Annotated in this window: 46 protein-coding genes and 3 pseudogenes (1 of these 49 cut by a window edge); 23 read left to right on the top strand and 26 right to left on the bottom strand. The window is 73.5% G+C overall.

Annotation, left to right across the window (positions count from 1 at the left end; translation table 11 throughout):
• Both ACFV2S_RS23510 and ACFV2S_RS23505 read left to right on the top strand, forming a co-directional pair.
• Positions 1 to 224, top strand: the end of a protein-coding gene (locus ACFV2S_RS23510) for a magnesium and cobalt transport protein CorA (protein ID WP_385562399.1). 883 nt of this gene lie to the left of the window's left edge; the window shows 224 of its 1,107 coding nt (coding positions 884-1,107); its start codon lies off the left edge, out of view; the stop codon is at positions 222 to 224.
• Between the two features lie 447 nt (positions 225 to 671).
• Positions 672 to 1,079, top strand: a complete 408-nt coding sequence (locus ACFV2S_RS23505) for a transposase family protein (protein WP_385562396.1) — start codon at positions 672 to 674, stop codon at positions 1,077 to 1,079.
• Positions 1,080 to 1,235: 156 nt separating this feature from the next.
• Here the strand turns inward: ACFV2S_RS23505 and ACFV2S_RS23500 are convergent, their stop codons facing one another.
• Positions 1,236 to 1,625, bottom strand: a complete 390-nt coding sequence (locus tag ACFV2S_RS23500; protein ID WP_385562393.1) for a hypothetical protein — start codon at positions 1,623 to 1,625, stop codon at positions 1,236 to 1,238.
• On the bottom strand, positions 1,625 to 5,179 hold the full coding sequence (locus ACFV2S_RS23495) for an ALF repeat-containing protein (RefSeq protein WP_385562391.1): 3,555 nt from the start codon (positions 5,177 to 5,179) through the stop codon (positions 1,625 to 1,627). Before ACFV2S_RS23495 ends, ACFV2S_RS23500 begins: the two co-directional genes overlap by 1 nt.
• 718 nt (positions 5,180 to 5,897) lie before the next feature.
• Here ACFV2S_RS23495 and ACFV2S_RS23490 point away from each other — a divergent pair.
• The 4 genes and pseudogenes from ACFV2S_RS23490 to ACFV2S_RS23475 form a co-directional block, all read left to right on the top strand.
• The gene (locus ACFV2S_RS23490; protein WP_366306496.1) at positions 5,898 to 6,395 is read left to right on the top strand and encodes a hypothetical protein; all 498 of its coding nucleotides are present in this window, start codon (positions 5,898 to 5,900) and stop codon (positions 6,393 to 6,395) included.
• Between the two features lie 52 nt (positions 6,396 to 6,447).
• A complete protein-coding gene (locus tag ACFV2S_RS23485; protein WP_385562388.1) occupies positions 6,448 to 8,652 on the top strand; it encodes a trypsin-like serine protease in 2,205 nt (734 codons plus the stop codon).
• Positions 8,653 to 8,975: 323 nt separating this feature from the next.
• Positions 8,976 to 9,503: pseudogene (locus ACFV2S_RS23480) on the top strand (transposase family protein); the annotation flags it as partial.
• Between the two features lie 288 nt (positions 9,504 to 9,791).
• Positions 9,792 to 9,977: pseudogene (locus ACFV2S_RS23475) on the top strand (CorA family divalent cation transporter); the annotation flags it as partial.
• A 115-nt stretch (positions 9,978 to 10,092) separates the two neighbouring features.
• Here the strand turns inward: ACFV2S_RS23475 and ACFV2S_RS23470 are convergent.
• Together ACFV2S_RS23470 and ACFV2S_RS23465 are read right to left on the bottom strand one after the other, a co-directional pair.
• Entirely contained in the window at positions 10,093 to 11,244 is a 1,152-nt protein-coding gene (locus ACFV2S_RS23470; protein ID WP_385562385.1) for a glycosyltransferase family 4 protein, read from the bottom strand.
• Positions 11,241 to 12,368: a glycosyltransferase 87 family protein gene (locus tag ACFV2S_RS23465; RefSeq protein WP_385562381.1), complete on the bottom strand. Its 1,128-nt coding sequence runs from the start codon at positions 12,366 to 12,368 to the stop codon at positions 11,241 to 11,243. Before ACFV2S_RS23465 ends, ACFV2S_RS23470 begins: the two co-directional genes overlap by 4 nt.
• Positions 12,369 to 12,510: 142 nt before the next feature.
• Here ACFV2S_RS23465 and ACFV2S_RS23460 point away from each other — a divergent pair, with 142 nt between their 5' ends.
• Entirely contained in the window at positions 12,511 to 13,710 is a 1,200-nt protein-coding gene (locus ACFV2S_RS23460; protein WP_385562377.1) for a sensor histidine kinase, read from the top strand.
• Positions 13,707 to 14,399 (top strand): response regulator, encoded by a 693-nt coding sequence (locus tag ACFV2S_RS23455; protein ID WP_385562374.1) that lies wholly within the window; start codon positions 13,707 to 13,709, stop codon positions 14,397 to 14,399. Before ACFV2S_RS23460 ends, ACFV2S_RS23455 begins: the two co-directional genes overlap by 4 nt.
• 78 nt (positions 14,400 to 14,477) lie before the next feature.
• On the opposite strand, the pseudogene ACFV2S_RS23450 reads toward ACFV2S_RS23455, so the two are convergent.
• From ACFV2S_RS23450 to ACFV2S_RS23440, 3 genes and pseudogenes are all read right to left on the bottom strand, one after another.
• Positions 14,478 to 15,410: pseudogene (locus tag ACFV2S_RS23450) on the bottom strand (flavoprotein); the annotation flags it as partial.
• Positions 15,411 to 15,634: 224 nt separating this feature from the next.
• Entirely contained in the window at positions 15,635 to 17,545 is a 1,911-nt protein-coding gene (locus ACFV2S_RS23445) for a choice-of-anchor A family protein (protein WP_385562371.1), read from the bottom strand.
• Between the two features lie 196 nt (positions 17,546 to 17,741).
• Positions 17,742 to 18,890, bottom strand: coding sequence for a PP2C family protein-serine/threonine phosphatase (locus tag ACFV2S_RS23440; protein ID WP_385562368.1), 1,149 nt, complete (start codon positions 18,888 to 18,890; stop codon positions 17,742 to 17,744).
• A 241-nt stretch (positions 18,891 to 19,131) separates the two neighbouring features.
• Here ACFV2S_RS23440 and ACFV2S_RS23435 point away from each other — a divergent pair, with 241 nt between their 5' ends.
• From ACFV2S_RS23435 to ACFV2S_RS23425, 3 genes are all read left to right on the top strand, one after another.
• Positions 19,132 to 19,962, top strand: coding sequence for a glycoside hydrolase domain-containing protein (locus tag ACFV2S_RS23435; RefSeq protein WP_385562363.1), 831 nt, complete (start codon positions 19,132 to 19,134; stop codon positions 19,960 to 19,962).
• Positions 19,963 to 20,107: 145 nt separating this feature from the next.
• Positions 20,108 to 20,713 (top strand): histidine phosphatase family protein, encoded by a 606-nt coding sequence (locus ACFV2S_RS23430; protein WP_385562360.1) that lies wholly within the window; start codon positions 20,108 to 20,110, stop codon positions 20,711 to 20,713.
• Positions 20,710 to 21,666 (top strand): tellurite resistance/C4-dicarboxylate transporter family protein, encoded by a 957-nt coding sequence (locus ACFV2S_RS23425; RefSeq protein ID WP_385562357.1) that lies wholly within the window; start codon positions 20,710 to 20,712, stop codon positions 21,664 to 21,666. Before ACFV2S_RS23430 ends, ACFV2S_RS23425 begins: the two co-directional genes overlap by 4 nt.
• Here ACFV2S_RS23425 and ACFV2S_RS23420 read toward each other — a convergent pair.
• The 4 genes from ACFV2S_RS23420 to ACFV2S_RS23405 form a co-directional block, all read right to left on the bottom strand.
• A complete protein-coding gene (locus tag ACFV2S_RS23420; protein WP_385562354.1) occupies positions 21,632 to 22,345 on the bottom strand; it encodes a DUF1345 domain-containing protein in 714 nt (237 codons plus the stop codon). The two genes, ACFV2S_RS23425 and ACFV2S_RS23420, sit on opposite strands and share 35 nt — an antisense overlap.
• A 28-nt stretch (positions 22,346 to 22,373) precedes the next feature.
• Entirely contained in the window at positions 22,374 to 23,726 is a 1,353-nt protein-coding gene (locus tag ACFV2S_RS23415) for a diacylglycerol/lipid kinase family protein (RefSeq protein ID WP_385562352.1), read from the bottom strand.
• A 165-nt stretch (positions 23,727 to 23,891) separates the two neighbouring features.
• Positions 23,892 to 25,238, bottom strand: coding sequence for an NADP-specific glutamate dehydrogenase (gdhA, locus tag ACFV2S_RS23410; protein WP_385562349.1), 1,347 nt, complete (start codon positions 25,236 to 25,238; stop codon positions 23,892 to 23,894).
• A 233-nt stretch (positions 25,239 to 25,471) separates the two neighbouring features.
• Positions 25,472 to 26,212 (bottom strand): class I SAM-dependent methyltransferase, encoded by a 741-nt coding sequence (locus tag ACFV2S_RS23405; RefSeq protein ID WP_385562345.1) that lies wholly within the window; start codon positions 26,210 to 26,212, stop codon positions 25,472 to 25,474.
• Positions 26,213 to 26,457: 245 nt separating this feature from the next.
• Between ACFV2S_RS23405 and ACFV2S_RS23400 the strand changes: the two genes are divergently transcribed.
• Together ACFV2S_RS23400 and ACFV2S_RS23395 are read left to right on the top strand one after the other, a co-directional pair.
• Complete coding sequence (locus ACFV2S_RS23400) at positions 26,458 to 28,353, top strand: sigma-70 family RNA polymerase sigma factor (protein WP_385562341.1); 1,896 nt, start codon at positions 26,458 to 26,460, stop codon at positions 28,351 to 28,353.
• A gap of 176 nt (positions 28,354 to 28,529) precedes the next feature.
• Positions 28,530 to 30,485 (top strand): amino acid transporter, encoded by a 1,956-nt coding sequence (locus tag ACFV2S_RS23395; RefSeq protein ID WP_385562338.1) that lies wholly within the window; start codon positions 28,530 to 28,532, stop codon positions 30,483 to 30,485.
• A 65-nt stretch (positions 30,486 to 30,550) separates the two neighbouring features.
• Here the strand turns inward: ACFV2S_RS23395 and ACFV2S_RS23390 are convergent, their stop codons facing one another.
• On the bottom strand, positions 30,551 to 31,138 hold the full coding sequence (locus tag ACFV2S_RS23390) for a TetR/AcrR family transcriptional regulator (RefSeq protein WP_385562335.1): 588 nt from the start codon (positions 31,136 to 31,138) through the stop codon (positions 30,551 to 30,553).
• A gap of 55 nt (positions 31,139 to 31,193) precedes the next feature.
• A complete protein-coding gene (locus ACFV2S_RS23385; protein WP_385562333.1) occupies positions 31,194 to 32,723 on the bottom strand; it encodes a serine/threonine-protein kinase in 1,530 nt (509 codons plus the stop codon).
• A 325-nt stretch (positions 32,724 to 33,048) separates the two neighbouring features.
• On the opposite strand from ACFV2S_RS23385, the gene ACFV2S_RS23380 reads away from it, so the two are divergent.
• A complete protein-coding gene (locus ACFV2S_RS23380; protein WP_385562330.1) occupies positions 33,049 to 34,215 on the top strand; it encodes an agmatine/peptidylarginine deiminase in 1,167 nt (388 codons plus the stop codon).
• A 35-nt stretch (positions 34,216 to 34,250) separates the two neighbouring features.
• Here ACFV2S_RS23380 and ACFV2S_RS23375 read toward each other — a convergent pair whose 3' ends face one another.
• On the bottom strand, positions 34,251 to 34,637 hold the full coding sequence (locus ACFV2S_RS23375) for a VOC family protein (protein WP_385562328.1): 387 nt from the start codon (positions 34,635 to 34,637) through the stop codon (positions 34,251 to 34,253).
• Positions 34,638 to 34,848: 211 nt separating this feature from the next.
• Here ACFV2S_RS23375 and ACFV2S_RS23370 point away from each other — a divergent pair, with 211 nt between their 5' ends.
• The 3 genes from ACFV2S_RS23370 to ACFV2S_RS23360 are packed head-to-tail and all read left to right on the top strand — an operon-like array spanning position 34,849 to position 37,126.
• Positions 34,849 to 35,484, top strand: coding sequence for an ATP-binding cassette domain-containing protein (locus tag ACFV2S_RS23370; protein WP_385562326.1), 636 nt, complete (start codon positions 34,849 to 34,851; stop codon positions 35,482 to 35,484).
• Complete coding sequence (locus tag ACFV2S_RS23365; protein ID WP_385562323.1) at positions 35,481 to 36,374, top strand: metal ABC transporter permease; 894 nt, start codon at positions 35,481 to 35,483, stop codon at positions 36,372 to 36,374. The genes ACFV2S_RS23370 and ACFV2S_RS23365 overlap by 4 nt, the downstream gene beginning before the upstream one ends.
• Positions 36,323 to 37,126, top strand: coding sequence for an ABC transporter substrate-binding protein (locus tag ACFV2S_RS23360; protein ID WP_385562321.1), 804 nt, complete (start codon positions 36,323 to 36,325; stop codon positions 37,124 to 37,126). The genes ACFV2S_RS23365 and ACFV2S_RS23360 overlap by 52 nt, the downstream gene beginning before the upstream one ends.
• A 56-nt stretch (positions 37,127 to 37,182) precedes the next feature.
• Here ACFV2S_RS23360 and ACFV2S_RS23355 read toward each other — a convergent pair whose 3' ends face one another.
• Together ACFV2S_RS23355 and ACFV2S_RS23350 are read right to left on the bottom strand one after the other, a co-directional pair.
• Positions 37,183 to 38,991, bottom strand: a complete 1,809-nt coding sequence (locus ACFV2S_RS23355; RefSeq protein WP_385562318.1) for a class I adenylate-forming enzyme family protein — start codon at positions 38,989 to 38,991, stop codon at positions 37,183 to 37,185.
• Positions 38,988 to 40,802 (bottom strand): CoA transferase, encoded by a 1,815-nt coding sequence (locus ACFV2S_RS23350; RefSeq protein WP_385562314.1) that lies wholly within the window; start codon positions 40,800 to 40,802, stop codon positions 38,988 to 38,990. Before ACFV2S_RS23350 ends, ACFV2S_RS23355 begins: the two co-directional genes overlap by 4 nt.
• 162 nt (positions 40,803 to 40,964) lie before the next feature.
• Between ACFV2S_RS23350 and ACFV2S_RS23345 the strand changes: the two genes are divergently transcribed.
• Positions 40,965 to 42,113: an acyl-CoA dehydrogenase family protein gene (locus ACFV2S_RS23345; RefSeq protein ID WP_385562664.1), complete on the top strand. Its 1,149-nt coding sequence runs from the start codon at positions 40,965 to 40,967 to the stop codon at positions 42,111 to 42,113.
• A 113-nt stretch (positions 42,114 to 42,226) separates the two neighbouring features.
• Here ACFV2S_RS23345 and ACFV2S_RS23340 read toward each other — a convergent pair whose 3' ends face one another.
• Entirely contained in the window at positions 42,227 to 43,306 is a 1,080-nt protein-coding gene (locus ACFV2S_RS23340) for a sugar ABC transporter permease (protein ID WP_385562311.1), read from the bottom strand.
• A complete protein-coding gene (locus tag ACFV2S_RS23335; protein WP_385562661.1) occupies positions 43,303 to 44,628 on the bottom strand; it encodes an MFS transporter in 1,326 nt (441 codons plus the stop codon). Before ACFV2S_RS23335 ends, ACFV2S_RS23340 begins: the two co-directional genes overlap by 4 nt.
• Before the next feature lie 288 nt (positions 44,629 to 44,916).
• On the opposite strand from ACFV2S_RS23335, the gene ACFV2S_RS23330 reads away from it, so the two are divergent.
• Positions 44,917 to 45,684, top strand: coding sequence for a hypothetical protein (locus ACFV2S_RS23330; protein ID WP_385562308.1), 768 nt, complete (start codon positions 44,917 to 44,919; stop codon positions 45,682 to 45,684).
• A gap of 135 nt (positions 45,685 to 45,819) precedes the next feature.
• Positions 45,820 to 46,524 carry a sigma-70 family RNA polymerase sigma factor gene (locus tag ACFV2S_RS23325; protein ID WP_385562305.1) on the top strand — a complete coding sequence of 235 codons (705 nt, stop codon included), beginning with the start codon at positions 45,820 to 45,822 and terminating at the stop codon, positions 46,522 to 46,524.
• Positions 46,525 to 46,592: 68 nt separating this feature from the next.
• Here the strand turns inward: ACFV2S_RS23325 and ACFV2S_RS23320 are convergent, their stop codons facing one another.
• Entirely contained in the window at positions 46,593 to 47,840 is a 1,248-nt protein-coding gene (locus tag ACFV2S_RS23320; RefSeq protein ID WP_385562301.1) for a serine hydrolase domain-containing protein, read from the bottom strand.
• 133 nt (positions 47,841 to 47,973) lie between these two features.
• A complete protein-coding gene (locus ACFV2S_RS23315) occupies positions 47,974 to 49,473 on the bottom strand; it encodes an MFS transporter (protein ID WP_385562297.1) in 1,500 nt (499 codons plus the stop codon).
• A gap of 216 nt (positions 49,474 to 49,689) precedes the next feature.
• On the opposite strand from ACFV2S_RS23315, the gene ACFV2S_RS23310 reads away from it, so the two are divergent.
• A complete protein-coding gene (locus tag ACFV2S_RS23310; RefSeq protein ID WP_383796367.1) occupies positions 49,690 to 50,418 on the top strand; it encodes a TetR/AcrR family transcriptional regulator C-terminal domain-containing protein in 729 nt (242 codons plus the stop codon).
• Here ACFV2S_RS23310 and ACFV2S_RS23305 read toward each other — a convergent pair.
• From ACFV2S_RS23305 to ACFV2S_RS23280, 6 genes are all read right to left on the bottom strand, one after another.
• Entirely contained in the window at positions 50,367 to 51,755 is a 1,389-nt protein-coding gene (locus ACFV2S_RS23305) for an MFS transporter (protein ID WP_385562294.1), read from the bottom strand. The genes ACFV2S_RS23310 and ACFV2S_RS23305 overlap by 52 nt on opposite strands.
• Positions 51,756 to 51,836: 81 nt before the next feature.
• Positions 51,837 to 52,202: an ArsR/SmtB family transcription factor gene (locus tag ACFV2S_RS23300; RefSeq protein ID WP_385562291.1), complete on the bottom strand. Its 366-nt coding sequence runs from the start codon at positions 52,200 to 52,202 to the stop codon at positions 51,837 to 51,839.
• A gap of 43 nt (positions 52,203 to 52,245) precedes the next feature.
• Positions 52,246 to 52,452, bottom strand: a complete 207-nt coding sequence (locus ACFV2S_RS23295) for a cold-shock protein (RefSeq protein WP_385562289.1) — start codon at positions 52,450 to 52,452, stop codon at positions 52,246 to 52,248.
• A 200-nt stretch (positions 52,453 to 52,652) separates the two neighbouring features.
• Positions 52,653 to 53,384, bottom strand: a complete 732-nt coding sequence (locus tag ACFV2S_RS23290) for a DJ-1/PfpI family protein (protein WP_385562286.1) — start codon at positions 53,382 to 53,384, stop codon at positions 52,653 to 52,655.
• Positions 53,385 to 53,651: 267 nt separating this feature from the next.
• Positions 53,652 to 54,245: a TetR family transcriptional regulator gene (locus ACFV2S_RS23285; RefSeq protein ID WP_385562283.1), complete on the bottom strand. Its 594-nt coding sequence runs from the start codon at positions 54,243 to 54,245 to the stop codon at positions 53,652 to 53,654.
• Positions 54,246 to 54,257: 12 nt separating this feature from the next.
• Positions 54,258 to 54,584 carry an AfsA-related hotdog domain-containing protein gene (locus ACFV2S_RS23280; RefSeq protein ID WP_385562658.1) on the bottom strand — a complete coding sequence of 109 codons (327 nt, stop codon included), beginning with the start codon at positions 54,582 to 54,584 and terminating at the stop codon, positions 54,258 to 54,260.
• Positions 54,585 to 54,716: 132 nt separating this feature from the next.
• Here ACFV2S_RS23280 and ACFV2S_RS23275 point away from each other — a divergent pair, with 132 nt between their 5' ends.
• Positions 54,717 to 55,373, top strand: coding sequence for a ScbR family autoregulator-binding transcription factor (locus ACFV2S_RS23275; RefSeq protein WP_383796355.1), 657 nt, complete (start codon positions 54,717 to 54,719; stop codon positions 55,371 to 55,373).
• Between the two features lie 150 nt (positions 55,374 to 55,523).
• Positions 55,524 to 56,203 (top strand): acyl-CoA dehydrogenase family protein (locus ACFV2S_RS23270; RefSeq protein WP_385562279.1); only part of this gene is annotated, 680 nt, incomplete at its 3' end.

The following is a 56,203-nucleotide window of genomic DNA, read 5'->3' as shown; positions in this document are numbered from 1 at the left end:
GAGCCCTGGCGGAGGCCGGCTTCGAACAGAACGAGGAGATCAAGAAGATCTCGGCCTGGGCCGCCATCCTCTTCGCACCCACACTCGTGGGAACTATTTACGGCATGAACTTCGAGCAGATGCCTGAGCTCAGTTGGGGCCTCGGATATCCCTTCGCGATCGGCTTGATGGGGGTGGTCTGCGTGAGCTTGTACGCTGTTTTCAAGCGTCGAGACTGGCTATAGCAGGCGCCCGGCCCTACACGCACAGCACACGCGGTTTGTTTCTGCACCTCTGCGTGAACCGCCCAATTCGGGCTCTGGGGAGCCGCTGGGGAGAAGTGATGCGGGTGATCTCGTCTACCTGCCTCCGGAAAGGCCCTGACCAGGACTTTTGCCCTCCTGTAAGCGCTGGGGAGAATCCGGGGAGAATCAGCCGGCGACGCAGCTCCTTCGTCTGCGGCTTCGGTCCGTTTCCTCTTCCCTGCTCGGCATCTCGCCAGTTGCTCCGGCCGCCTCCTGGCCGATCACGGACAGTGACACTGGCTTCAGGGCGGAGCAACACGTCAGTTCCTCAAGGGATCCCTCGGGCGCGGTTGCCGAGGACCTGGTGCGTACCGGGAGAAGTTCCGGCGCCGTCTGCCGCTGCCCGCCGGGTAGAAGTGCCTCCGGCGTCCTCATGGTGAAGCACGGATGAGCGACGTGACCCGCAGTCAGTGCCGCGCCGGTGCCGTAGGGCCGAGGTCGGGGTGGTCCCGCAGTTCGACGGTGAGGCCTGCGGCGGTGCCCGGCTCCACCCACGACCTCGCCGCCGCCCGGACGCACGGCATCGTCGAGGCCCTTGGCGATGCCGACATCAAGTGCCGGGCGGACAAGTCCTATCAGGGTGCCGGCCGGTGTGTTCGCGTCCCGTTCCGGGGCCGTCGGCTCAAGCGATGGCAGCGTCGGCACAACACCACCCACGCCAAGATCTGCTGTGCCGGCGACCAGGCCATGGCCACGCTCAAGTGCTGGCGTCCACTGCGGAAACTCTGCTGCTGTCCCGACCGCACCACCAGCATCGTGAAGGCCGTCGTCGTTCTTCACCACGCATCAGCGTGAGGTTGGAAAAGGCTCAGGGCCTCCTGGAACAGCTCTTGGCTTCAACAACCACTGAGCTACCGAGAGGCCCTGCCTTCACGCGCGCACCACCGGAAGATCACCCGGCCAGGATCCCTGTTCGACCCATACGTTCCATGACCGTTTGAGACACGACCCCTAAGTCTCAGTGCTCTTGGTGAGCACCAGGGACCACGCCCCATCCGGAGTGCTGAACGCTACCTTTCCTCCGCCGCGCGTGTAGAGCTGGACACCGGAGACCTCACCGATGCCACGCTCATCGATGTCCAGGTAGACGAAGTCGCTGCCGCTGCTGTCGACGAACTCCCATTGGCCGTGGAAATCGGCGGGGTCGGTGTGCGCGTCTGTCGACAGATGAGTGGCCGTGAATGTGCCGTCGGAATCAAGCCGGATCTCGCCGCCGGTCTCCTCGTTGCGGTACAGACCGGGCAGGTCTTCGGCGTCGGCCTGAGCCGTGCAGCCTGCGATGAGTACCGCGGAAGCGGCCAGGGCAGCGGCGAACCAACGTCCACTCGTCAGCTTGCCCACTACGGCCCCAGCGTCACGTTGAACTCGATGACCATGGTCATGGTCGACCCCGGCCCTGAGTCGCCGCTGACCCAGTCGATCAACCCATTGATGGCCTTACCCGCGGTGTCCTTGTACCAGTCCTGGTACCCGATGACAGGCGGGCGGGTCGCGGACTCAATGCTCTGCGCGCTGAACGCCGTGTACCGCCACACCACGCTGCCGTCCGCGTTCTTCCGGATGGGGGTCATCCGGATCTGCTGTGAGCCCAGGAACGCGTATGCGAAGTTTCCGGTGTACCCGGTCAGGAGCCCGTCTCCTGGTTGCGTGGCATGGATGTCTCTGAGCCACTTCAGGCCCTGGAAGCCGGCGAGGCTGTAGTCGTACATGTACGTGTGACCCAGCTCGTAGTTCCCGGCCCGCACCCGATCAGCAAAGTAGCCGAGGGCCTCACTGGTCCAGGGATGCTCGCGGTAGAGCTTGGTGAACCCGTCGTCCGGGCCGAAACACTGGGAACGGTCGCCGCCCCCCGTGAGCCAGCTCCACCCCAGCTCAAACGGGTTATTGCCGTTTCCGGACGGGATGGGCTTGCCGAACGGCGTCAGACAGCTCTCGGCTCCGGCCGGAAGGCCGTTCCCGCCGCCGATGGGAACGGAAGCATTGTCGATCGCCTTCTGGATCGCCTCACGCACCGCGGCCTGGGCAACAAGAATGTAGGCCTGGGTTGCGGCCTGCGCGGCGGCGGCGGCGTCCTTGCCGGCTTCGAGTGCCTGCTTGCGGGCTACCGTTGCCGAGATCGCGGCGTCCGTGGCGTAGCGCGCGGCGATCTCAGCGGACCGCACGGCTCGCGTCGCGGCCGTGCGTGCCACGCTGCTCGCCTTGACTGCCGCGGCGGCCGCGTTGCTCGCGGTCTGGGCGGACTTCGCCGCTTCGGCCGCAGACGTCTCGGCGGCGTCGGCGTTGTCACGTGCTTCCTGCGCAGAGTTCTCCGCATCCGCGGCATAACCCTTGGCGAGGTCGGCCCACTCGAGCGCTTTGTCAGCGGCCTGGCGTGCGAGGGCGGCAGCCTCGGAGGCGCGGGCCGCGTCCTCCTGCGCATTCGCCGCGATCTTGGCCGCGCGTGCGATCGACGCACGGACCGCGCTGATGTGCGTGGCGCGATCGTGGTCGATCCGCGCGAGGTCGTACTGAGTCGTTGAGATGAACTGGCGGAGCATGAAGGTGTCGCCCTCGAGCGCGATCTGCGCCGCCGCCTTGGTGTAAGGGCCTCCGCTTGCGAGCAGTGCGGAAGCGGCCACCCGGTCATCCTCGCGTACGGCCGCCTCGCGGCCGACCCACAGGAAGGTGTGCAGGGCCTCGGCGGTCCCCGCGTCCAGTGCGGCCGATGCCTCGCTTCGCACCCTCGTGCCGCTGCTGGGGTCGGCCAGGATCCTGGCCACCTCGACCCGGTTGTCCTCAGCGCCCGCCTCGACCGCTCCGGTCTCCAGGAACGCCTTGATCTTGGCGTGGTCCTCGGTCTTCAGAGCCGCCGCGGCCGCCGTCGCCACGGCCTCCGTCGACGTCGCGGCGACCGCCCCGACGTTCTCGACGTTGTCCTGCTGCAGCGCGAGGACGCGGTCGGTCGAGATCCAGTTGACGACGTCCTGGTCCGAACCGGCCAGCGCGTACTCCGCTGCCTGACGGGTCCAGGTCCCCGAGCCCTCCAAGAGGCGGACCGCCGCCTTGCGCCCGGCCGCCGCGGCCTGCTCGATGGTTCCGTTCTGCAGCGCTGATTCCGCAGCGCTGATGAGTGCCAGGAGCTCTTCGGAGAGGCGTGCTTCCTGGGTCCGCTCCCGGTTGAACCGTTCGAGCTCGTTCAACTCCGCACTCGCCGCGAGCCGTGCCTGCTCGATCGCCTCGCTGGTCTCCTCGGCCAGACTGTCGGCCTCGGCCTGGCGGGCCAGCGCTTCGACATCCCCCGCCTTGGCGACCGCGGCGGCGGCGGCGTTCGCCGCCTCGACAGCGGCGTCGGCAGCCAGCGTGGACCGGTTGGCGTAGTCGACCGCCTCACCGGCGTGCGCGGCCGCTTCCTTGGCCGCGGCCGCCGCCTTCTCGGCGTGATCGGCGGCGCTGTTGGCCGCGTCACGCGCCGTGCGGGCAGCGGCGGCCGCCTGCCCGGCCAGGTTCCGCGCCCTGCCCGCCGCCGTGGTCGCCACGGCCGCGGCGGCATCCGCTTCGGCGGCGGCCTGCTTCGCGGCAGCGGCCTCGGACTTGGCTGCTCCGGAGGCCACGGCCGCGTCGGCCGCCGCGCCGGCGGCGGCGGCCGCGTTGACCGCCGAGTTGCGGGCGGCGTCGCCCGCCCGCACCGCCGCGTCGGAAGCCAAGGCCGCGAGGTCCGCCTTGGCGGCCACCGTGCGCACGAAGCTCACCAGCTTCAGGCACACGTCCGCCGCCGCGGTGGCCGCGCCCGCCATCGCCCTGTCCTTGGAAGCGGCGATCGCCGCACGGTACGCATTCGCCGCAGCGCGTCCCGCCGATGCCGCTGCCGCGGCAGCGGCATTGGCGGCAGCCACCGAACGCTGTGCGGCGGACTGTGCCGTCCGTGAGGCCGCCACAGCGGTCGACGCGGCCGCGGCCGCGCCCTTGGCCGCCTGCGCGGCCTTCCCCGCCGCCTTGGCCGAGCGTGCGACATCCTGCTCGGCGGCCAAGGCCTCGGCCTTGGCTTCCAGTGCCGAGGCTTTCGCCTTCTCGGAAGCCTTGACTGCCTGCTCGGACAGCTCGACAGCCTCATCGGTCTTCAGACCGGCGCGGCGTGCTTCCTTCTCCACGGTGTCGACCAACTGCTTGATCGTGGCCGATTCCTCGTCGCGTGCCCGGGCGATGTACTGACCCGTCTCCAGGAACCACCGGATGGCCCTGGCCGACCCGTCGTTCATGGCCCGACTCGCGTAGTCAGCCACCTGTGGTGACGCTGAGGCGAGGATGGTCATCACCTGCACACGGTCGTCCTCCTCCTGCGCGGTGAACCGCCCGTCACTGAGGAAGGCGCGCAACGCGAAGGGGGAATCGGCCGCCAGCGCGGCGGATGCATCACGCTTCACAGCCTTGGCACCGTGGGCCTGGACCGTACTCACGGCCACCCTGAGATCCTCGTCCACGGCAGTCTGGAAACCGCCCTGGAGGAGGGTCTCGACCGCTGCGTCCCCGCTGGACAACGCCGCACCGATGGCGTTGCGCGTCGCCAAGCCCGCTGTGGCCAGGGACTCCGCGAGCGCGAACCTGTTGTCCTCGGCCCAGGCCACGGGTGCCTTCTGAGCGAGGAACTCCGTTATGTCCGCGGCGGATCCCGCCAGCGCCGCAGACGCCGCGGTGCGGACGGCCCGGCGGCCCGATCGGTACGCCCAGACCACCCTGCCGCGATCGGTATCCGGAAGTCCAGATCCCTCGGGCACCGCCGGCGTGCCACCCGAACCGCTCGCCGCGTACGCCGGGCGCGTCCCGAACATACCGGTGGACAGCACGCTGCCGGCCGCTACCCCGGTGAAAATGGCCAGCGTCTGACGCCTGCTCAACACCCGCCGTGATTGCTGTGACATCACGACTCCTTTCCACTCTCACTGTGTCTATCCGACCCGCACTCGCCCCGATGGCGCGGCACGGTGCCGCCCGCCGCGTCGCCGAGACAGATGCGCAAATAGCGCGCAGATGCTGTCCGGGCGTCGAGGCAGCATGATCCCAACATCCATTCAGTTAAACGTCAATTGGCTAGCAATGCGAGGTGCAGCTCTACGGTTTAATCTGTGGCAATTGTTCCGTTTTCTCGGGGAATCCACTCCACCATTCATGATGGATCGCAAAGCGCGATCCATCCAGCAAATTGGAAATTTCGACTCCAAACATCTCCCGATAGAATTTCCATTCGCGAGTCAAAGCCCACACGTACGTGAAGGTCACGCCTCACACTTTTCACAAGCCCTTCACGATCATCCCTACAACCTTCGTGCAACTGGCTGTTTCAGCGGGCGAATTCGCCGACCCTGCATAGCTGCTTCCGGTTTGCCCTGCTGGACATGTGGAGGGATTGAGCTCTTGAATGAGGCGCCGCAGAAAGCCGCTTCAGCTCGCCTGGATGAATTCGCACGCCTCGCCAGGTGGGCCGAAACGGCCTGCGCGGAAATATCGGCAGTCGTCATCCCGACTGCTTCCAGGACTTGCTCGCATTTCCCTGAAACGGCGTAGAGGCACCCGGTCGGGGCGCGTCGCTATGCAGAGAAGAAGGGGATGAGGCACCTGATCTGTAAGAGGGAAATGCACATGAAACTCGTCACTCGCGTCATTGCGACGGCATGTACCGCCGGCCTGGCGGCCGTGCTGTGGACGACTTCGTCGGCGGGCCGGCCGGCGGGGAACACGGACCCCGTGGCCGACGCGGCACCCGGATATGCCGTGGAGGAATACAACTACCCGAACGCGGACAAGATCCTCGCCGAGAAGAACATCGTCCTGAAGCGGGGCGACGGGCACATCGTGCTGGCCGACTGCGCCAGTGAGACCGGACTGCTCGAGGTCTGGGCCCGCAGCAAGGACAAGATCTGCTTCAAGGTCACCGGGAACAGCGGCTGGCTGACGCTTGAGATCCCCGCCGTGTACGCCGTCAAGGGCAGCGTCGACCAGAGCGCCCAGGTCGACATGACGGTCGGCACGGAGGAGAAGTCCTTCGACGTCGCCAAGAACACCTGGACCGCGGTCGGCGAGAGTGCCGACCCCGAGGGTCGCGACCACATGCTCGTCGAGATCCGCACCTCCAAGTAGAAACGTCGGACCGCCTGTTCACCCCTTGGATCCCGCAGCAAGGAAACAACTCATGCAGCACTCCCGAGGTCTCCGCCTGGCCACGCTCGGCGCAGCCCTGATAGCGGCTCCGCTGGCGCTGTGCGCCCCATCCGCCTCCGCAGTCACCGGCACGCCTGTCGCCGACTCCGACACCACCTACGCCTACACGGCCCAGATCACCGTCGGCCCGCACGACCGCGGCTGCTCCGCCGTCCTCGTGGACGCCGAGTGGCTGCTGACCGCCGCGAGTTGCTTCGCCGCCGACCCGGCCGCTTCGCTCGCCGTCCCGGCCGGAGCCCCGCAGAAGAGCACCACCGCGATCATCGGCCGCTCCGATCTGTCCGGCACCCAGGGCGCCGAGCGGCGCGTGGTCGAACTCGTCCCGCGTACCGACCGTGATGTCGTCCTGGCCCGCCTCAACAGGCCGGTCACAGGCGTCAATCCGGTGGCGCTCGCCGCGTCCGCACCGGCAGTGGGTGAAGAGCTGAAGTTCGCCGGTTACGGCCGTAACAAGACCGAGTGGGCACCGCTCAAGCTGCACACCGCCGCCTACACCGTCGACTCGGCGGCCGCCGCCTCCGCGACCGTCACCGGCAAGGACGGCGCGGCCGCCTGCATGGGCGACGCAGGTGGCCCCGTCGTACGCGCCGGCCAACTCGTCGGCCTCAGCAGCCAGTCCTCGCAGGGGGGTTGCTACGGCATCGACCCCGCGCAGACCTCCACGGCCGGCGTCATCTCCCGTGTCGACGACCTCAAGTCCTGGATCGACGGCAAGGTCGGTGCCACCCGGATCGTGGACTTCAACGGTGACGGTCTCGAGGACATCGCGATCGCCGACCCGGCCGGCACGGTCGGCACCGACACCACCGCGGGTCTGGTGCGGATCGTGTACGGCGGAGGCAAGGGCATCGCCGAGATCAACCAGGACCTCGACTGGGTGGCGGGGGGTGCCGAACCGGGTGACTGGTTCGGTGACTCCATGGACACCGTCGACTGGAACGAGGACGGCTACACGGACCTCGTCGTCGGCACCACCCTCGAGGACGTGGGCACCGCCGCCGACGCGGGCTTCTTCGACATCCTGTACGGCGCCCCGGGCGGTATGGGCACCGGCGCGCTGAAGAGCACCCACTTCGAGCAGGGTGCGGGTGACGGAGCGATCAAGGCCGCCACGCCCGAGGCGGGCGACCGGATGGGCGACAACGTCGTGGCCGGCACCACCGCCGCGGGCGAGCCCTACATCGTGGTCGCGGCGCCCGGCGAGAAGGTGGGCACGGTCGCCAAGGCCGGTGCGGCCTTCTACCTGCGCGGCTCCGTCAACGTCGCGATCCACCAGGACAAGGCCGACGTCCCCGGTGCGGCCGAGGCGAACGACGGCTTCGGCACGTCGCTGGCCGCCGACTCCAACCACATCGCGATCGGCGCACCCAATGAGGTCATCGGTGGCGACGCCGCCGCAGGCAACCTCGCGGTGTTCAGCCACACCCTGCACGCCGACGGTCACCCCAAGCCGCTGTTCGGCCTCGACCAGGACCTCGACACCGTCTCCGGCGGCGCCGAGGCGAACGACGACTTCGCCTGGTCGCTCTCCCTGACCGACTACCGCCCCTCGGGCTCGGCCACCGCCAACGAGTCGATCCTGGCGATCGGTTCGCCCGGTGAGGCCATGTCCACGGACGGCGGCGCCACACAGAAGGCCGACGCGGGCCGCGTCGTGGTCGGCCGCGTGACCGCCGCGGGCGCGTGGAGCGAGACGCGTCAGCTGTGGCAGGGCACCGCCGACGACGACGTCTCCGGCACCGCCGAAGCCGGCGACCGCATGGGCGAGAGCCTGACCGCCGTCAACACCGCACCCCGTGCCGTGAGCACCAGCGCCACCATGCGCCTCGCCGTCGGCACCCCCGGTGAGGCCCTCGGCACCACCGCGAACGCCGGCGCCATCCACACCTTCTCCCTGGTCGCGGCGGCCGGCACCAACGACCGCTGGATCGAGGCCGGAGACGGCGACGGCATCCCCGGGACCCCGGGCGCCAACCAGTACCTGGGCCGCAACATCCACTACACCGGCACCAAGCTCTACGTCGGCATGCCCTACGGACCCGGCCTCGGCGCCCTGTACGCGCTGCCCATGTCCAACACCATCACCGGCGGAACAGTCGCACCGGTGACCGTGTACAAGCCGGGCACCGGCGGCCTGCCCAACGTCGGCACTCGCTTCGGCGCGCAAGCCCGCTGATGTAGGCGTCCGCCGCTGGACAGCCAACCTGTAGGCGTCACACTGGCTGTCCAGCGGCCCCGCGAGGACGTGGGCCGGCAACGGCGCAACTGCCGACGGACGCAAGGTCGATTCCCCTTCTGCGGCCATCAGCGCGGGCATCGCGATCAATAAGGATCTTCAGCGTGGTCACCGATCGGGTGACGGCCGAAGGTGGATAGCAGGCGAGGCCTTCGGGCAGTGGTTCGAGTTGTCTGACATCTCAACCGCTGTGCCCGGAGGCCTCGTTGGCCGTCTAACCTGCCGCACTCGACCTGCCGCATGCGCTTGTGGAGTGGGTCACGATGCTGATCGTCACCCGCGAGGGTGACCGCCGCTGCAAACTGCGGCCCTCACAACGCGCCGTCATCACCTTGGTCTACCCGCGCGAGCACACGACCTACGCGAAGCTCGCCGCAGGGTTCCGCATCAGCGAAGGCACCGCCCACGCCTACGCACAGAGCGTGATCAAACTCCTTGCTTCGAGAGCACCGTCCCTGACACAGGCACTGCGCCGCGCACGCCCCGAGTACGTCCCGGTCGACGGCACCATCGCCGAGTGCGACCGGGTCGGCGACCACGAACGGGACTACTCGGGCAAAGCCCGAAGGCACGGAGAGATTACGGATCCCCGTGCTCGCCGACAAGGGCTACGCCGGGGCCGGCGGCACGTTCCAGGTGCCGTTCAAACGCCACCTCGGAAGACTCTCACCGTCAGACAAGCAGCCGTCAACCAAGATCATGCCCGACTCCGCTTCCCCGTCGAGCGAGCCTTCGCCCGGCTCAAGGCCTGGCGGATTGCCGACCGGAAACCGCCAGGACAGTCTCGCTGCCCGGGCTGTGATCCGCCCCGACCCATGGGACGCCGCCGTGACCTCGCATCCTGCGCAGGGACTCCATTCGCCAGATCCAGTCGCAGGGAGCGCTTTGGTCCGCGTCGTCGGTTGCCTTCCCTGTCAACGAGCAGCCGCACCCGATCGCGATCTACCGCCGACCGAACAGCGGCCACCTGCCCCACTGCCACCACGTCGCGTAGCCTGACACGGCACGCGGATCACAGTCCCGACCAGCGGTGATTCTCCGCAAGGATCTGCGCAGGTCAGCGCAACGAGGGCGACGACTTCAAGAAGATCTCGGCCTGGGCGGCCATCCTCTTCGCACCCACCTTGGTGGGAACGATCTACGGCATGAACTTCGACCACATGCCGGAGTTGCACCGGGCGGGCGGGTATCCGTTCGCGGTGGTGCTGATGGCGGTGGTGTGCGTGAGCCTGTACATGGTCTTCAAGCGCAAGGACTGGCTGTAGTCCCCCATTTCGCCCCTTCGCCGCCACCACAGCCCTCTTCCCCGGCGGCATCTCCGGCACAAGCCGTGGACGGCACGGAAGAGCTGCCCGTGATCTCCGTCGCGGGCCCGGAGGCTCACGTCGGACGGAGCAGGTGCGCCAGGGTCTCGTAGGACCGGTCCCAGGCCCATTCCTTCCGGACCCAGCTGCGGCCCCTCTCGCCCATCTCGCGAGCGAGTCCAGGGTTGCGGAGGAGCCTGACCAGGCGGTCCGCCGACGCCGCCACCGAGCGGCCGTCGACGACGTAGCCGGTCTCGCCTTCGCGTACCGCGTCGGGGGCTCCGCCCGAGTCGCCCGCCAGGACGGGGAGTCCGGACGCCGCGGCCTCCAGGTAGACGATGCCCAGCCCCTCCACCTCCAGGCCCCTTCTGCGGGTGCGGCACGGCATGGCGAAGGCGTCGGCGGCGGCATAGAAGGAGGGGAGGGCGTGGTGGGGGTGGCCGCCGGCGAAGACGACCGCGTCCACGACGCCTTCCGCCAGGGCGAGTCGGCGCAGTTCGGGGGCGTGAGGGCCGTCGCCGACCAGGAGCAGCATGGCGTCCGGGAGCACCCTGCGGATCCAGGGCATCGCCCTGATCAGGGTGTCCTGGCCCTTGCGCGGGACCAGCCGGGCCGCGCACAGGATCACCGGGCGGCGGCCCAGACCGTAGCGGGCCCGCACCGGGCCGCCGTCCAGGAAGGGGCGGAAGGCCGTGGTGTCCACCCCGGGGACCAGGCGTGCGGTGCGGGTCCCGGGGGCGAGGGCCGCCTCGATCGGCCGGCGGGTGCTCTCGCCCAGCCAGGTGAGGGCGTCGACCTCCGCACCGATGCGGCGCAGCAGCGCCCTGGCCCCGGGGGTGCGGGCCCACCACACCTCGTGTCCGTGCGTGGTGGCGACGGCGGTGCGGATGTCCGTCGTCCGGCGCAGTCGGCCTGCCATCAGGCCCAGCGGCGCCGCGGCGCCGAACCACACCCGGTCGCAGCCGTACCGGCGGGCCACGGACGCGGCGTGCGCGGTGGCCCGGGGGCCGGGCAGGAGGGTGCGTGCCCGGTGGCGGATCACCGGGTAGGGAAGGGACTCGTCGGATGTCTCGGTCGCCGTGGCCCGGGTCGGCGACGAGGTGAACACGACCACCTCGTCGGGTGGAAAACGGTCGGCCAGTTCGCGGACGAACGTCTCGATGCCGCCCTGCCGGGGCGGGAAGTCGTTGGTGACGATCAGCGTGCGGGGGCGGGCGTCGTGGTTCATACGGCAGCGACCTCCGGGGAAAGGACGGCGGGGGTGCTACGGGGCTGCCGCATCCGGTACGCGAGCGCCCCGAGCACCAGCGGATAGACCACGTAGCCGAATCGGGTGGAGGGCATCAGGGTCATCGCCACACCCAGGCCGAGCGCGAGCCGGGCGGCGGCCGCCCGCGCCGTCCCCGGCGGCCGCACCACCAGCGACACCGCGAGCAGCAGGGCGCCCGCCGCGAGGAGCGCGAGCGCGATCACCCTGCCGCCGGGGGCGTACACCGCGAGCAGATGACCGGGCAGCGGGCTCGCGGCCGGCGAGGCGATGTCCGTGAGACCCAGCGGGAAGGCGATGGCGCTCCGGCAGAAGCCGGAAGGGTCGGAGAGCGCGAAGGGCAGCACCGCCGCCGTCGCCGTGGACAGGGCCACCGCGACGTACCGTGCGGAGGCCGGGCCGCCCCGCCGTACCGCGACCAGTGCCAGGGCCACGGGCAGCGCGGGCCACGCCGTCCACTTGAGCGCGGCGGCGACGCCGAGCACCAGTCCCGCGCGGCCCGACCGCCCCTGCCCGGCGAGGACGATGCCGAGGCACATCAGGCCGACGACCGGAAGGTCCGTCCCGCCGACCGCGACGGGCAGCGCGACCGGAGGAAGGGCGAGCAGCCGGGTCCGGTACAGCCCGGCCGCGGCGAGAGCCGTCACGAAGACGCCGCCCAGCCACCAGCGCGGGTCCCCGGGCAGCACGCCGAAGAACGCCATCCCGGGCAGATAGGGGTTGACGTCGGCGACGACCGCGGGATCGGCGGTGTACGGGCTGCCGGTCTCGAGCAGCAGCCGTCCCGACCGCTCGACGACCGCGACCTCCAGCTGGCCGAGACCGGCCGCCACCGACGAGACGAGCGGCACCACGACGGCCCCCGCCAGCGCGACGGCCCGGGCGGCGGGGCGGGAGCGCTCGCCGCGGGCCAGGACCGCCGCGGCCGCGTAGCCCGTCGCCGCCGTCACCCCCCACACCCGGTGCGGCCCCAGGTCCGAGACCAGGGCGAGCCCCAGCGCGACGAGCGCGCAGCCGGCCCACACGTGGCGCTCGTCGCGCAGGCGCCGGGCGCGCCGTACGTACCGTTCAAGGTTCTTCGTCATGCCCACAGACGCTAGGAACGCGCGGGCCCGAGGGCGTCAACCCGGGCTCCGGACCCGCGACTCGACCCGTGGCATGACATGCGGTCGCAGACTCAACCCGTGCGGTGACGCGCGGACCCGCGCCGGCACGGACCATGGACGCATGAGTACGCCTTTCCCGCAGCGGTTCCGCGCCTGGATCGCCGCGCCCGCCTACCCCTGGGTCACCGGCGGTGCCCTGACCGCCGGTGCCGTGGCGGAGCTGATCGCCTATCCCGCCTCCGTGACCACCACGATCGGGGTCCTCGTCTCCTCCGCCTCGCTGATGTGGAGGCGGTCCCTCCCGCCCGTCTCCGTCCTCACGGTCGCCGCGGGGCTGCTCGGGTTCGCCGGCGACGTCAGCCTGTACGTCTCGATCATGGCGAGCGGGCTGATCGCTTGTTACACCCTGGGCCGCAGCCGGGTGCTGCACCCCGCGGTGACCGTGGTGGGCGGCGCGCTCGGAGCCCTGTGCGTGAACCTGGTGCACATCAACACCTGGTCGCGCATGGACCTGCCGGTGCCCGCTCTCTGGGAACGGGGCTCGCTGAGTCTGTTCGCCGAGTCGTTGCTGCTGACCGTGGTCGTCTTCGGAGCCGTCATGATGGGGGACGCGGTACGTTCCCGGGCGGAGACCCTCACCGAACGGAACCTGGCCCAGGCCCGGTTGATCGCCATCGAGCGCCGGCAGGCCGCCGAGGCCGAACGGGCGGCCATCGCCCGCGAGCTGCACGACATCGTCTCCCACTCGGTGTCGATGATCGCCGTGCAGGCCGAGAGCGCCACGTACACCACCCCCGGCCTCACCCCCGAGGCCCGCGACGGCTTCCAGCAGATCGCCGGCACCGCCCGCTCCTCGATGGCCGAACTGCGCCGCCTCCTCGGTGTCCTGCGCACCCCCCAGGACAAGGAGACGGTCCTCACCGCCCCGCAGCCGACCCTCGACCATCTCGCCGAACTGGTCCAGCAGCACCGGACGGTGGGCGGCGAGGCCGAGCTGAGAGTCACCGGGGAACGGGTGCCGCTGCCCGCCGTGTGGGAACTGTCCGCCTACCGCATCGCCCAGGAGGCGCTGACCAACGCGCGCAAGCACGCGCCCGGCGCCCGTACCGTCGTGGAGATCCACTACGGCACCGATCTGCTGCTCACGCTGCGCGTCCGCGACGACGGTCCGGGTCCGGTCTGCGGCCAGGGCCCCGGTGCGGGCCACGGCCTGACCGGGATGCGGGAGCGGGCGGCCCTGGTCGGCGGCCGGCTCAGCGCCGGCGCGGGCCCGGACGGAGGATTCCTGGTGGAGGCGGAGCTTCCCTGGGGGAGCGCGTGATCGGCACGGTGAAGGAGACGGGTGTGATCAGGGCGCTGGTCGCCGACGATCAGGCGGTGGTGCGTACGGGCTTCGTCAACCTCCTCAACACGCAGGAGGACATCGAGGTCGTCGGCGAGGCCGAAGACGGTGCGCAGGCGGTGCGCCTCGCCGCCGAGACCCGGCCCGACCTCGTGCTCCTCGACATACGGATGCCGCACAAGAACGGCATCGAGGCGGCCCGGGAGATTCTGGCCGGGTCCGGGAACCCGCCGAAGGTCCTCATCCTGACGACCTTCGGCCTCGACGAGTACGTGTACGACGCGCTCGCGGCCGGGGCGAGCGGCTTCCTGCTCAAGGACGCCACCTTCCCGGAACTGCTGCACGCGGTGCGCGTGGTGGCGGCCGGGAACGCGCTCCTCTCGCCCGAGATCACCAAGCGGGTGATCGGCGAGTTCGTGGACGCGCGGACGTCGCGACTTCCCGCCCACTCCGTGGGGGAACTCACCGCGCGTGAGGCGGAGGTCCTCACGCTGATCGCCCGGGGGCTGTCCAACGCGGAGATCGCGCATCGCCTCACGATCACGGACCACACGGTGAAGACCCACATCAACCGGCTGTTCGCGAAGCTGGAGCTCCGGGACCGGGCGCAGGCCGTGATCGCGGCCTACGAGCTGGGGCTGGCGCGCGTGGGAGGCGGTACGGGCTGACCGGACTCGTGCCACGACGCTCGCCGTCCCGGCCTGGCCGGGCCATGTGCCGTGCGTGTGCCCGTTCCTGAAGGCAGGTCAGCCTTCGGTGACCCAGTGGCGTTCGCCGAGCCGGACGAGCGCGGGGTCGGGGGAGCAACAGCCGTCCGCAAGTGCCTCGTCGGACTGCGGCTGGTCGAAGAGCCCGGCGCCGCCGCCCACTCCGGTCTCCGGGAGGACGAGTTCGACGCGCTCGGCCGCCCACCGGTCGCCCGCGAGGGCTGCGGCGACGGAGCGGACCTGCTCGTATCCGGTGAGGGCGAGGAAGGTCGGGGCGCGGCCGTAGGACTTCATGCCGACGAGGTAGACGCCCTCTTCGGGGTGGGCGAGCTCCTTCGCGCCGTGCGGGTAGACCGTGCCGCAGGAGTGCCGGTTGGGGTCGATCAGCGGGGCGAGCTCCACCGGGGCCTGGAGTCGGTCGCCGAGTCCGAGGCGGAGCTCCGAGAGGAAGGAGAGATCGGGGCGGAAGCCCGTGAGGACGATGATCTCGTCGACCGGGTCGAGCCGGCGGCCGTCCTCGGCCACGAGGACCAGGCGGTCGCCGTCGCGCTCGATCGCCTCCGTGCGGAAGCCGGTCACGGCGGCGGCGTGGCCCAGGGCACCGCGGGCGGGGAGCTGATCGGCCGCACCGCCACCGAAGGTGGAGCCGGAGATGCCCCGGCGAAGGATCCACACGGCCTTCGTACCGGCGCCGTCCGCTGCGCCGGCCAGCTCGGCGAGGGAGGCCAGGGCGGTGAAGGGGCGGCGTCCGCCCAGTCTCCGCCGGGACGGGTAGGTCCTCGCGTCGGGCTTCGCCCAGCCCGTGGGGGCCAGGAGCTTCTCGGCGGCCCGGCCCGCGGGCCCGGCCCCGATGACCACGACGGGCAGCTGGTCGGTGGCGACGGCGAGGAGGCGTGACCGGCGCGCGCGACAACGGACCTCCCCTCGCCCCCGCCGACGACGCCCCTCGGGCTCCGCGCCGGCGCGCGCTTGGCCGGGCGGGGCGCGACAGCGCCGCGGAAGTGCTCCAGGCGTGCCCTGTCGTGCTCGACGTACTCGACGTACTCGACGTGCTCGACGTACTCGACGTACTCGACGATCAGCGCATCGGGGTCGCGTCACGCGACGATCACCGACGGGCCGCCGCGTGGAGATCACGATCCGGCCGGACCGCCGGGCCTGAACGGCCCCGGCGGTCCGGCCGTTGCCTCGACCGCTCAGGCGGCGTGGCCGGTCCGGGTCCTCTTCGCGGCGCAGTCGCCGTAACCCGAATCGCCGTAGCCCTGCTCCCCGTAGCCGTGGTCCTCGTCGCCGTAGCCCGTGGGCTCGCAGGGGTCCTCACCCCGGCTGTTGTCCAGGCGCACGACCGCGGTCTCCTGGTCACCGCTGATGACGTACGGACCCGCGACCGGGTCGGCCGGCAGGACGTATCCGTCCGGCACCGCGGTCTCCCGCAGGTAGTACGTGCCGTGGTCCAGGTCCCCGAACCGGCAGAGACCGGCGGCGTTCGTCGTGCAGGACGCCCCGGTGCGGGTGTCGGGGTCGGCGCCGTCGGTCTGCAGACCGGCCCGGCCGTTGGTCTCCTCCCACAGCTCGAACGTGGCCCCGCGCAGCGGCAGGTGCGTGTCGGCGTCGGACTTGAGGAGCATGAGGGACCCGGTGCCCGGAGGGACCGGGGTACGGGTGTTGGAGGCGGTGACGGACACGCCCGCGGCCGCGTTCTCCTCGGTCAGGACGAGCGGGCCGAACACCGCCGGCGTCGGCAGGTCGTACCCGTCGGGAGCGTCGGTCTCCTGCCAGTAGTACGTCCCCGTCTCCACCGTCCGCGCGCAGACCCCGTCCGCGCCCGTCACGCAGGCCGCGCCGACCTGCGTGTCGGGGTCGTCCCCCGACGTCTGCAGACCGGTCGTGCCGTTCGTCTCCTCCCACAGGCGGAACGTCGCGCCCGGCAGCACCGCACCCGTCTCCGCGTCCGTCTTCACCACCTTCACCGCGCCGGTGGTCGGAGCGGGTCCGTCGCCGCAGTCGGGCAGGTCCCCGACGAAGGGGTACGCGTGGAACTCCTGGCCGCCGCCTCCCGACGCGGCGCTGGTGTGCGTGACCGAACCGGTGGTGAAGAAGCGGCCGTTGATGCCGGGCAGGGTCACGGTCGTCATCGACGACTGCTCGCCCATCAGGAAGCTGCCCTGGAACTGTCCGGTGCCCGCCAGGTCGATGGTGGTGGCGTCGGGGAAGTTCCACAGCAGCCGCTCGCGGTAGGCGTTGAGCGGGTCGGTGCTGTCGTCGATGCCGCCGCTGTAGGTGCTGATGGTGCGGTCCGTGCCGGTGACGTTGACCAGGATGGTGGCTCCGGCGGGAATGCCGGCGAAGACGACGCCCTGCTGTCCGCCGGTGGCGGTGGTCATGTCGAAGTCCACGTTGAAGACCTGGAGCGCGGACGTCCCGTCCCCCGTGAAGAGGGTCTGGGTGCCCTGGTTGACGGCCGTGCCGGTGGGGGTACGGGGCCGGCCGTCGACGCGGGCGTAGCAGCGGCTCGCGGCCGTGAGCTGATCGCGCAGGCCCGCGTACCGGGCGACGGCGTTCGCGTCCTGGACGAGGGTGCCGGTCACGTTCCCCGTGACGGTGCCCGCGTGGCGTACGGTCCCGATCTCGTCCACCAGGCCGCCGGTCGTCTCCAGGCGCTGGTTCGCGGCGATCGTGACGTCCCCGCCGGTGGTGAGGAAGTCCGCGTCCTTCGGCGGGACGACCCGGGAACCGACGCCGACGATGCCCAGGTTGTACAGGCCGCCCGCGGCCGCGTCCTTGTTCTGGTCGAAGTCGTCGAGGACCACGACACGGCCCTCGGCCTCGGCCGCCCGGCCGCGGACGAGGAAGTCGTCCCCCACGAAGATGTTGATGCCGGCGTCGCGGCCCGCGATGCCCTGGTTGTCGATGCCCGGGAACGGGTCGGGGCAGTCCCCCGGCACGCAGGGGCCGAGCCCTCCGGGCAGCGGCGCCGCGAACGCGGCCGGGGCGCCCGGGCCGAGGATCAGGGCGGGGACGGCGGCGAGGGTGACGGCGCAGGACAGCCCGGCCGATACGGTCCGGCGCCGGGCGCGCCCCTGTCTCCGGGAAGTGTGGTGTCTCATGGCCGGAGTCTCGGCGCGCCCCTCCCGGCGCACCATCCGCGCGGCCCCGGGTTGGGCCGGTCAGGGACCCCTCTCACCGGGGGGTGTGAAGTCGTGGGGCCAGGGGGAGTACCGGTGCGCCGGGCGCGGCGGGACGACCGGTGCGCCCGGCGCGGCCCGCCGCCCGTTCCGCGTCGTCCCCCGCCGCCCGCTCGTGTCATCCCCGGGCCGGCCCCGGCGCCGGGCGGCGGACGGCGAGGAGCGCCATGTCGTCCGAGCGCGCTCCGCCGGTGAAGCGCCGCACGTCGCCCACCAGGGCGCCGAGCAGCCGGTCCGGGGACGAGGAGGCGCGTCCGGTCAGCCAGGAGGCCGGTTCGAAGAAGACGTCCGTGCCGTCGCGCGCCTCCGACAGGCCGTCCGTGTACAGCAGCAGGGTGGCCTCCGCGGGGAACACCCAGACGTCGGGCCGGTCCGGCTCCGGGGCGAGGTCCCCGAGCCCCAGCGGCAGCGAGAACTCGCCCGGGGTGAGCACCGTGACCGCGCCGTCCGGGTGGAGGAGCAGGGGCTCGGGGTGGCCCTTGTTGAGCACCCTCAGCTCCTCGTGTCCGGGCGGGACCTCCACGAGCACACACGTGGCGAAGCCCTCCGCGTCGTCGATGCCGGTACGGCTCGCTCCCTCGCGGGTCAGCGAGCGCTCCAGGCACCGGGCCACGCCGTAGAGCGAGGGCTCGTTCTCCGCGGCCTCCCAGAACGCGCCGAGGATCACCGAGACGGTCTCGATGGCGCCGAGGCCCTTGCCCCGGACGTCGCCCATGACGATCCGCACCCCGTGCGGGGTGGCGCGCGCCGCGTACAGGTCGCCGCCGATGAGGGTGTCCTTGCGGGCCGCCTCGTAGCGGGCGCCGAGACGGAGCCCGCCGACGCGCGGATCGGGGGTGGGCAGGACGGCTCGCTGCGCCGCCTCCGCGACGCCCCGGGCCGAGGCGAGGTCCTCGCGTTCACGGCGGACGACCCGGTTGAGGAGGACGGCGATCGCCGTCACGAGGACGAGGGTGGCCAGGTCCGTCGCCAGGCCGTGGTGCGACGCCGTGTCGCCCATGCTGGTGGTGACGGCGTAGAGGACGGCCGTCGCGGCGAGCCCGAGCGCCCCGAACACCACGGTGGCCCACCAGGTGAAGAGCGGGGCCGAGACCAGCGGGGCCGAGACGAACAGGGGCGCCCCCGTCAGCTCCTCGGGCGTGCTGAGCTGGAAGGCGACCCCGGTCACCAGGAACAGGGCCGGGAGCGTGCGGGCCAGTCGCCGGCCGGCGGCGGCGCGGGAACCGGGTGCGGGCCCGGCGCGCTCGCCCCGCGGGCTGTCGGTCACGTGACCTCCCGGAGTGGGCTCCTGCCGTCCAGTATGCGGTCAGTGGATCAGGCCCGCGAGGCCCCGCTCCCCCGCCCGTATGCGGGGAGCGGATCAGGCCCCCAGGACCCGCTCTCCCGGCCGGATCGACGCGGCGCGCGCCCTCCGGGCCCCGGGGCCGTACCGCCGTCGCGGCTCCGGCGCCCCCGGATAGGGTGAGCGTGCCCCGGAGCGCCGGGGCCCGATTGCGTATGGGGTGGGTATGTCGAAGCACCGGATGTCCAAGAGGGGCCGTTACATCGCCCTGGCAACGACGGGTGTCGTCGTCGTGGCCGGTGCGGGGATCGCGGCGCAGACCTCCATGGCGGCGACCGCGTGGCCGGCCCAGAAGACCTACACGGGCCGGGCGTTCGACGCCTGCACGGCGCCCTCGCTCGCCGCCATGACGGCCTGGAAGAAGGACGCCTACTACAGCGGCGTCGCGGTCTACATCGGTGGGAAGAACCGCGGCTGCGCGCAGCCCAACCTCACCAAGTCGTGGGTGAAGTCGGTCGACACGCTCGGCTGGCGGGTCATCCCCCTCTACGTCGGCGCCCAGCCGCCGTGCCAGAAGAGCGGCAACAAGGAGCGGTTCACCGCGGCCACCGCGGCCTCGGTCGGGGCGAGCAACGCCAGCGACGCGGTCGCCAAGGCCGCGGCGCTCGGCATGAAGGCCGGCAGCCCGATCTACCTCAACATGGAGTCGTACGACATCGCCGACAAGGCGTGCAACGACGCGACCCTGGCCTACGTGCGGTCCTTCACCAAGACCCTGCGCGCCAAGACCTACCGCGCCGGCCTCTACGGCTTCAGCAGCTCCAGCGCGAAGGCGATCGCCACGGCCAAGGACCGTACGGACCTGCCGGGCAACCTCTGGTACGCCCTCTGGAACGGCCAGGAGACCACCACCAAGGACTGGCCCTGGGACCCGAAGCTCTACACCGACCACAGCCGCGGCCACCAGTACAAGGCCAACAGCAAGGAGACCCGCGGCGGCTACACCATCAACGTCGACCGCAACGCCTGGGACGCGCCGGTCGCCATCGTCGGCTGACCGGCCCCCGGCAGCCGACCGGACGCCGAACCGGCAGCCGACCGGCTGCCGCCGGGGCGCGTCGCGCGCGGGGAGGGCCGTCGCCGCGGGGCGCGCGAGTAGCATGCGGATCCGCGGGCCGGACGGGCGGAAGGAGCGGCGGGCCATGGGTGACCTCCTCCTGATCCGGCACGGCGAGACGGAGTGGAGCGCCACCGGGCGGCACACCGGCCGCACGGACCTGCCGCTCACCCCGGACGGCGAGGCGGAGGCGCGCACGCTCGCGCCGTTCTTCACGGGCCGCTCCTTCGCCTTCGTGCTCACCAGTCCGCTACGGCGCGCGAGGCACACGGCCGAGCTCGCCGGCCTGCGCGACGCCGGGACGGACGAGGACCTGTGCGAGTGGGACTACGGCGGGTACGAGGGGCTGACCACCGCCCGGATCCACGAGACCCGGCCGGACTGGTCGCTGTGGCGTGACGGCGTGCCTCCGCACCCCGACGGGCGGCCCGGCGAGTCCGCCGAGGACGTGGGGCGGCGGGCCGACCGGGTCCTGGCGCGCCTCGCGCCCCGCCTCGCCGGCTCCGCGGAGGACGGCGTGGTGGTGGCGCACGCGCATCTGCTGCGGGTCCTCACCGCCCGGTATCTGGACCTGCCGGCGTCCGAGGGGCGGCTGTTCCTCCTGACGACGGCGACGGTGGGCCGGCTGTCCACGGAGCACGGCCTTCCGGTGGTCGCGGGCTGGAACCAGCGCCCCCTCCCCCGCGCGTGACCGGCGGGGCGCGGCGCGCCCGGTGGGCGGCCCCGCCGCCGGCGGCGGGAGCCGCGGTCCTGGCGACCGGCATCCTGTCGGTGGGCCTGCGCCTGACCGGCTTCGAGGCGGTCTCGGTGGTGGCGCTGTGCCTGGCCACGGCCGTGTGGCTGCTGCTCGCGTACGCCTTCGTGTCCCTGCTGCTCGGGGACCGGCGGCGCTGGGCGGTGAGCGCCGGCAGCCCGCCCGCGCTCACGGCCGTCGCCGCCTCGACGGTGCTCGGCGCCCGGTTCGAGCTCCTCGGCGCGACCCCGGTGGCCGTGGCGTTCCTGGTGGCCGCCGCCGTGGTCTGGCCGGTGCTGCTGGTCGCCGTGCTCCGGCACCTGCCCCGGCGGGCGCCGGGTGCGGTGTTCCTCGTCTGTGTGGCCACACAGGGCCTCGCGGTGCTGTCCGCCCTCCTGGCACCGAGGGCCGGCGGCTGGCTCGCGCGGGTGGCCCTGGTCCTGTTCCTCCTCGGACTCGTGCTGTACGCCGACGCGCTGGCCCGTTTCGACGTCCGCCAGGTGGTGACGGGCGCGGGCGACCACTGGATCGCGGGCGGGGCCCTGGCGGTCTCGGCGCTGGCCGGTTCGAAGCTCCTCCTCCCGGGCGAGTGGCCGGGAGGCGTGGAGGCGGCGCTGCGGACGGCGACGTTCGTGCTGGTGGCCCTCGACCTGGCCTGGTACGCGGTGCTGTGGTGCGGCGAGCTCGTCCGCCCGCGCCCAGGCTACGACGTCCTGCGCTGGGCGACGGTCTTCCCGCTGGGCATGACGGCGGTGGCGGCCCTGTCGGTCTCGGCCGCGACGGGGGTGGAGTGGCTGGGGACGCTGGGCCGGGTCCTGCTGGGGATCGCGGTCGTCGCCTGGCTCGCGACCGCGTACGGCCTGGCCCGCCGCGCTCTCAGACCAGCGCGGAGACGAGGCTGGCCACGGTGACGGTGTTGAAGACGAACGCGATGGCCGCGTTGGCGGTCACGGTCCGGCGCATCTCCCGGGACGTCACGTCGACGTCGGTCGTGCCGAACGTGGTCATCACCGCGAAGGCGAAGTAGACGTAGTCGGCCCAGGCCGGGGCCTTCTCCCCGGGGAAGTCCAGGGCGTGCCCGTCCTCCACCAGGTTGTCGGCCTGGAAGGCGACCGCGAAGGAGACGGCCACGCAGACCCAGGCGAGGACGACCATGACGAGCGCCACCGTCCCCCGCGCGGCCGGTTCGAACGAGGAGCCGATGTGCCCGGGGCGCCACACCACGGCCACCACGAGCGCGGCCCCCGAGAGGAAGAGCGACACCCCCGGTCCGGGAGCCGTGCCGAACACGTACCGCTGGAGGACCGTGCCCCGGGTCTCGCGGCTCGCCCAGGCGCGCACCCGTTCCGGGGACGCGGTCGAGAACGCGACCGTCGTGAGCACGAGGTAGGGGAAGAGGTACGCGAGGAGCAGCAGCACGCACAAATCGGCCCCGGAGACCTCCGCCCAGCCCCCTTCGAGGCCGAGGAGGAGCGCCGCCGCGCCCGCGGCGACGAGGGCGCTGACCAGGGAGCGGCGGCGTTCGGAGAGCCACCGGTTCCGGTGGCCCTCCGCCGGTGCCTGTGGCCGGTCAGGACCGCGGTCGGTCACCGCGGCGCTCCCTCACGGCGGGGACCCGTCACGACGGCGCCCCCGCGGGCCGCTCCCGGCGGCCGAACGCGAGGTCGAGGATCCGCCGCCCCCGCACGGGCGGCACGGGTACGGGGACGCCGGGGCGGTCGCGGGGCACCAGGACCCGCAGGGCGCCCGGGCGCAGCACGCACACGACCGGGGTGGGCATCCGCAGCGCCTCCCCGTCGACCGCCACGGGGATCTCGTCCGCGTCGGAGGTCACCTCGACGCGGTGGGCGGTCAGGACGGTGAGGCCGGTGGACTGCGAGCCCCGTACGGCGAGATCGGCGGCCTGCGCCGCGTCCTCGACCTTGATCCCGAGCACCCCCAGTTCGCCGTCGTCGAGGCTGGGGCGGCGGCCGGAGCCGCTGAACTCGTCGGGCGAGACGTACGGGTTGTTGCTGACGAGCAGGGCCTGCTGGGCGGTGAGCGGTGTGCCGTCGATCCGTGCGTCGAGCCGCCGTACGCCCTCGCCGAGCAGCAGGTCCGGCATGACGGCGAGGATCGTGCCCGCCTTGTCGTCGCGGTACTCGGGGCGCTGGACGACGTCCGCGTACACCCCGAAGGACACCGTGTTGACGAAGGGCCGGCCGTCGACGTCGCCGAGGTCGACCCGGAGCTCCTCGCCGTCGGTCAGGGCGTCGAGGCAGCGGGACGGGTCGGTGCGGTCGAGGCCCAGGTCCATGGCGAAGTGGTTGCGGGTGCCGGCGGACACCACGAGGAAGGGCAGGTCGTGTGCGGCGGCGACCTCCGCGACCAGGGCCTGGGTGCCGTCGCCGCCCGCGACACCGAGCAGGTCCGCGCCCTCGGCCACGGCCTCGCGGGCGAGTCCGGCGACGTCGGCGGGGGCGGACGGGTCGAGCAGGATCACCCGCGCGCCGAGCTCCTCCGCCCGTTCGACGAGGCCGAAGCGGCCGACCTTCCCGCCCCCGGACTTCGGGTTCATGATGAGGACCGGCCGCTCGGGCCGGGCCGCCGGGACCGCCTTCGTCGCCCGGTCGGGTGCCGTTCTGCGCAGCGCGGCCCGGGCGCAGGCCAGCGCGGCGGCCCAGCAGAGGCAGAGGACCAGCGCCGTCACCCAGAGGCCGTCGTGCGCGAAGAGGACGAGGACGCCGACGGGTGCGGCGATCGCGAGGAGCGCCCCGAGGAGGCGGACCGCGCCCCGGTGCGCGACGAACCACCAGACGCCGGCGGCGCAGAGGACGAGTCCGAGGAGCCCGGCTCCGACCACCAGGAAGCCGCCGTCCCCCAGGGTGATCAGGAGGACGACCAGGGAGGCGACCACGGCGAGCACCGCGAGGCGCGCGAGCAGCCGCGCTCCCCCGTCCGCGTCGGGGCCCTTCGTACGCGTCGCGCCCATGGCGTCCCTTCGTGGTGTCCGACGGCGAGCACGGTCCTGCGACCGCGCGCGCAGTCCGGGGCACCAGCGTGCACGGGCCCGGGCGGGAGGGCATCCCGGCCGGGCCCGTGCGGATGACACCGTGGCGGCGGACCGCCGTCCCGCGGCGCGCGCCGACCGCGTGCGTCAGATGACGCCCTGCGCGAGCATCGCCTCCGCCACCCGGAGGAAGCCCGCGACGTTGGCGCCGAGCACGTAGTCGTCCGCGTCCGCGCCGTACGCCTCGGCGGTGGCGCGGCACTGGGTGTGGACGTCGCGCATGACGTCGGCGAGGCGGGCCTCGGTCTGCTCGAAGGTCCAGGTGTCGCGGGCCGCGTTCTGCTGCATCTCGAGGGCGGAGGTGGCCACGCCGCCCGCGTTGGCGGCCTTGCCGGGGCCGAAGAGGACCCCGGCCTCCCGGAACACCTCCACCGCCTCGGGCGTGCAGGGCATGTTCGCGCCCTCGGCGACGGCGCGGACCCCGTTCTTCACCAGGGCCACGGCGTCCTCGCGGCGCAGTTCGTTCTGCGTCGCGCAGGGCAGGGCGATGTCGCACCGGAGGTCGTAGATCGTGCCGCGGTCCGAGAAGGTCGCGGACGGCTTGGCCTCGGCGTACGCGGAGATCCGGGCGCGCCGGACCTCCTTGATGTCCTTCAGGAGCTCCAGGTCGATGCCGTCCTCGTCGACGAGGTAGCCGGTGGAGTCGCTGCAGGCCACCACGCGGCCGCCGAGGGCGTGGACCTTCTCGACCGCGTACACGGCGACGTTCCCGGAGCCGGAGACGACCACGCGGCGCCCGTCGAAGGCCTCGCCGCGGGTGGCGAGCATCTCCTGGGCGAAGAACACCGCTCCGTAGCCGGTGGCCTCGGTGCGGGCGTGCGAGCCGCCCCAGGCGACGGGCTTGCCGGTGAGGACGCCCGACTCGTAGCGGTTGGTGATCCGCTTGTACTGGCCGAAGAGGTAGCCGATCTCCCGCGCGCCGACGCCGATGTCACCGGCGGGGACGTCGGTGTGCTCGCCCAGGTGGCGGTACAGCTCCGTCATGAAGGACTGGCAGAACCGCATGATCTCGCCGTCCGAGCGGCCCTTGGGGTCGAAGTCCGACCCGCCCTTGCCGCCGCCGATGGCCATGCCGGTCAGCGCGTTCTTGAAGATCTGCTCGAAGCCGAGGAACTTGACGATGCCGAGGTTGACGCTCGGGTGGAACCGCAGGCCGCCCTTGTACGGGCCGAGGGCGCTGTTGAACTCCACCCGGTAGCCGCGGTTGACGCGCACGGTGCCCTGGTCGTCGACCCACGGGACGCGGAACATCAGCTGGCGCTCGGGCTCGACGAGCCGCTCCACGATCCCGGCCCCGGCGTACTCGGGGTGCCGGTCGAGCGCGGGCCCGAGGGTTTCCAGCACCTCGGCCGCCGCCTGGTGGAACTCGGCTTCGCCGGGGTTGCGCCGGCGGACCTCCGCGTAGACGGACTCGATGTGCTCAGTGACGTTCATGCGTGTCTCTTTCCGTGTGGTTCAGGGTGCCGATGCCGGTCCCCGGGCGGATCGCCGACGTCTTCGTCGGCCGTGCCCGGGCCGGGACCACCGCCGCCTTCACGGCGTCGGTCCCGGCCCGCGGCACGTACGCGTGTTCCCCCGCTTTCAGGTCCGACAACGGCTCTACGCCATCGCGCCGGCCGTTCCCGGCTCTTTTCTAGCCGATCCGGCGCGTGCGGCGTCCGGGCGTCTCACGCCCGGCAGCGCAGGAGCTCGAACGGCGGGTTGGCCAGGCAGTCCTCCCAGAACTCCTCGCCGAACTCCCGGACGCCCGCCTCTGAGATCTCCAGCGGGACCCAGGTCAGGTCGCCGAAGCCGGCCGCGCGCAGGGATCCCTCGTAGACCTCACGGCGGGGGCAGGCCCCCACGAACGAGATCGGCGGTTCGAGGAGCGCCGTGATCCGGACGCGCGGTCCGGTCTCGATCTCCTCGCCGGTCGCCTCGCAGAGGAAGCCGTACTTGGCGAGGGACGGCCCGTCGAAGCGGTAGTCGGGCTTCTGCACGAGCAGGAGGAACTCGGCACCGGGCTTCAGGCTCCGGTGCACGTTGCGGCACATGGCCTCCATGGTGGTGATGTCCGGCGCGTAGTTGAGCGCCTGCACACCCAGGGCGAGGTCGAAGCGCTCTTCGAGCGGTCGCAGGGTGGCGAGGTCCCCCACCTCGTAGCGCACCCCGAGCGGTTCGCTCTCCTCGAACGCCAGCGACGCGGCGACCATCTCCGTGGAGATGTCGACGCCGAGGACGTCGGCGGCCCCGCGGCGCTTCAGCTCCCGGCTGTAGAAGCCGGTGCCGGAGGCGAGGTCGAGGACCGTCCTGCCCCGGACGTCGCCGACCAGGTTCAGAAAGCTGGGCACCTCCCCGTACCGTGTCAGGGGAAGGGACTTGAACCCCTCGAAAGCCTCACCGATCTCGTCGTACAGCTGCACACCCATGGGCGCGGTCCTCCCCAGTGCTCGGTCTTGCCTGGTGATCCGTCGTGCCTCGGCAGTCTTGCCGGAACGGCGCGCAACCTCGTATGGGCGGAAAACACGAAGACCGGGCGGGTGCCCTGGCCGCCTCTACGGGAGTCCGAAGTCCCCGGAAGTCCTCCGCCGATTCCTGTTATCGGCCCGCCGCCCCGCGATCTCCTCCTGTGTTGGCCGTCGACGACAGCGGGAACAGGCAGGGTGATACGGGCATGGGCGCACAGCACGGTACGGAACTGGTCAGGGCGGCACAGAGCGGAGACCTTCGGGCGCAGGACCGGCTCATCGCGCTGCACCTGCCGCTCGTCTACAACATCGTGGGCCGGGCGATGAACGGTCACCACGACGTCGACGACGTCGTCCAGGAGACGATGCTGCGGGCGCTCGCCGGACTCGGCGGCCTGCGCTCCCCGGACAGCTTCCGGTCCTGGCTGGTCGCCATCACCATGAACGGGGTCCGGACCCACTGGCAGCGGCAGCGGCAGGCCGGCTTCCCCGCGGGCGGTCTCGACGACGCGCAGGAGATCGCGCAGCCGGGGTCCGACTTCGTGGAGCTGGCCGTGGTCCGGCTGAACCTGTCCGGCCAGCGGCGCGAGACCGCCGAGGCGACCCGCTGGATGGAGCCGGAGGACCGGGAGCTGCTGTCCCTGTGGTGGCTGGAGTGCGCCGGTGAGCTGAGCCGGCACGAGGTGGCCGACGCGCTCCAGCTGTCCCCGCAGCACACGGCGGTGCGGGTCCAGCGGATGAAGGACCGGCTGGAGGCCGCGCGGATCGTCGTGCGGGCCCTGTCGCAGAACCCGCCCTGCGCGACGCTGCGGTACGAGACCGGTGCCTGGGACGGCAGGCCGTCCGCCCTGTGGCGCAAGCGTCTGGCCCGGCACGCGCGCGGGTGCGCGTACTGCGCGGGACTGTGGAGCGGGCTGGTCCCCGCGGAGGGGCTGCTCGCCGGACTGCTTCTGGTGCCCCCGGCCGCGCTGCTCCTCGCGGGCGTCCGCGGGCGCGCCGGGTTCGAGACGGCCGCCGCGAGCGGGCCGATCGGCGCCCCGCCCTCGGCCGGGGCTTCGGATGGCAGCTCCCCGTACGGGTTCGGTCAGGGTTCCGCCGCCCACCCCTCGGGTCAGGGCTCCGCCCACCCCTCGGCCCCGGCCCACGCCCCCGCTCACGACCCGGCCTCCGATCCGTCCGCCACGACGCTCGCCGCCCCGCTCTCCGGCGCGGGGCACGGTGCCGGAGGGGCGTCCGGGCCCGGTGCGGGGGGCGCGGGCCGCGGCGCCCGGAGCACGCGGGCCGTCCGCCGCCGGCGTCAGCAGCGCCGGCAGCGCGGCCGCAGGCGCCTGGTCGTCGCGGCGGGCATAGCCGTGGTGGCGGTCACCGGCGGTGCGTTCACCCTGACCTCCGGCCCCGACGAGGGTCCGGAGGCCGGGGGGACGACCCTCGCCGCGACCGCCGACGGCGGCCTGCCCACCGCGCAGGAGCCGGCCGCGACCCCGGCGACCGCGTCCTCCACGGCGGCGCCCTCGCCGTCGGCGTCGAAGACCACGCGGCCCTCCCCGAAGCCCTCGCGTCCCACGCCGACGGCCTCCCGCACCGCGCCGAAGGCGCCGCCCCGGCCGACCCGTACGGCCCCGCCCGCTCCCGACACCGCCCCCACCGCCCCGCGGCCGACCTCCGGGTCGGGTTCGGGCTCGGGTTCGGGATCCACCACCGGTTCCGGTTCGGGTTCCGGTTCGGGATCCACGCAGCAGGAGGTGATCGATCTCGTCAACACCGAACGGTCCAAGGCCGGCTGCGGGCCGCTCACGGAGCACCCCCTGCTGACCAAGGCCGCCCAGGGCCACTCCGACGACATGGCCGCGCGGAACTTCTTCGACCACACCAACCCCGACGGCGACGGCCCCGGCGAGCGCGTCACGGCCGCCGGATACGCCTGGTCGACGTACGGCGAGAACATCGCGCAGGGCCAGACCACCCCCGCGCAGGTCATGGACTCCTGGATGAACAGTCCCGGCCACCGGGCGAACATCCTGAACTGCGACTTCAAGGAGATCGGAATCGGCCTGCACTCCTCCGGCGGCCCCTACTGGACGCAGGTCTTCGGCAGCCGCTGACGCCCCTCGGGGGGCCGTGGAAGGTGCCGGTGTGACAAGCATGACGTCCGACAGGGGGATCTTGACGCTTCCCTGACGCGTGACCCCGGACCGGTGGCCCGCGGTCTGCTTAGGCTTGCCCGGCCGTCCGTCGGATGGCCGAAAACCGACGCTCACCGAACCCCCAGGGACACCCGATGGCCACCACGAACGACGCCCGCACCGGACGATTGCGCGCGTGGATGCTGGAGGGCCTCTCCGACATGGGGAAGGGCAAGCCCTCCCGGCCCCTGGAGTCGGCCCCGGACGCCGGACACAAGGGGCAGCGCTGGTGGCGGGTGATGTGCCTGACCGGTGTCGACTACTTCTCCACCCTCGGCTACCAGCCCGGCATCGCGGCCCTGGCCGCCGGCCTGCTCTCCCCCGTCGCCACCGTCGTCCTGGTCATCGTCACCCTCGCCGGCGCCCTGCCCGTCTACCGGCGGGTGGCGGAGGAGAGCCCGCGCGGCGAGGGCTCGATCGCGATGCTGTCGCGACTGCTCTCCTTCTGGAAGGGCAAGCTCTTCGTCCTCACCCTCCTCGGCTTCGCCGCCACCGACTTCCTCATCACCATCACCCTCTCCGCAGCCGACGCCTCCACCCACCTCGTCGAGAACCCCCACCTCGAAGAGGCCCTCCACAACAAGCAGATGATCATCACGCTCGTGCTGATCGCCCTGCTCGGCGCCGTGTTCCTCAAGGGCTTCCTCGAAGCCATCGGCGTCGCAGTCGTCCTGGTCGGCATCTACCTCGGCCTCAACGTGGTCGTCGTCATCAGCGGCTTCTGGCACGTCATCACCGAAGGCCACGTCGTCACCGACTGGACCGCCGCGCTGACCGCGGAACACGGCAACGTCTTCGCCATGGTCGGCGTCGCCCTCCTCGTCTTCCCCAAACTCGCGCTCGGCCTGTCCGGCTTCGAGACCGGCGTCGCCGTCATGCCGCACGTGAAGGGCGACGCGGACGACACCGAGGACCGCCCCGCCGGCCGCATCCGCGGCACGAAGAAGCTGCTCACCACGGCCGCGCTGATCATGAGCGTCTTCCTGATCTGCACCAGCTTCATCACCACCGTCCTCATCCCCCACCAGGAGTTCGAGTCCGGCGGCAGCGCCAACGGCCGCGCGCTCGCCTACCTCGCCCACGAGTACCTGGGCAACACCTTCGGCACCGTCTACGACGTCTCCACCATCGCGATCCTCTGGTTCGCGGGCGCCTCCGCGATGGCCGGACTGCTCAACCTGATGCCCCGCTACCTGCCCAAGTACGGCATGGCCCCCCACTGGGCCCGCGCCGTGCGCCCCATGGTCATCGTCTTCACCCTGGTCGCCTTCCTCGTCACCTGGATCTTCGACGCCGACGTCGACGCCCAGGGCGGCGCCTACGCCACCGGCGTCCTCGTCCTGATCTGCTCCGCCGCCATCGCCGTCACCATCGCCGCCCGCAAGGCCGGCCAGCGCGGCTGGACCATCGGCTTCGGGATCATCTCCGCCGTCTTCCTCTACACCACCGTCGTCAACGTCATCGAGCGTCCCGACGGCGTGAAGATCGGCGCCTGCTTCATCGCCGGCATCATCCTCATCTCCCTCCTGTCACGCCTCGGCCGCGCCTTCGAACTCCGCGTCACCCACATCGAGCTCGACGACATGGCCCAGCGCTTCATCCAGGACATCTCCCGCCGCACCCCGCGCTTCATCGCGAACGAGCCCGACAAGCGGGACATCGCCGAGTACCGCGACAAGATCGAGCAGATCCGCGCCGACAACGACCTGCCGACCACCGAGGACTTCGTCTTCGTCGAGGTCACCGTCACCGACCCCTCCGAGTTCGAGGCGGGACTGACCGTGCGCGGCGAGGTCATGCACGACCGCTACCGCGTCCTCACCGTCGAGTCCTCCTCGATCCCGAACGCGCTCGCGGCGCTGCTCCTCCACGCCCGCGACCTCACCGGTGTGAGTCCGCACATCTACTTCGAGTGGACCGAGGGCAACCCCTTCGCCAACTTCCTGCGCTTCTTCCTCCTCGGGCAGGGCGAGGTCGCCCCCGTCACCCGGGAGGTCCTGCGCGAGGCGGAGTCCGACCGGAACCGCCGCCCCCGCGTCCACGTCGGCTGAACCGGGACCCCGGCGAGACACGCGGGCACGCGGGCGGGCAGGCACGCGGAAGGCGTACCGGCGGGCTACGGCCGGGCCGCGTCCAGCCGGGTCAGTTCGGCCTCGATCGCCTCGCGCATGAGGGTGCGCGCGTGGTCGATCGCCAGGCCGCCGCTCAGCCAGCGCATGCTGAGGCCTTCGAGGAGGGCGGTGAGCCGCTCGGCCGCGGCGGCGAGCGCGGCCGCGGGAGCCAGGGGCCGCACCTGGCCCAGGAGCCCGGCGACCTCCTGCACCCAGACGAGGGTCGCCCGGGCGAGGTCCTCGCGCAGGACGGGGTCGAAGACGGCGCTCGCGCGCAGTTCGCCCCAGGCCGAGCTGTTCTCCCGGACCTCCGGGGTGTCCTGGAGCTCCAGGCAGAGGACCTGGTCGAGCTCCTCGCGCGGGGTCAGGGGCGCGGCGTCCGGGTCCTGCTCGGTGGTGTAGCGCTCGGCCCGGTCGTTGATGAACTCCAGGGTGTGGCGCAGGATTCCGGTGCGGTCCTTGAAGTGGTAGTAGATCAGGCCGGTGGAGACCCCGGCCTCGGCGGCCAGTTCCTCCACGCGGAGCCCGCGGACCCCGCGCCGGGCGATCACCCGGGCGGCCGCTTCAAGGATCTGAGTACTACGAGACGCCATGCGGTGAACCCTATCCGGAGCCGCGTGCGGAGTGATCGACGGCGGCGCCCCCCGCTCAGCCGTCCTTGCGGTACTGGCTCAGGACCACCGTGACCGGTCCGTCGCCCTGCGCCCCGTCGACGAGCCGGGCGATCACGAGCCGCCGGCCGTCGGCGCTCCGGACGCAGAACGGCCGCTCGTCGGCGAGGTCGGCGAGCGTCAGGCTCGTGACGGGCTCCGTCTCGATGCCCCGGTCGCAGTCCTCGGGGCTCAGCACGTACCCGGAGGCGACGAAGGCGTCGCTCTCCTCGGGCAGGACGAACGCGCCCTTGTCGCGGCTCAGGTACCAGTCGGCGGTCTCGGCGGGAGCCACCTTCCCGGCGCCGAGGTCGAACTCGTAGCCGTCGTCGGGGGCGGTCAGCTCGACGTCCGCGTACCCCGGCGTGAACGAAGGGCCCGTCCCGGTCCCGTCCAGGTAGTACCAGGCGCCGGCCGCCGCCACGAGCAGGCCGAGGGTGACCGCGCCCGCGATCAGGGACGTACGCCCGCGGCGGCGCCGGGCCCGGCGCCCCGGGAGCGTGCCGGGGGCGCGGTCGGCGCCGGTGCGGGGCTCCGGCACCCGCTGCGTGGGGACCGGGACGGCCGGTCCCGCGTGGGTGGGCCGCTCGTGGAGGGAGGGCGCGCGGAGGGGCGTCGCCCCGCCCGGCAGCTCCTCCCGCACCGCGCCGGGGAGCCAGCCCTCGGTGAACTCCGGGGCGGGGCCGACGGCGGGGTGCGCGTGCGCGGCGGCGATCAGCTCGGCCGGGGAGGGGCGCTCCTCCGGCCGCTTGGCGAGGCAGCGTTCGAGGAGGGCGTGGAGTTCGGCGGGGACGTGGGTGAGGTCGGCCGGCTCGTGCACCACGCGGTACAGCGCGGCCGACTCGGGACCGGTGCCGAACGGCAGCGCTCCCCCGGCGACGTAGGCGGCGAGGGCGCCGAGGGCGAAGACGTCGGTGGCGGGCGTCACGGCGAGGCCGACGGCCTGCTCGGGCGCCATGTAGGCGGCGGTGCCGATCCGCAGGCCGGTGCCGGTGAGTCCGGTGGCGTCGGCGGCCCGGGCGATGCCGAAGTCGATGACGCGGGGGCCGTCCTCGGCGATCAGGACGTTCGCCGGCTTGAGGTCGCGGTGGACGACGCCCGCGCCGTGGATGGCCTGGAGGGCCTCCGCGATCCCGGCGACGAGGAGCAGCACCGTGCGGACGGGGAGGGGTCCGTGGCGTTCGACGACCTGCTGGAGCGAGGGTCCGGGGACGTAGGCGGTGGCGAGCCAGGGGACGGGGTCGTCGGCTCCGTGGTCCACGACCTGCGCGGTGAAGAGGCCGTGGATGCGGCTCGCGCTGGCGACCTCCTGGGCGAACCGCAGCCGGAACTCGGGGTCGGCGGCGAAGTCCTCGCGCACCGCCTTGAGGGCGATGGGGCGCCCGCCCGGGGTGTGGGCGAGGTAGACGACGCCCATGCCGCCGGAGCCGAGCCGGGCCTGGATCCGGTAGCCGCCGATCTCGAGGGGGTCTTCGGGCGCGGGCGGCGCGTGGGCAGGCCGTGGCCCGGGAGGGTAGGTGGAGGACATGGACCCGATCGTGCCTTTGACCAAAGTTTCAGTCAATACGACACGAGGGCGACGACCCGTGGGCCTTGCCACACAAGGGTCGTGCCCCGCGCCCCGGCCGGTCCGCCGACCGGGCGACACCCGGCCCGCCACACCGTGCGGCCGTTTGACTGAAAATCCGGTCAGTGCCACAGTGGGGCGCACGGCCACCCCCACTCACGCCCGCCGCGCCGCCCCTCCCGGGCGCCGCCACCCGCGTGAGGCCAGGCCCGCGATTCCCGCCGCCGCGCGTCACGCGATCCGCCCGCCGCCGGACTGTCTCGCCCGCCCATGATCGGAGCACACCGTGTCCCACCCCCACCCCTCCCGCCGCACGGCCCTGCGGACGTTCGCCGGAATCGGCGGCGCCCTCGCCCTCGGCGCCGCCGCCTGCGGCCCCGGGGAGTCCGTCCAGGGCGGTGCCGCCGCCGGTACGAGCGGCGGCCCCGGTTCCCAGGACCCCGAGCGCCGCTTCGGCGCCGAGTGGGAGAGCCACACCCGCACCTTCATGTCCTGGCCCGCCCTCGCCTCCGTCTGGGGCGACGAGCTGCCCTACGTACGGGAGGACATCGCCCGCATCGCCCGGGCCGTCGGGGAGTTCGAGGCGGTCGTCATGATGGCCCGGCCGGAGCAGCTGCCGGCGGCCCAGCGGGCGTGCGGCTCGCGGGTCGAGGTCATCCCGATGCCCGTCGACGACCTGTGGGCCCGCGACACCGTTCCCGTCTTCGTCGAGGACGGGGGCGATCTCGTCGGCATCGACTTCAACTTCAACGGCTGGGGCAACAAGCAGACCCACGACAACGACGCCCTGGTCGGCCGCAGGCTGCTCGCGAAGTACGACATCCCCCGCGAGGTCGCGCCGCTCACCGCGGAGGGCGGCTCCTTCGAGACCGACGGCGAGGGCACCCTCCTCGTCACCGAGAGCTCGATCGTCAACAACAACCGCAACCGGGGCAAGACCCGGGACCAGATCGAGGACGAGCTGATCGAGACGCTCGGCGTGGAGAAGGTGGTCTGGCTGGCGGGCGTCCGCGGCCAGGACATCACCGACGCGCACGTGGACAGCCTCGTGCGGTTCACCGCGCCCGGCGTGGTCCTGCTCGACCAGGCCTTCCCCGGCTCTCCCCCGGACTCCTGGTCCCGCTCGGCCGACCAGGCCCGCGCCGTCCTGGAGAAGGCCACCGACGCCCGCGGCCGGCGGTTCGAGATCATCGACCTGCCGCAGCCCGACCTCGACCTCATCACCGGCGAGGGCGACGACTTCGTGTCGACGTACGCGAACTTCTACGTCGCGAACGACTCCGTCTTCCTGCCGAAGTTCGGCGACCGCAAGGCCGACGACCGCGCGCGCGGGATCCTGCAGGAGCACTTCCCGAAGCGCGAGGTCGTCCAGCTCCAGATCGACACCATCGCCTCCGGCGGCGGCGGCATCCACTGCTCGACCCACGACCAGCCCGGCAAGCCCGCCGCCTGACCCCGCCGGGGAGGCGGGCCGCCGGCCGGGACGGTTCAGGGCAGCTGCACGATCTGGATCAGGTTGCCGCAGGTGTCGTCCAGGACCGCCGTGACCACCGGACCCGCCTCCGTCGGTTCCTGGGTGAAGCGGACCCCGAGGGCGCGCAGCCGCTCGTACTCCGCGCGGACGTCGTCCACGGCGAAGGACGTGGCCGGGATGCCGTCCGCCATCAGGGCGTGCACGTAGGTCCTGGCGGCGGGGTGCGCGTCGGGCTCCAGGAGCAGCTCGGTGCCCTCGGGGGCCTCCGGCGACACGACGGTCAGCCAGCGGTAGTCGCCGAGCGGGACCTCCGTCTTCTTCACGAAGCCCAGCTTCTCCGTGTAGAAGCCGAGGGCCTTGTCCTGGTCGTCGACGAAGACGCTGGTCACGTGGATCCGCATGCCGTTCTCCTCCTGGGGTGAGCCCGAGGCCGTCCGAGTACCGGCCCGCGCCGCCCCGGGACCGGGGCCCGGGCGGCCGGGGTACGGGCCTGAGCCACCGACACAACCACCTGCCCGCCACCGCGCGGGAACCCGACACGCCCCGCGTACGACTCCTCCAGGACCGACGGCCCCGGTGGAGGGCCCGGCGGGACGCGAACGGGACGGGTGGATGGGCGGACTGGACATACGGATGCGCGGGGTCTCCTGCCGGCACGGCCGCAGCGAGACGGTCGGCGGGGTCGACCTGGACATCGCCGCCGGCGAGCGCGTCGCGCTGACCGGCACGAACGGCTCGGGCAAGACGACCCTGCTGCGCGCCGTCCTCGGCCTGCACCGGCAGGTCGGCGGGACCGTCGAGGTCGGGGGTCGCGAGGCCCGCTCGGCGGCCGGGTGGGCGTGGCGGCGCCGGGCCTGCGCCTGGATACCGCAGAAACCTGCCGCGGGACGGTTCCCGCTGCTCGGCGAGGAGCTGCTCGCCAGCGGCTCCGGCCCGGCGGAGGCGGCGCGGGCGGCGGAGCTGCTGGGCGTGGGAGGTCTCGCCCGGCGCTCGGTCGACACGCTCTCCGGCGGGCAGCTGCAGCGCATGTACGTGGCGCGGGCCGTGGGCGCCGTGGCCGCGGGGGCGGGCGTGCTGCTCGCCGACGAACCCACCGCCGCCCTCGACTTCGACGGCCAGGAGGAGGCCGCCGACCTGCTCACCGCGCTCCCCGTCACGCTGGTGGTGGTGACGCACGACCGGGCGCTCGCCGAGCGCTGCGACCGGGTCCTGGAGATGGCGGCCGGCCGCCTCCGGGAGGTCCGGTGAGCCCGCCGGCCCGGATCCACCTCTCCGCCCCCGACCTCGGCACCCTGCTCCAGCTGGTCCCCGTGCAGCGGGCCGGGCTCGCGCTGCTCGTCGCGGCGGTCGCCCTGCCGGTCGTCGGCGTCGTGATCGTCGGGCTCGACATCATGCCGGTGCGGTTCGCGATGATGCACGTCGCGCTGCTCGGGATCGCGGTCGGTCTGGTCACCGGGCTCGACCCGATGGTCTGCGCCCTGGTCGCCTGCGCGCTCTCCGGCGCCGGGATCGCCCCGCTGGCCCGCACGCCCGGCGGACTCTCCGGCGCCATGGGCCTGTTGATGAGCCTGGCCATCGCCGCGGCGCTGCTGGTGCTCGCCGTGTCCGGGGTCAACGCCTCCGGGGCCTTCGCCCTGCTGTGGGGCTCCATCCTGTCCGTCGGCACCCCGGACCTCGTCGTCCTGGGCGTGCTCGCCGTCGTCGTGCCCGGCCTGTTCCGGTGGCGGCGGCGCGAGATCGGCCTCCTGCTGTACGACCGGGAGCTCGCCGAGTGCTCGGGCGTGCCCGTCCGGGCGCTCACGACGGCCCTCCTGGTCCTGGTCGCCGTCGCGGTGGCCGGTGCCATCAAACTCACCGGGGCGCTGCTCGTCGACGCCCTGACGCTGCTGCCCGCGCTGGCCGCCCGCAGGCTCGGCGGCTCCCTGAGGTCGATCACCCTGTGGGCGATCGGGATCGGGGTGACGGTCAACCTGACCGGCTTCCTGGTGGCCCTGCGGCTCGACTGGCCGCCGGGGCCGGTCCTCGTCCTCACGGCGGGGGCGGTCGTCCTCGCCGTACATCTGCTTCCCGAACGGAGAACCCGCTCATGGCGCGCACCCGCGTCCGCATCGCATCCCTCGGCCCGCTCCTCGCACTGAGTGCCGCGCTCCTGCTCACCGCCGGCTGCGGCGAGGACGGCGGGGCCCCGGCGGAGGACGGGAAGAAGCACGCCGGGCCCTCGGTCGTCGTGACGACGACCTGGGAGGGCGCGTTCGCCAAGGCGGCGGGCGCCGAGGACGTCACGGTCATCGTCCCCCGCTCGGTGCACCACGCGCCCGACTACGACCCGAAGCCCTCGGACCTCGCGGCCGTCGCCGGGGCGGACTTCGTGCTGTACGCGCCCTTCGAGCCGTACGCCGGGAAGATCAAGGAGGCCGCCGGGTCGAAGGCGAGGCTGGTGGAGGTGGACCTCGACAACGACCCGGACCGGGTGCGGACCGAAGTGACGCGGCTCGCCGCCCTGTTCGGCACCGGGGACGCGGCGGCGACCTGGCGGAAGGGCTTCGACCGCGAGTACGACCGGCTCGGCAAGGAGGTGAAGGCCGCCTGGCCGGGCGGCCGGAGCCCCGTCGTCGTCACCCAGGTCTTCACCGCGTGGTCGGCGAAGCTGGCGGGCGTGACTCCGGTCGGCACGTACGGGCCCGAGGCCGTCACCCCCGCCCGGCTCGCGGAACTGTCCGCCAGGAAGCCGGGGTTCGTCCTCGACAACGCCCACATGTCGACCGGTACGGTCCTGCCGGACTCCGGCGCCGAGCAGGTCGAGATCGTCAACTACCCGGACGAGAGCCTGGATCTGGTGGAGGTGTACCGGGGCGCCGCCGCCGCGCTGAGGAAGGCGCTGGGCTCGTAGGCGCCGGCGCTTCGCGGCGAGGGGCCCGGTGACCGGAGTCGCCGGGCCCCTGCGCGTCAGGCCGCGCCGCGCGCCGCCCCGGCGGGCTCCGGCTCGCCCGTCGCCCCCGGCTGCTCGCCCGTCGCCCCCGGCTCGCTCGCCTCCGCCCGGCGGGCGAGGGCCGCGCGGTCGGGCTTGCCCGCCGCCGTGAGGGGCAGTTCGGCGACGAGGAGCAGCCGCTCGGGATGCTTGCGCGGTTCGAGGCCGAGGGCGGTCAGGAACCCGCCGAGGGTTTCGAGGGTGGGCGCGGGGCCGTCGCCCGCCGGCACCACGCAGGCCGCGAGGCGCTCCCCCATCAGCGGGTCGGGGACCCCGACGCAGACCACGTCGCGGATCCGGGGGTGGCCGGCGAGCGCGCGCTCCACCTCCGCGGGGCTGATGTTGGCGCCGCCCCGGATGACGACGTCCTTGAGCCGCCCCACCACGTGCAGCAGGCCGTCGGCGTCGAGGAGACCGAGGTCCCCCGTGCGGACCCAGCCGTCCTCCGTGCGGTGGCGGGCGTCGAGTTCGGGCGCGCCCACGTAGCAGAGGGGCGTCATCGGTCCCCGGGAGAGGATCTCGCCGACGGCCCCCTCCGGGAGGGGCCGGTGGGTGTCGGGGTCGGCGATGCGGATGTCGGTGACCCGGGGGTCGGGCCGTCCCGCGACGACACCCGTGCCGCCGGCCGGCGGCAGCGCCTCGCCGAGCCCGGTGTGGCAGTTCACGCCGTCGGCCGAGCCGTACAGGTTGACCACCGCGCATCCGAAGGCCTTCGCCGCCGCCCCGGCGGTCCGCGCGTCGAGCGGGGCGCCGCCGAGCACCAGCGCGGTCGGGGCCGGCACCGTGTCCGTGCCGCCCGGCTCCCGGTCGAGGCGCTCCAGCATCATGCGGACCATCGTCGGGACGCCGAGGACGTGGGTCGGCGCGTGCGCGCGGATCGCGTCGAGGGCCGCCTCCGGCGTGAAGTGGTCGAGCAGGACGAGGGTCCCGCCGTGCCGGGCGAGCGTCACGGCGGTGCCGTTGGAGCCGAACGCCGACGCCAGCGGGACGAGGAACAGGCAGCGCGGCGGTCTCCCGTCGGGGATCAGGGAGGCCAGGAAGTTGCCCCGGCCACCGGCGAGGGCGTTGTGCGAGTACGCGACCATCTTCGGCTCCGCCTCGGATCCGGAGGAGACCAGGATCCGGGCGGCGGACTCGGGGTCGGGCCGGGCGGGCGCGAACCCGGTGGCGTCGGTGCGCAGGAGCCGGGCCAGCGGCACGGTCCCCTCGGGTGCGGGGCCCGGCCCGGCGGCGACGACGTGCCGGAGCGCGGGCAGCGCGGTCCGCAGGGCGTGCAGGCCGGCGGCGGGACGGGCGCCGCGGTGGGCGGTGGCGGCGAGGACGGCGACGGCGCGGGCCCGGCCGAGGAGGCTCTCGGCCTCCCGCACGCCGCGTCCCACCGGGAACGGCAGCGCGACGGCGCCGAGGGCGGCGAGCGCCAGGTCGGCGACGACGGCGTCGCGGTGGTTGGGGAGCTGGACGCCGACGACGTCGCCCGGCCCGATGCCGAGCCCGGCGAGCCCGGCGGCGAGACGGCGGGCTCGGCCGTCGAGGGCGGTGTAGCAGAGCGCGCCCCGGGCGTCGAGGAGGGCCGTGCGGTGCGGGTCGGCGATCCGGCGGGCCCGGAACAGACCGTAGAGGTCGAGGTCGGGACAGCTGCCGTCCGCCGCCCAGGAGCGCCGGAGGGAGGCGGGGAGGAGGTCGCGCAGCACGAGCGGCCCGGTGCCGGCCGGCACGGGTGTCCGGGGAACGGGGGACTCGACCGGGGCGGGGAGCGGTGTCGGGGACGCCTCGGGGTGCGGGGTCATGCGTGGCTCCAGGGGTCGGGGACGACGGGGGCACCGTGCGCGTCCCGGCCGATCGGGCCGGTCAGGCGCGGGTCGTGGTGCAGCTCGCTCAGGTCGTTCGTGACGCGGGTCGCGGCCAGCCCGTGCCGGTCCAGCTGCTCCAGGGCCTCGCGGGTGGAGAGCTCCCGCAGGTCGTACGCGGCGGCGGCCGGGGCACAGGTGTCGGTGGCCGCGACCCAGCCGTCGGCGGTGCGCGAGGGGCGTCGGAAGCCGGCCGGGCGGCGCGGGTCGTGCCCCCGCCGGGCCCGGTCGAGCGCCGGTGCGGTGAGCGTGTCGGCGGCGCCGAGCAGCGAGGAGTCGACGCGGACGCCCCGCCCGGTGCGTTCGCGGAGCAGCAGGCCCGCGAGGACGGCTTCGGCCCCGAGGAGTCCGCCGAGGACGTCGAGGAGCGTCATGAGGGAGGGCGCGGGCGGCTCCCCCGCGGGACGGACGGCCTCGCCGGTGCCGGTGCGGGCCTGGACCATGAAGTCCGTGCCCATGGGGGCGTCGTCGATCCGGTCGGCCCAGCCGCTGGTGTAGGCGTGCACGAGCGCGGGGTTGACGGCGCCCAGGTCGTCGGCGTCGAGGCCGAGCGCGGCGGCCTTGCCGGGTGCCCAGTTGTGCAGGAACACATCGGCTCCTGCGGCCAGTTCCCTCAGCCGGGCGCGGTCCCGCTCGGACTTGATGTCGATCTCGACGGCCTTCTTGCCCCGGTTGAGCGCCAGCCAGCGGGCCGAGACGCCGGAGCAGGCGGGCGGCATCCCGCGCAGCGGGTCGCCGCCCGGCGGCTCGATCCGGATCACCTCGGCGCCGAGCAGCCCGAGGAGGTGCGCGGCGAGCGGCGCCTGGATCCGCCGTCCCGCCTCGAGGACGGTGAGCCCGGCGAGGGGACGTCCGGCCGGCACGTCTCCGGGCGGCCTCCGGGGAGCCGTCCGCGGGGACGCGTGGCCCGGTCCGAGGAGCCGGAGTGCCCACGGGTCCGCCCCGTCGTCCTGCCGGGCGCGCTCGGCGAGGGCGTGCAGCGGGCAGACCTCGGCGCCCGACAGGGCGGCCGCGCGCCGGAGGCGCTCCATCGGGTGGGCCAGGGTGACGGCGTGCAGGGCTTCGGGGAGGGGCGCGCAGGCGGTGGCGTAGCGGAACTGGAAGGGCCGCCAGCCGTCGCGTATCGCCTCGGCGGGGGCGTCGAGGGCCCGCCAGAAGGCGGCCCAGGCGCCCGGGTCGAGGGTCTCCAGCTCGAAGAGCACGCCGTCGGCGGAGGTGAAGGGCGGTCCGCCCGGGCCCGGTTCGACGGCCTCCGCCTCGTCGGCCCCGGCGGCGGCGAGGTACTGGGAGACGACGAGGAGACCGGCCCGGTCGGCACTCGTGGTGAGGGTCCCGGGCGGCCGGGCGCCGCGTGCCTGGCCGACGAGGTCCGCGAGCAGGCCCTGCACGGTGAGGACGCCGGTGGCCGTGGCGAGGTAGTCGGCGGCGAGTCCGCGCGGGGCTCCGTCGCGCCGCCCGTGGACGCTCATCACGCCGGTCGCCGCCTGGACGGTGGCCTCGTCGACGAGGCCGGAGCCGGGCGGGCCCCAGCCGGCGCGGGCCGTGACGGGGGCGAAGCCGTCGCCGGAGAGGACGGTGTGCGCCCCGCCCGTGGGGGCCGCGTCCCGGTCCCCTGTGTCCGGGTGCCGCCGCCGGGCTCCGAGCCGTCCGAGGTGGTCGTCCACGACCCGGGTCAGCGGCGGGGGTCCCGTCACGTGGAAGGCCAGAGTGTCGAGCGGCCGGACGGTCTGCGGGGTCGCTGGGGACGCCATGCCTCTCCTCTCGTCGCGCGGCGGTGGCCGGCGCTGTGGGTCCGTACGGAGCGGGGGAACCGCCGGGCCGGTCCACCCGACCCCTTCCCCGGGCAGACAGTCGGACGGGTGTTCTGCCGAGTTCCCGGAGCGGGCCGAGGAGAGCGGAGTGGAGACGTGAGCATGGACGGCGGCGCGGAGGAACGGCGCGCGTTGGTGGCGGAGTTCGTACGGGAACGGGTGATCCCGTACGAGCCGGAGCTCGACGCGGGCGGTCCGGGCGCCGCGGCGGTACGGAGCCGGCTGCGCGCGGAGGCGAGGGAACGCGGCCTCTGGGCCCTCCCGTTGCCCGCGGAGCTGGGCGGCGGCGGCCTGCCCCTCACCGCGTACGCCCCGGTGGCGGAGGCCGAGGGCGCCAGCGACCACGGCCCGGCCGCCCTGGGGTCGGCCACGCTGCTCGACGTGACGATGCTGGCGCGGCACGGCTCGCCCGCCGTGCGGGAGGAGGTCCTCGGGCGCCTGGTCTCCGGTGGGCTGCGGACCTGTTACGCGATGACGGAGCCGGACACCCCGGGGAGCGAGCCCGTGCTCACCGCCACCCGGGCGGACCGGCGGCCGGGCGGCGTCTGGAGCGTGACGGGGCGGAAGTGGTTCGTCTCGGGCGCGGGCGACGCGGACCTGGTGACGGTGCTCGCGCGGACGAGCGGGGCTCCCGGCGACCGGGACGGTCTGTCGCTGCTGCTGGTGCCCACGTCCGCGCCCGGGTTCCGGGTCGTGCGCGAGCTGCCCGTGCTCGGCGCCGGCGGGCAGTACGAGATCGCGTTCGACGGGGTCGTCGTCCCCGGGGACCATCTCGTCGGGGAACCGGGCCGGGCCCTCGCCGTCGCCGGGGAGCGACTCCAACTGGGCCGCACACTGCGGGCGTTGCGCTGGATCGGACAGGCCCAGCGCGCTTTCGACCTGATGTGCGCGCGGGCGCGGGCCCGCGCGGGGGTGCGGGGCCCGCTCGCCGATCAACCCCTGGTCCAGCAGCACGTGTTCGAGGCCCTGCTCGCCCTGCGGACGACCCGCCCCCTCGTGTACGAGGCGATGGACCTGGTCGCCTCGGGCCGGGACGCGCACGTAGAGGCGGGGCTCGCGAAGACCGCCGCCGCCCGGACCCTGCAGTCGGTGGCGGACCGCGCCGTCCAGGTCCACGGCGCGGCGGGGCTCGGCCCCGACACGGCGCTGCCCGCGCTGCTGCGCACGGGCCGGACGGCCCGCGTGCTCGACGGCCCCGACGAGCTGCACGTCATGTCGGTCGCCCGGCGCGTCCTGCGCGCGCACGGCTGACCCGGGAGCCGGACGCGCCTCCTGGACGCACGGCCGACCCGGGAGCCGGACCGCCTCCTGCGCGCACAGCCGGCCCGGGAGCCGGAAGGCCGTACGGGTCGGCCGGTCCGGTCCTACACCTGCCGGAGGTCCACCCGGCCGAGCAGGGCGCCGAGGCCGAGGGCCAGGAAGAAGTCGCCCCAGACGAGGGCGTGCCGGACGGCCGTGCCCGAGGCCGCGTCGTAGCAGCCGTCCCGCAGCAGCCCGGCCGGGTGCGCCGCGCCCGGCGGGGCGAGGTGCGTCCGGGTCAGGTGCCGCAGGACGTCCTCGGCGCGCCCGCGGTACGCGGCGGCCGCCGGTCCCGGCAGCAGCGCCAGCTTCAGCAGGGCGACCGCGCCGATGGCGGCGGCGGAGGTGTCGAGGGGCCCGTCCGGGTGGCGGGCGCGGGCCGGCGGGACGAGAGTGCCGTGCAGGAACTCTCCCTTGGCCAGAAGCAGTTCGGCCGCACCGTACAGCCTCTCCGGTCGCCAGACGGCACTCCCCGCGCGGAGCAGCGCGTCGGCGACGGCCAGCAGCAGCCACGCCTCGCCCCGGGTCCACCCGGGCTCCGGCTCGGGGCAGGCGCGCCAGCCGGAGCCGTCCGCGAACTCCCATGCGGGGAGCGGGCGTTCGAATGTGCCGTCACCCAGGCACAGGTCGAGGTGCCGGTGGAGGTGGCCGGCCGCCGCCGCTTCACCGTCCGCCCCCGCGGAGGCGAGCAGGGGGACGAGCCCGGGGACGCCGTCCGCGCGGGCCCGTGACCGGGGGCCGCCGAGCGCCGCTCCCCACGGGACGAGACCGAGGCGCCGGTCGAAGGCGGCGAGGGCGGACCGGGCGGACCGTTCCCGCAGGAGCCCGGCTTCCGCGCCGCCGAGCGCCGTTCCGTACCAGAGGATCAGGCCCCGGGTCGCGGTGTCCGCCTCCGCCCAGGGCGCGAGCCGGGCGGTGCACGCGTCGGCGACCGCGCGATCGGCGGGACCGCCCGTGCGCAGCGCGCGCAGCCGCAGCAGCCCGGCCCAGAACCCGCCGGTCCAGGACCCCCGCCCGGTCGTGGTCCAGCGCCCTTCGACGGGATCCGCGTACAGCGGGAACCGGTCCCCCACCTGCCGGGCCGTCTCGCCGACCCCCTGGAACACCACGTCCGACGCCGCTTCCGCCCAGCCGGGTCCGCTCATCGCGCGGCGCCCCCCTTCCGCTTCCGGCGGTCGCCGGCCGCCCAGGTCAGGGCGACCGCTCCGGCCAGGGCGAACTCGGCGGCCACCAGGCCCCAGCCGGTCCCGTAGCGGCCGCTCTCCGCGAGCCGCCCGAAGAGCGGGGGCCCGAGGGCGAACCCGGCGAAGAACCCGGCGGCCACCCGGGCCGAGTCCCGCCCGGCACGGCCCGGCGCGGAGCGCTGCATGACGAGCACCATGGAGACGGCGTTGCCGGACACCGCGAAGACGCCCACCGCCACCGCGCCCGCCCAGACCAGCGGTTCCGCGTACGGGGCGGCGACCAGGAGCGCCGCCGCGCCGACCGCGCCGACCGCGAGCCCGCCCGGCAGCCACTCGGCGCGGCCGGGCACGGCCGCCCGCGACCACCCGACGCGTCCCGCGATGCCCGCGACGCCGAGCACGGCGATCAGCGCGCCCGCCACCGCCGTCCCCATGCCGAGGCGCTGGACGCCGAACAGCACGAGGTACGTGTTCACGGACGCGATCCCGGCGCCCAGGAAGAGCGAGAACCCGGCCAGCCAGACCACGGGCCCGCCGAACGGAAGGGACCCGCCGGACGTCCCGGAGCCACCGGACCGCCAGGAGCCACCGACCGGGCCGGAGCCACCGACCGGGCCGGAGCCACCGACCGGGCCGGAGCCGCCGGACCTCCCGGACCCGCCGGGCACGGCCGCCCGCTCACCGGCCCGGCCCGGCCACGGGCCGGCCCCGCTCCGCCCGTTCACGCCCGCGGACGCACGGTCCGCGGACGCACGGTCCACGGGCGGATCGAGATCTGCCGGCAGCGACCGCCAGGCCCACAGCGCCGCCAGGAGTGCCGCGCCGGCCGCCGTCCCGACCGCGCCCCGCCAGCCGACGAGACCGGCCGCCGTGGCGAGCGGCAGTCCGGCGGCGAAGGCTCCGAGCTGCACGCCGGACTGCTTCGTCCCCGTCACCGCTCCCCTCCGCGCCGCGGGCACGGCGGCCAGGATCGCCTTGTTGGTCGCCGGATTGGCGAGGGCCTGCGGCACTCCGCCGAGAGCGACGGCGGCGAGCAGCAGGCCCACCCCGGGGGCGGCGGCGACGAGTCCGAGCGCCGCGGCCGAGAGCACGAGCAGGGCGACCAGGGAGCGGCGCGGACCGGCCCGGTCGACGATCCGGCCGCCGAGGGGCGAGAGTACCGCCGCGGTGCCGAAGCCGACGGTCGTCGTCAGGCCCAACTCGGTCTCGGTGACGCCGAGTCGGTCGATCAGCCGGGGCCCGAGCGCGCCCAGCAGGAAGAGCTGCATCATCGAGAAGGCCATCGCGGTCGTGAGCAGCGCGGTCAGGCGCCGACCGGGCCGTCCGCGCCCGGGCGACACCCCCGTCGCCGTTCTCTCGGTCCTCACGAGCCTCCCCCTCCGGCGACGGCCGGGCCCGGACGCGTCGGCCGTCGACCGGAGAAGTCGGCCCGGACGGCACGGGAGTTCCCGGGGCGGTCTTGTGGGACGCACCACATCTCGCGTAGGCATGTGCCGGACAGGTCGAGGGGGCGGCCACGGTGGCGACGCCCGCCCGTACGCCTCCGAAAGGGGTGCAAGGATGGGCGCGCCATGACACCAGGCCGATGTTCCCGAGCCGTGCGCGCCGCGATGTTCGCGGCCGTCTGCGTGCTGCTCGCGGCCACCGGCCACATCCTCATGTCGGGCCACGCCGTGCCCGGCCCGACGCTCGGGGCGGCCCTCGCCGGGACGGCGCTGGCCGGGTGGCTCCTGGGCGGGCGTGAGCGCGGGCTCCTGGCCGTCACCTCCGCCGCCGTCGCCTTCCAGTCCGTGCTGCACCTGGCCTTCTCCTGGTCGCAGTCGGCGGCCGGGGCGCTCCCGGCCGACCGTGCGGGCGCGGACCACGGCGGCATGGTCATGGACCACATGACGATGAATCACATGCCGCCCAGTCACATGGACATGGGGCACATGGGCATGGGGCACACCGGCATGGGGCACACCGGCATGACCTCCACGGTCATGGAGCACCTGGCCGCGGCGCCCTCCCCCGCCCCGTCCGCCGGGCACGACATGACGGACATGACGTCCTCGGCCGGCATGCTCGCCGCCCACCTCCTCGCCGCGCTGCTCAGCGGCCTCTGGCTCGCGTACGGCGAGCGGGCCGCGTTCCGCGTGCTGCGCGCCGCCCCCGCCCGGCTCCTGCGGCCCCTCGGGCTGCTCGGACTGCTCGGGCTGCTCCTGGCGGTGCCGCCCGCGGCCGTGGACCGGCCGCGGATCCGCCGCGCGCGGCCCGGTGACGGGCGGGTCCCCCGGCGCCTCCTCCTCGCTCGCGCACTGCTCACGAGAGGGCCTCCCCGGGCGATCGCTGTCCTCTGACAGCCGGATCCCCGGGGGCGACGGACGCCCATGCGCCGCGCCCCGGGCATCGGCCCGCCGTACGGCGGGCCGTACGACTCACCGGCGGCGCCCGAACCGCGCGCCGGACCCCTCTTGCCCTAAGGACCCGTGGCGATGACCCCTGCCCTGCACACCTCCACCCACCCCCCGCTTGTGAACGCGCGCACAAGCTCTCCGCGCACCCCGGCCTCGGCGGAGAACGACGCGGCGACCACCCGTCTCGCGCTGGCCGCCCGGGACGGCGGCCCCTCCCAGGCCGACCTCTTCGTACGGGCCCTGCACCGGGACGTGTGGCGGTACGTGGCGTACCTCAGCGCCGACCGGCAGGCCGCCGACGACCTCACGCAGGAGGTCTTCCTGCGGGCGCTCACCGCGCTGCCCCGTTTCGAGGCGCGCTCCTCCGCGCGGACCTGGCTGCTCTCCATCGCCCGCCGTACGGTCGTGGACAGCCTGCGGCGCGCGGCGGCCCGGCCCCGCCTCGCCGACCAGGACGACTGGCAGGCGGCGGCCGAGCGGGCGCAGCCGCGCGGGCTCCCCGGGTTCGAGGACGGCATCGCCCTCGCGGAGCTCCTGGCGTCGATCCCGGCCGAGCGCCGGGAGGCCTTCGTCCTGACCCAGCTCCTGGGCCTGTCCTACGCAGAGGCCGCCGAGACGGCCGGATGTCCGGTCGGCACGATACGGTCCCGGGTCGCCCGGGCCCGCGCCTCCCTCGTCGCGCTCCTGACCGCGGGCGAGGAGCGGGATCCGGTCGTACCGGCCGGGGAGGACGCTCCCGTACGGCGGGGGCAGCCGTCCCGCGGGCTGCCGGTCCTCGCCTGATCGGGGGTAGGCCCTGATGCCGCCGACCGGCGGCACCAGGGCCTCCCTGACACCTTCCTGACGGCAAATCAGGTGATGGCGAGCGGGTCGTTCGGCGCGAGCGCGGCCGCGATGCGCTGGGCGACCACCTCGGCCGTGTTGCCGTCGGGGGTCGTCGCGGTCTTCGTCGAGGAGACCGCGATGGCGAGCCGCTTCGACGGGAGGTACGCCTGGATCGCCGCGTACCCGGAGAACGAGGGGTTCTGCAGGACCCAGCCGTTGACGACGATGACGCCGATGCCGAAGTGCTTGGCCTCGGTCTGCTTCAGGCAGATCGAGGCCGGGCAGGTGGGGCTCGCGCCGCCGAGGCCGACGGTGCCCGGGTTCAGCAGCGTGCGGTACGAGCGCGGCGAGAGGAGTTCGCCGCTGCCGATCGCCCGCGCCGAGGTGGCCAGGTCGCAGATGTCGGTGGTGATGACCGCGCCGGGCGCGGTGGTCCACGAGGGGTTCCAGAAGGTGGACTCCTCGTAGAGGCCGCGGTCCGAGGTGAAGGCGTGCAGGACCGGGCGCGGGATGTCCGGGGTGAAGTTGTTCCGGGTGTTCCGCAGCCCGAGGGGGCCGGTGACCCGCTCCCTCACCAGCCGGTCGATCCGAGTGCCGGTGATCTTCTCCAGGGCCTCGACGAGGAGGATGTAGTTGGCGTGGGAGTAGCTCCAGCTGGTGCCCGGCTCGTACCAGAAGGAGTGGCCGTACGGGTAGGCGAGGAGCTGCTCCGGGGTCCACTGGCGGAACGGGTGCGCCTCCAGCTCGGCGCCGAAGGCCGGGTCGGTGACGTAGTCGTGGAGGCCGGTCGTGTTGGTGGCCAGCATCCGCAGGGTGATGAGGTGCGCCTCGGGCACGTCGGGGAGCCACTGGTCCACGGTGGCGTCGAGGTCGACGGTGCCGTCCTCGACCAGCTGGAGGAGGAGCGTGCCGATGTGGGCGAAGGCCACGGATCCGGCCCGGAAGTGCATGTCGGGCTCGGCGGGAACGCCGGTCATGGACTCGCCGAGCGCGTCGGTGAGGACCTCGCGTCCGTCGAGGGTGACCTTCACCTCGACGGAGTTGAGGTGAAGGTCGTCCTTGGCCCTGCGGGTGATGTCCAGGATCCTGCGGGCCTTGCCGTCCAGCGGCCGCTCGGTGCGCACGCAGTCGGGCCCGCCGGGTCCGCCGGGGCCCTCGGGGCCCTGGGCGAGCACGGGAGCGGCGGCGCCGGCCTGGACGGTGAGGGCGAGGAGGGCGGCACAGAGGAGGGCCCTGCGGGACCGGGCCCGGGTCCGGGTGGGGGTCGGTGTCATGCCCGCACTATGTCGGGAGGAACCATCACGGTCCGGCTGAACACTCCACACTCGGGACGAACGGCATCCATGTGGGGCAGACGGAAGAGCCGGTGCCCAGGGGCACCGGCTCTTGCGCGGGGGCGCGGGAGTGTCAGGCGGCGAGCTCCTTCTCCGCGTCGGCGGCGGGGGCCGGGGCGGCCTTGCCGTCGCGCATCACCAGGGTGGCGAGGACGGCGGCCGCGAGGACACCGGCCGCGCTGATGGTGAAGGTGGTGGACATCGAGGTGGTGAAGGCCTCGCGGGCCGCGGCGACCAGTCCGGCGTCGCCCTGCGCCACGGCGAGTGCGCCGCCGATGGACTGCTTGGCCTGCTCGGGGGCGTCGGCCGGCATCTCGGAGGAGTAGGTGCTGGTGAGGAGCGAGCCGAGGATGGCGATGCCGAGGGCGGTTCCGGCCTGCTGGATGGTGTCGTTGAGGGCGGAGCCGACGCCCGCCTTCTCCTCGGGGATCGTGCTCATCAGGGCGCCGACGGCGGCCGGCATCGCAAGGCCGGCGCCGAGGCCGAGGAGGCCGAGGGCGACGGCCGGGACGGTGAAGCCGGACCGGGCGTCGACGGTGGTGAGCAGGGCGAAGGAGGCGGCCATGACGAGCATGCCGGCGAGGATCAGGATCCGGTGGCCGGTCTTCGCGGCGAGTCCGGCACCCGCGCCGTTGCCGATGAGGGCGGCGACGGCGAGCGGGACGAAGGCGAGACCGGCCTTGACGGGCGAGTAGCCGAGGACGAACTGCAGGTACTGGGTGAGGACGAGGAGCAGTCCGCCGTTGCCGATCTGCACGAGGGTCAGGGACAGCGAACCGCCGCTGAAGTTGCGGTGCTTGAAGAGGACCAGCGGGACCATCGGCGCGGGGGTGACGTTCTCCCAGATCACGAATCCGCCGAGGGTGACGACGGCGACGGCGAGGGTGACGAGCGAGCGGCCCTCGAAGGCGCCGTGCTGCGGGATCTCGATGATCCACCAGATCAGCGCCGTCATGCCGACGGCGGAGAGGATCGCGCCGAGCGGGTCGGGCTTCTGCCAGGGGCCCTTGGACTCGGGCATCAGGGTGAGGGCGGCGAGGACGGCGAGCGCGACGACCGGGGCGTTGATGAAGAAGATCGAGTGCCAGGAGAAGTGGTCGATCAGGACGCCGCCGAGGACCGGACTGCCGACGAGACCCAGCATGGACACCGAGCCCCAGGCGGCCATGGCGCGGGGACGCTCGTCCTCGTCGAAGACGGTGATGAGGATGGAGAGCGTGGAGGGCATGATCAGCGCGCCGCCGACGCCCATGGTGATGCGGGCGGCGATGACCTCGCCCGGGGTGGTGCAGACGGTGGCGGCGAGCGAGGCCGCGCCGAACAGCAGCAGGCCGAGGACCATGACCTTCCGGCGGCCGAAGCGGTCACCGAGGCTTCCCGAGGTGAGCAGGAGTCCCGCGAAGACCAGGATGTAGGAGTCCAGGATCCACTGGATGTCCTGGGCGCCCGCGCCGATGTCCTCGGTCATGGACGGCACGGCGACGGTGAGCGCCATGCTGTCGACGACCAGGACCAGGGTGCTGAGGCAGAGCACGACCAAGATCCACCAGCGGCGTGGGTTGCGGGTTTCCATCGGGAGTTCCCCCTCGGGTCTCGTTCGCTCCCCTTGGAGCGCCCTTCGATGCGAACACTGTACGCAGCTGCGCACAGTGTTCGCAAGACCGGAGACCTGTACGCTGAATGCGCACGTTGTACGCAGAGCAGTGCACCCACCCAGAGACCCGTCGGCAGTGGCCCCGTACGCGACGCACCCGTACGCGGCGAACGCCGTACGCAGTGAAGGAGGACCATGGCCGCCGCCAAGGCGAACCCCGTCGCGTCCGTGTGGGCCCGCGAGCGGTCCGCCCCCGACCAGCCCGCGCTCAGCCGGGCCTCGATCGTCCGCGAGGCGGTCGCCATGCTCGACGCCGACGGCATCGAGGCGCTCAGCATGCGCAAGCTCGGCGCCCGCCTGAACGCGGGCGCGACCTCCCTCTACCGCCACGTCGCCACCAAGGACGAGCTGATGGAGCTCGCCGTGGACGAGGTCGCCGGCGAGATCGCCGTGCCGGCCGCGGGCGGCCCCTGGCGGGCCGCCGCCACCGAGGCCGCCGGGTCCTTCCGCGCGACGGCCCTGCGCCACCCCTGGCTCTCCTCGACCCTCGGGCAGGCGGGACTCGCCTATCTGGGCCCCAACCTGATGGCGTACTCGGAGCGGCTCGCGGCCCTGTTCACGGCGGCCGGCTTCCCCGAGCCGAGCCGCGCGATCGACACCCTCCTGTCGTACGTCATCGGCATGAGCACCACGGAGGCCGCCTGGCTCGGCACGGTGGCCCGCTCCGGGGAGACCGAGGCCGGGTTCATCGCCCGCCTCATGCCCGCCGCCCAGCAGGCGGCGGCCGGCCACGACCACCTCGCCGAGGCGTACGCCGACGCCGCGACGCGCTCGGAGACCGACCCCGTCGCCCTCCGGGACGCCAAGTTCGCCTACGGCCTCGAGGTGGTCCTGGACGGCCTGGAGATGCGGCTCCCGCGCTGACCCGACGCGGCCGGCCACCGCCGGTGCAGCGCGTCGATGTGGAACGCGTGCGCGTGGTGGCCGCCCGCACCGGCCAGGTGCGGGTGCCCGGCCGGGAGTTCGGGGTGGACGTGCTCCAGCTCGGCCGGATCCACGCGCGGCCAGAGGCGCGCCGCGGCCACGGCCCCGAGGAGCGCGAGGGCGGCGAGCACGGCCGCCGAGACGGCGGGACCCGCTCCGGCGGCGAGCACGCCGGCGAGCGGATAGGTGAGCAGCCAGCAGGCGTGCGAGAGGGAGAACCGGGCCGCGAAGGCGGCCGGCAGGTCGGCCCCGTCGGCCGAGCGCCGCACCACCCGGCCGCCGGGGGTGAGGACCGCCGACCCCGCGGCCCCGAGAACCAGCCACACCGCGAGCAGCGCGGGCCAGGACCCGGCGTCCGGCACGACGGTGAGTCCGAGGGCGAGCAGCGCGAGGGCTCCGGGCAGGACGAACGCCGCCCGCACCATGACGGCGCGGTCGTCCGCCCGGCCCAGGACGCGCGGCAGCAGCAGCGCCACGGCCATCGACCCCGCCCCGTAGGCGCAGAGCGCGAGCGGGACGTCGCCGGCGGAGCGGCCGAGGGTGTCGCGGACCAGGAGCACGGTGTCGACGAGGACCACGGCTCCGGCGGCCGCGACGGCGAGGTCGAGCGCGAGGAGCGCGCGCAGCCGGGGGGTGGCGAGCACCAGCCGCGCCCCGAGGGCCACCCTGGCGTAGAGCCGGCGCGCGGGCGCGCCACCCGGCCCGGGAGGCCCCGGCAGGGTCGTCGTGCGGACGAGGAGCGCCGAGGCGAGGAAGCCGGCGGCGGTCCCGGCGAAGAGCCAGGAGTACGGGACGAGGGCGAGCAGGGCGGCGGCGAGCACGGGGCTGGCCAGGTTCTCCAGGTCGTAGGCGAGCCGGGAGAGCGAGAGGGCCTCCGTGTAGGCGCGCTCCTCCGGCAGGATCTGCGGGATCGTCGCCTGGAAGGCCGGGGTGAAGACGGCGGAGGCGGCCTGGAGCAGGAGGATCAGGACGTACACCTGCCAGACGCGGGTCACGAACGGCAGGGCGAGCACCACCGTCGCCCGCGCGAGGTCCGTCGAGACGAGCAGCGCCCGCCGGGGCACGCGGTCGGCGAGCGCTCCGGCGAGCGGGGCGATCGTCACGTACGCGGCCATCTTGAGCGCGAGCGCGGTGCCGAGCACGGCGGCGGCGTCCGCCCCCGCCAGGTCGTACGCGAGGAGGCTCAGGGCGACGGTCGCCAGGCCGGTGCCCGCGAGGGCGACGACCTGCGCGGCGAACAGGCGCCGGTAGGTGCGGTTGCGCAGGACGGACAGCATGGGGGCGCCCCCGGTCGGCCACGGCGGACGGCTGAGGTCTCCACCGTAGCCGACGCGTGCACGAGTGCGCACATGTTGACGTCAGTCGTGCCAGGGTTCTCCGGTCACCTGGTGGTCGGCCCGGCTGACCGCCTCGACCACCAGGCGCTTCAGATGCCCGTCCGGCATCGCGTACACGACCCGGCGGCCGTCCTTGCGGGTCGTGACGAGCCCGCCGAGGCGCAGCTTGGCGAGGTGCTGGCTGACGGCGGGGCGCGCGGCCCCGCACGCCTCGGTCAGGGCGGTGACATCGGCCTCGCCCCGGGTGAGCAGCCACACCAGGTGGAGCCGGGTGGGATCGGAGAGCAGCCCGAACACCTCGGCCGCCGCCGCGAGTTCGCGCGCTCCCGGCGTCCGTTCGTGCGGGCGGGCGGCGGAGTCGGGCGCTACGGGCTCGGGCACTGGCATGCGCCCACCGTACCCAGGGGGCGCGGGCGGGCCCGGGCCCGCGTCAGAGGCGGATCTCCCTGGCCTCGAAGCGGCCGTCGCCGAGGACGAGGACGAAGGAGACCTGCTGCCCCTCGGAGACCGTCCGCTCGGCACCCTCGATGTCCTCGGCGCTGAAGTACACCTGCTCCTCGGAGCCCACGGGGACGACGAAGCCGTACCCGCCGAGACGGTTGAAGGACTGCACGAACCCCTTGCTTCTACCTTCCACGGCGGCCTCCTCGTCGTCACGGGCGAGGCGGTCGAGGGTGTGCGCGCCTCAGGGGAGATGTACCCCGTCCGCACACCCTTCGCCACCGACGGCGTCCGGGCGAACCACTCCCGATGATCTCGTAGAATATTCAACAGAGGCCCGCTGCCGGAGATCCCCCGTGTCCGACAGCGGGCCTCACCCTTTCCGGGGCGCCGCCGTCAGCGCCTGCCCGGCCGGACCCAGACCGTGCCCCGCGCCTCGTACTCGAGCATGGCCTCCAGACCGTTCGCCGCGTCGGGTCCGAGCTCCCGGCGGACGAGCCAGAGGGCGAGCTCCAGCCCCGAGGTGACCCCTCCGGCGGTCACCAGATCACCGTCGTCGACCACCCGGGACCCCTTGAGGACACCGCCCTGCGCCTCCAGGTCGGGCCGCGCCTTGTGGTGGGTGGTGCAGGGGCGCCCCCGGGTCAGCCCGGCGGCGGAGAGCAGCATGACGCCGGTGCACATCGCACTGACGGTGAGCCCCGGCCGGACCGCCGCCGCGAGGGCCCGGGGCAGGGTGCCGCGGTCGATCTCGGCCCAGACGCCCGGGCTGTCCCGGCGCGCGTATCCGCCGCCCGGCACGACGAGCAGGTCGGCCTCGTCCGGGGCCCAGGAGTGCTCGACGCGGACCTTCGTCCCGTAGGCGGCGGTGACGGTCCCGGGCCCGCCGGCCGAGACGTACCGGACGTCCACCGGGCGGTCGGTGAAGAACCCGGCGGCCGAGAGCACCTCGTAAGGAGCGGCGAAGTCGAGCTCCTCGACGCCGTCGAAGAGCACGAGGTGGACGCGGAGCGGGCGGCGCGCCGGAGCCGGGGCGGCGTGCGCGGCCCCGCCGGCGGCGGTGACACCCGCGAGCGCGGTGGTGGCGCCGAGGGCGGAGGTGGCGCGGAGCAGGTTGCGGCGGTTCATGGTTCTCCCCCAGGAGGTGGCAGGTCCCGACGTTCTGTGTCGCGTCGAGACAGTCGGCCGCCGCCGCTTCCTGGTTCCCCCCTACCGCCGCTTCGCGCCGCTTCGGTTCACGCCGCGTCCGGTCGCGTCGCGTCGGGTCCGGTCGCGTCACGCCGCGTCCGGTCGCTTGGCGTCGGGTCCGGTCGCGTCCGGTCGCTTCGCGTCGGGTCCGGTCGCTTCGCGTCGGGTCCGGTCGCTTCGCGTCGGGTCCGGTCGCTTCGCGTCGGGTCAGACGCCGCGCGGGTAGGCGATCCGCGCCGTGATCCTGGCGATGCGCCGGGCCGACTCCTCCGGCGGGGCCACCGGCTGCACGATGTGGCTGACGGTGAGACGGACGATCGCCTCGACGGCGAGTCCGCGGGACTCCTCGTCGACGTCGGGCCAGGCCTCGACCGCGTACGCGTCGAGCATCGTCATCGCCGTGCCGAAGACCGGGTCCGGGCGGGTCGTGAGGTAGGCGAGGAGGTCGTCCTCGCCACCGCGCGCCGCGACCAGGACGCTCTTGACGAGGGGATTGTCCACGGCCTGCTGGAGCGTGTAGCCGACGCCCGCGGCGGCCGCGGCCTCCAACTCTCCCCGGTGGGCGTCGAGTTCCCGCTGGATGCCGACGAGGAACCCCTCCAGCTCGCGCTGGATCAGGGCCTTGCCGATGGCCTCCTTCGAGCCGAACTCGTTGTAGAGCGTCTGCCGGCTGATGCCGGCGGCCCGGGCGATGGCGGTCATCCGCAGCCCGCCCCAGCCGTCGGCGGCGACGAGCCGGTAGGCGGCGTCGAGCACCTGCTCGCGCAGGAGGGACCGAACACTCTCGCGGAAACGTGTCATCGTGCTCCCACTTTATCCACGGGGCGATGTCCCGAGGGTCGACGGTCGGGCCCCGATCTCGCGCGCCGACCGGCCCCACATGACGAACTGATCCTCGGCGGGTACCCCGAATCCGGCAGGAGCGGCGAGCATGGTCGTCTGGCGTATCGTCTCGGCCACCGAAACGGGGGCGTGACGGTCCCCTGCCACCGGAGAGAGGAAGGGATGCGCGGCAGGCCGGCGAGCGGAGACGGGAACCGATCGTCCGCCGACCGGGTCCAAACCCGTGGGGATGCCCGCGGTGTCCGCTCGGTGAACGAACCCTCCTGGGACGCAGACGGTCTTCGCGAAGGTTCGGATCCGAGGATCCGCTAGAGTCCCCGCACCCCTGGGCGGCGGGTCCGCCCGGCCTAGAATACGTACAGCCCGGTTTTCTTTTCAATGCTTCACGTGACACCACGAGCACAGACAGCGATACAGCGGGGAGGCGCCTTGGCACAGCAAGCGCGTGCAATCAAGACCCGACGGGCGATCCTGGAGTCGGCCGCGACGGTCTTCGCGGAGCGCGGCTACGAGCGGACGACCATCGGAGAGATCCTGGTGCGCGCCGGGGTGACCAAGGGAGCCCTCTACTTCCACTTCACGTCCAAGGAAGACCTCGCCCTCGGCGTGCTCGACGCCCAGCTGCTGGACGAGCCGATGGCCCCTCAGGCCATCAAGCTCCAGGAGCTCGCGGACCAGGCCTTCCTGCTCGCCCACCGACTGCAGCACGACGCGCTCGTGCGTGCCAGCGTGGCACTGACCCTGGACAGCGGCGCCGTCAGCGTGGACCGCTCGGCACCCTTCCGGGCGTGGACCGATCAGGCGTCGGAGATCCTGACCGTCGCGAAGTCGCGGGGGGAGGTCCTCGTCCACGTGGACGTGACGGACACCGCGGAGCTCTTCGCGGGCGCGTACGCGGGGATCCAGACGATGTCCCAGATCTTCTGCGACCGGAACGATCTCCTCCACCGGGTCGCGGTCCTGCTGCAGTGCCTGCTGCCCAGCATCTGCACGCCGGCCCTGCTGACCGGCCTCGACCTGACCGAGGGTCGCGCCCGGCAGCTCGCCGTGGAGTACGACGCGAGCAAGCTCCGCCACGCGGGCTGATCACCCCGCGCACACCCCCACCGGGAAGAACGACCCACCGGTCCAGAGCGCCCCGACGCAGAACAGCGTCGGGGCGCTCTGGCGTCATGGCACTGAGTGTGTTTTGCTGAGGGTACTCAGTGCCACAAGCGTCTAGGGGAGCTCCACATCATGGGTAAGGACTTCGACCTGTATCGGCCTTCCGAGGAGCACGACATGCTCCGGGAGTCGGTGCGTGCCCTCGCGGAGGCGAAGATCGTTCCGTTCGCGGCGGCGGTGGACGAGGAGGGCCGGTTCCCGCAGGAGGCCCTGGACGCGCTGGTCGCCAACGACCTGCACGCGGTGCACGTCCCCGAGACCTACGGCGGCGCGGGCGCGGACGCCCTCGCCACGGTGATCGTGATCGAGGAGGTCGCCCGCGCGTGCGGCTCGTCCTCGCTGATCCCCGCGGTCAACAAGCTGGGCTCGCTGCCGGTCATCCTGTCCGGCTCGGAGGAGCTGAAGCACAAGTACCTCGGCCCGCTGGCCAAGGGCGACGCGATGTTCTCCTACGCCCTGTCCGAACCCGACGCGGGCTCCGACGCGGCCGGCATGAAGACCCGCGCCGTCCGCGACGGCGACTTCTGGATCCTCAACGGCGTCAAGCGCTGGATCACCAACGCCGGCGTCTCCGAGTACTACACCGTGATGGCCGTCACCGACCCCGACAAGCGGTCCAAGGGCATCAGCGCCTTCGTCGTGGAGAAGTCCGACGAAGGCGTCTCCTTCGGCGCCCCGGAGAAGAAGCTCGGCATCAAGGGCTCCCCCACCCGCGAGGTCTACCTCGACAACGTCCGCATCCCCGCCGACCG

Source organism: Streptomyces sp. NPDC059695, from assembly GCF_042733785.1.
Lineage (GTDB): Bacteria > Actinomycetota > Actinomycetes > Streptomycetales > Streptomycetaceae > Streptomyces.
The sequence above is the reverse complement of the archived record's forward strand: the minus strand, read 5'-3'. Positions and strand labels throughout refer to the sequence as shown.

Excerpts from the sequence above, each read along its gene's own strand:
- ACFV2S_RS23350 (WP_385562314.1), bottom strand. The coding sequence starts at position 40,802 with ATGGCGTCCCCAGCGACCCCGCAGACCGTCCGGCCGCTCGACACTCTG.
- ACFV2S_RS23370 (WP_385562326.1), top strand. The coding sequence starts at position 34,849 with ATGGGCGGACTGGACATACGGATGCGCGGGGTCTCCTGCCGGCACGGC.
- ACFV2S_RS23485 (WP_385562388.1), top strand. The coding sequence starts at position 6,448 with ATGCAGCACTCCCGAGGTCTCCGCCTGGCCACGCTCGGCGCAGCCCTG.
- ACFV2S_RS23335 (WP_385562661.1), bottom strand. The coding sequence starts at position 44,628 with ATGGCCTTCTCGATGATGCAGCTCTTCCTGCTGGGCGCGCTCGGGCCC.
- ACFV2S_RS23385 (WP_385562333.1), bottom strand. The coding sequence starts at position 32,723 with ATGTCCTCCACCTACCCTCCCGGGCCACGGCCTGCCCACGCGCCGCCC.
- ACFV2S_RS23490 (WP_366306496.1), top strand. The coding sequence starts at position 5,898 with ATGAAACTCGTCACTCGCGTCATTGCGACGGCATGTACCGCCGGCCTG.
- ACFV2S_RS23430 (WP_385562360.1), top strand. The coding sequence starts at position 20,108 with ATGGGTGACCTCCTCCTGATCCGGCACGGCGAGACGGAGTGGAGCGCC.
- ACFV2S_RS23435 (WP_385562363.1), top strand. The coding sequence starts at position 19,132 with ATGTCGAAGCACCGGATGTCCAAGAGGGGCCGTTACATCGCCCTGGCA.
- ACFV2S_RS23330 (WP_385562308.1), top strand. The coding sequence starts at position 44,917 with ATGACACCAGGCCGATGTTCCCGAGCCGTGCGCGCCGCGATGTTCGCG.
- ACFV2S_RS23340 (WP_385562311.1), bottom strand. The coding sequence starts at position 43,306 with ATGAGCGGACCCGGCTGGGCGGAAGCGGCGTCGGACGTGGTGTTCCAG.
- ACFV2S_RS23505 (WP_385562396.1), top strand. The coding sequence starts at position 672 with ATGAGCGACGTGACCCGCAGTCAGTGCCGCGCCGGTGCCGTAGGGCCG.
- ACFV2S_RS23290 (WP_385562286.1), bottom strand. The coding sequence starts at position 53,384 with ATGAACCGCCGCAACCTGCTCCGCGCCACCTCCGCCCTCGGCGCCACC.
- ACFV2S_RS23300 (WP_385562291.1), bottom strand. The coding sequence starts at position 52,202 with ATGCCAGTGCCCGAGCCCGTAGCGCCCGACTCCGCCGCCCGCCCGCAC.
- ACFV2S_RS23460 (WP_385562377.1), top strand. The coding sequence starts at position 12,511 with ATGAGTACGCCTTTCCCGCAGCGGTTCCGCGCCTGGATCGCCGCGCCC.
- ACFV2S_RS23355 (WP_385562318.1), bottom strand. The coding sequence starts at position 38,991 with ATGACCCCGCACCCCGAGGCGTCCCCGACACCGCTCCCCGCCCCGGTC.
- ACFV2S_RS23495 (WP_385562391.1), bottom strand. The coding sequence starts at position 5,179 with ATGTCACAGCAATCACGGCGGGTGTTGAGCAGGCGTCAGACGCTGGCC.
- ACFV2S_RS23390 (WP_385562335.1), bottom strand. The coding sequence starts at position 31,138 with ATGGCGTCTCGTAGTACTCAGATCCTTGAAGCGGCCGCCCGGGTGATC.
- gdhA (WP_385562349.1), bottom strand. The coding sequence starts at position 25,238 with ATGAACGTCACTGAGCACATCGAGTCCGTCTACGCGGAGGTCCGCCGG.
- ACFV2S_RS23325 (WP_385562305.1), top strand. The coding sequence starts at position 45,820 with ATGACCCCTGCCCTGCACACCTCCACCCACCCCCCGCTTGTGAACGCG.
- ACFV2S_RS23285 (WP_385562283.1), bottom strand. The coding sequence starts at position 54,245 with ATGACACGTTTCCGCGAGAGTGTTCGGTCCCTCCTGCGCGAGCAGGTG.
- ACFV2S_RS23320 (WP_385562301.1), bottom strand. The coding sequence starts at position 47,840 with ATGACACCGACCCCCACCCGGACCCGGGCCCGGTCCCGCAGGGCCCTC.
- ACFV2S_RS23470 (WP_385562385.1), bottom strand. The coding sequence starts at position 11,244 with ATGAACCACGACGCCCGCCCCCGCACGCTGATCGTCACCAACGACTTC.
- ACFV2S_RS23345 (WP_385562664.1), top strand. The coding sequence starts at position 40,965 with ATGGACGGCGGCGCGGAGGAACGGCGCGCGTTGGTGGCGGAGTTCGTA.
- ACFV2S_RS23395 (WP_385562338.1), top strand. The coding sequence starts at position 28,530 with ATGGCCACCACGAACGACGCCCGCACCGGACGATTGCGCGCGTGGATG.
- ACFV2S_RS23315 (WP_385562297.1), bottom strand. The coding sequence starts at position 49,473 with ATGGAAACCCGCAACCCACGCCGCTGGTGGATCTTGGTCGTGCTCTGC.
- ACFV2S_RS23305 (WP_385562294.1), bottom strand. The coding sequence starts at position 51,755 with ATGCTGTCCGTCCTGCGCAACCGCACCTACCGGCGCCTGTTCGCCGCG.
- ACFV2S_RS23360 (WP_385562321.1), top strand. The coding sequence starts at position 36,323 with ATGGCGCGCACCCGCGTCCGCATCGCATCCCTCGGCCCGCTCCTCGCA.
- ACFV2S_RS23375 (WP_385562328.1), bottom strand. The coding sequence starts at position 34,637 with ATGCGGATCCACGTGACCAGCGTCTTCGTCGACGACCAGGACAAGGCC.
- ACFV2S_RS23465 (WP_385562381.1), bottom strand. The coding sequence starts at position 12,368 with ATGACGAAGAACCTTGAACGGTACGTACGGCGCGCCCGGCGCCTGCGC.
- ACFV2S_RS23405 (WP_385562345.1), bottom strand. The coding sequence starts at position 26,212 with ATGGGTGTGCAGCTGTACGACGAGATCGGTGAGGCTTTCGAGGGGTTC.
- ACFV2S_RS23415 (WP_385562352.1), bottom strand. The coding sequence starts at position 23,726 with ATGGGCGCGACGCGTACGAAGGGCCCCGACGCGGACGGGGGAGCGCGG.
- ACFV2S_RS23310 (WP_383796367.1), top strand. The coding sequence starts at position 49,690 with ATGGCCGCCGCCAAGGCGAACCCCGTCGCGTCCGTGTGGGCCCGCGAG.
- ACFV2S_RS23400 (WP_385562341.1), top strand. The coding sequence starts at position 26,458 with ATGGGCGCACAGCACGGTACGGAACTGGTCAGGGCGGCACAGAGCGGA.
- ACFV2S_RS23445 (WP_385562371.1), bottom strand. The coding sequence starts at position 17,545 with ATGAGACACCACACTTCCCGGAGACAGGGGCGCGCCCGGCGCCGGACC.